This window comes from Brachybacterium phenoliresistens (genome assembly GCF_039530785.1).
GTDB lineage: Bacteria > Actinomycetota > Actinomycetes > Actinomycetales > Dermabacteraceae > Brachybacterium > Brachybacterium phenoliresistens.
Genome location: NZ_BAAAOW010000001.1, coordinates 509,612 through 565,206 on the forward strand (window position 1 = coordinate 509,612; position 55,595 = coordinate 565,206).

At 73.3% G+C, this 55,595-nt stretch carries 52 protein-coding genes and 3 tRNA genes (2 of these 55 running past the window's edge); 18 read left to right on the forward strand and 37 right to left on the reverse strand.

Annotation, left to right across the window (positions count from 1 at the left end):
• The 8 genes from nadD to ABD234_RS02370 all read right to left on the reverse strand — a co-directional run.
• A protein-coding gene (gene nadD / locus ABD234_RS02335) for a nicotinate-nucleotide adenylyltransferase (protein WP_084148156.1) crosses the window boundary here: on the reverse strand, positions 1 to 124 show its beginning. Its footprint begins 494 nt before the window's first position; only the first 124 of its 618 coding nucleotides appear in the window; the start codon lies at positions 122 to 124; its stop codon lies beyond the left edge, outside the window.
• A 5-nt stretch (positions 125 to 129) separates the two neighbouring features.
• Positions 130 to 348: a hypothetical protein gene (locus ABD234_RS02340; RefSeq protein WP_051486354.1), complete on the reverse strand. Its 219-nt coding sequence runs from the start codon at positions 346 to 348 to the stop codon at positions 130 to 132.
• Between the two features lie 121 nt (positions 349 to 469).
• Complete coding sequence (locus ABD234_RS02345) at positions 470 to 1,819, reverse strand: glutamate-5-semialdehyde dehydrogenase (RefSeq protein ID WP_344353740.1); 1,350 nt, start codon at positions 1,817 to 1,819, stop codon at positions 470 to 472.
• A gap of 59 nt (positions 1,820 to 1,878) precedes the next feature.
• Complete coding sequence (gene proB / locus ABD234_RS02350) at positions 1,879 to 3,030, reverse strand: glutamate 5-kinase (RefSeq protein WP_198025316.1); 1,152 nt, start codon at positions 3,028 to 3,030, stop codon at positions 1,879 to 1,881.
• Positions 3,031 to 3,109: 79 nt separating this feature from the next.
• The gene (gene obgE / locus ABD234_RS02355) at positions 3,110 to 4,723 is read right to left on the reverse strand and encodes a GTPase ObgE (protein ID WP_084148154.1); all 1,614 of its coding nucleotides are present in this window, start codon (positions 4,721 to 4,723) and stop codon (positions 3,110 to 3,112) included.
• Positions 4,724 to 4,863: 140 nt separating this feature from the next.
• The gene (gene rpmA / locus ABD234_RS02360; RefSeq protein WP_038370030.1) at positions 4,864 to 5,118 is read right to left on the reverse strand and encodes a 50S ribosomal protein L27; all 255 of its coding nucleotides are present in this window, start codon (positions 5,116 to 5,118) and stop codon (positions 4,864 to 4,866) included.
• 45 nt (positions 5,119 to 5,163) lie between these two features.
• Entirely contained in the window at positions 5,164 to 5,472 is a 309-nt protein-coding gene (rplU, locus tag ABD234_RS02365; protein ID WP_038370029.1) for a 50S ribosomal protein L21, read from the reverse strand.
• A gap of 287 nt (positions 5,473 to 5,759) precedes the next feature.
• Positions 5,760 to 9,056 (reverse strand): Rne/Rng family ribonuclease, encoded by a 3,297-nt coding sequence (locus tag ABD234_RS02370; protein WP_084148153.1) that lies wholly within the window; start codon positions 9,054 to 9,056, stop codon positions 5,760 to 5,762.
• A 482-nt stretch (positions 9,057 to 9,538) separates the two neighbouring features.
• Here ABD234_RS02370 and ABD234_RS02375 point away from each other — a divergent pair, with 482 nt between their 5' ends.
• The 6 genes from ABD234_RS02375 (at position 9,539) to ABD234_RS02400 (ending at position 18,634) form a co-directional block, all read left to right on the forward strand.
• Positions 9,539 to 11,095, forward strand: coding sequence for a cytochrome ubiquinol oxidase subunit I (locus ABD234_RS02375; protein ID WP_038370028.1), 1,557 nt, complete (start codon positions 9,539 to 9,541; stop codon positions 11,093 to 11,095).
• Positions 11,096 to 11,109: 14 nt separating this feature from the next.
• Entirely contained in the window at positions 11,110 to 12,192 is a 1,083-nt protein-coding gene (cydB, locus tag ABD234_RS02380) for a cytochrome d ubiquinol oxidase subunit II (RefSeq protein ID WP_038370027.1), read from the forward strand.
• Positions 12,189 to 13,928, forward strand: coding sequence for a thiol reductant ABC exporter subunit CydD (gene cydD / locus ABD234_RS02385; protein WP_344353751.1), 1,740 nt, complete (start codon positions 12,189 to 12,191; stop codon positions 13,926 to 13,928). Before cydB ends, cydD begins: the two co-directional genes overlap by 4 nt.
• Positions 13,925 to 15,751, forward strand: coding sequence for an amino acid ABC transporter ATP-binding/permease protein (locus ABD234_RS02390; protein WP_344353754.1), 1,827 nt, complete (start codon positions 13,925 to 13,927; stop codon positions 15,749 to 15,751). Before cydD ends, ABD234_RS02390 begins: the two co-directional genes overlap by 4 nt.
• Positions 15,748 to 16,971 (forward strand): sensor histidine kinase, encoded by a 1,224-nt coding sequence (locus tag ABD234_RS02395; RefSeq protein ID WP_344353757.1) that lies wholly within the window; start codon positions 15,748 to 15,750, stop codon positions 16,969 to 16,971. The genes ABD234_RS02390 and ABD234_RS02395 overlap by 4 nt, the downstream gene beginning before the upstream one ends.
• A gap of 280 nt (positions 16,972 to 17,251) precedes the next feature.
• Complete coding sequence (locus ABD234_RS02400) at positions 17,252 to 18,634, forward strand: heparan-alpha-glucosaminide N-acetyltransferase domain-containing protein (protein WP_344353760.1); 1,383 nt, start codon at positions 17,252 to 17,254, stop codon at positions 18,632 to 18,634.
• Between the two features lie 81 nt (positions 18,635 to 18,715).
• On the opposite strand, the gene ABD234_RS02405 is transcribed toward ABD234_RS02400, so the two are convergent.
• From ABD234_RS02405 to ABD234_RS02415, 3 genes are all read right to left on the reverse strand, one after another.
• On the reverse strand, positions 18,716 to 19,360 hold the full coding sequence (locus ABD234_RS02405; RefSeq protein ID WP_344353763.1) for a response regulator transcription factor: 645 nt from the start codon (positions 19,358 to 19,360) through the stop codon (positions 18,716 to 18,718).
• 117 nt (positions 19,361 to 19,477) lie between these two features.
• Complete coding sequence (locus ABD234_RS02410) at positions 19,478 to 21,823, reverse strand: outer membrane protein assembly factor BamB family protein (protein WP_344353766.1); 2,346 nt, start codon at positions 21,821 to 21,823, stop codon at positions 19,478 to 19,480.
• A 191-nt stretch (positions 21,824 to 22,014) separates the two neighbouring features.
• Entirely contained in the window at positions 22,015 to 22,857 is an 843-nt protein-coding gene (locus ABD234_RS02415) for a TetR/AcrR family transcriptional regulator (RefSeq protein ID WP_344353769.1), read from the reverse strand.
• 75 nt (positions 22,858 to 22,932) lie between these two features.
• On the opposite strand from ABD234_RS02415, the gene ABD234_RS02420 reads away from it, so the two are divergent.
• Positions 22,933 to 23,133, forward strand: coding sequence for a hypothetical protein (locus ABD234_RS02420; protein ID WP_344353772.1), 201 nt, complete (start codon positions 22,933 to 22,935; stop codon positions 23,131 to 23,133).
• Positions 23,130 to 24,527, forward strand: a complete 1,398-nt coding sequence (locus ABD234_RS02425; protein ID WP_344353775.1) for an MFS transporter — start codon at positions 23,130 to 23,132, stop codon at positions 24,525 to 24,527. The genes ABD234_RS02420 and ABD234_RS02425 overlap by 4 nt, the downstream gene beginning before the upstream one ends.
• 400 nt (positions 24,528 to 24,927) lie before the next feature.
• Here ABD234_RS02425 and mutM read toward each other — a convergent pair whose 3' ends face one another.
• The 6 genes from mutM to ABD234_RS02455 form a co-directional block, all read right to left on the reverse strand.
• Entirely contained in the window at positions 24,928 to 25,881 is a 954-nt protein-coding gene (mutM, locus tag ABD234_RS02430) for a bifunctional DNA-formamidopyrimidine glycosylase/DNA-(apurinic or apyrimidinic site) lyase (RefSeq protein WP_344353778.1), read from the reverse strand.
• Positions 25,882 to 25,884: 3 nt separating this feature from the next.
• Complete coding sequence (gene rnc / locus ABD234_RS02435) at positions 25,885 to 26,637, reverse strand: ribonuclease III (protein WP_038370023.1); 753 nt, start codon at positions 26,635 to 26,637, stop codon at positions 25,885 to 25,887.
• Position 26,638: 1 nt separating this feature from the next.
• Positions 26,639 to 27,235, reverse strand: coding sequence for a YceD family protein (locus tag ABD234_RS02440; RefSeq protein ID WP_344353781.1), 597 nt, complete (start codon positions 27,233 to 27,235; stop codon positions 26,639 to 26,641).
• Positions 27,236 to 27,296: 61 nt separating this feature from the next.
• The gene (gene coaD, locus ABD234_RS02445; protein ID WP_038370021.1) at positions 27,297 to 27,788 is read right to left on the reverse strand and encodes a pantetheine-phosphate adenylyltransferase; all 492 of its coding nucleotides are present in this window, start codon (positions 27,786 to 27,788) and stop codon (positions 27,297 to 27,299) included.
• A gap of 9 nt (positions 27,789 to 27,797) precedes the next feature.
• Positions 27,798 to 28,430, reverse strand: coding sequence for a GNAT family N-acetyltransferase (locus ABD234_RS02450; RefSeq protein ID WP_344353785.1), 633 nt, complete (start codon positions 28,428 to 28,430; stop codon positions 27,798 to 27,800).
• On the reverse strand, positions 28,427 to 29,353 hold the full coding sequence (locus ABD234_RS02455) for a helix-turn-helix domain-containing protein (protein WP_344353788.1): 927 nt from the start codon (positions 29,351 to 29,353) through the stop codon (positions 28,427 to 28,429). The genes ABD234_RS02450 and ABD234_RS02455 overlap by 4 nt, the downstream gene beginning before the upstream one ends.
• An 18-nt stretch (positions 29,354 to 29,371) precedes the next feature.
• Here ABD234_RS02455 and ABD234_RS02460 point away from each other — a divergent pair, with 18 nt between their 5' ends.
• Both ABD234_RS02460 and ABD234_RS02465 read left to right on the forward strand, forming a co-directional pair.
• Positions 29,372 to 29,824: a VOC family protein gene (locus ABD234_RS02460; RefSeq protein ID WP_344353791.1), complete on the forward strand. Its 453-nt coding sequence runs from the start codon at positions 29,372 to 29,374 to the stop codon at positions 29,822 to 29,824.
• Between the two features lie 124 nt (positions 29,825 to 29,948).
• A complete protein-coding gene (locus ABD234_RS02465; protein WP_344353794.1) occupies positions 29,949 to 30,383 on the forward strand; it encodes an HIT family protein in 435 nt (144 codons plus the stop codon).
• A gap of 128 nt (positions 30,384 to 30,511) precedes the next feature.
• Here ABD234_RS02465 and ABD234_RS02470 read toward each other — a convergent pair whose 3' ends face one another.
• The 4 genes from ABD234_RS02470 to ABD234_RS02485 form a co-directional block, all read right to left on the reverse strand.
• Positions 30,512 to 31,138 (reverse strand): GNAT family N-acetyltransferase, encoded by a 627-nt coding sequence (locus tag ABD234_RS02470; RefSeq protein ID WP_344353797.1) that lies wholly within the window; start codon positions 31,136 to 31,138, stop codon positions 30,512 to 30,514.
• Positions 31,135 to 31,743: a TetR/AcrR family transcriptional regulator gene (locus ABD234_RS02475; RefSeq protein WP_038370020.1), complete on the reverse strand. Its 609-nt coding sequence runs from the start codon at positions 31,741 to 31,743 to the stop codon at positions 31,135 to 31,137. The genes ABD234_RS02470 and ABD234_RS02475 overlap by 4 nt, the downstream gene beginning before the upstream one ends.
• A 106-nt stretch (positions 31,744 to 31,849) precedes the next feature.
• On the reverse strand, positions 31,850 to 32,422 hold the full coding sequence (gene rsmD / locus ABD234_RS02480) for a 16S rRNA (guanine(966)-N(2))-methyltransferase RsmD (protein ID WP_038370019.1): 573 nt from the start codon (positions 32,420 to 32,422) through the stop codon (positions 31,850 to 31,852).
• A 1-nt stretch (position 32,423) separates the two neighbouring features.
• Complete coding sequence (locus tag ABD234_RS02485) at positions 32,424 to 34,781, reverse strand: ATP-dependent DNA helicase RecG (RefSeq protein ID WP_084148148.1); 2,358 nt, start codon at positions 34,779 to 34,781, stop codon at positions 32,424 to 32,426.
• Positions 34,782 to 35,038: 257 nt separating this feature from the next.
• Between ABD234_RS02485 and rpmB the strand changes: the two genes are divergently transcribed.
• Positions 35,039 to 35,233: a 50S ribosomal protein L28 gene (gene rpmB, locus ABD234_RS02490; RefSeq protein ID WP_084148147.1), complete on the forward strand. Its 195-nt coding sequence runs from the start codon at positions 35,039 to 35,041 to the stop codon at positions 35,231 to 35,233.
• A gap of 588 nt (positions 35,234 to 35,821) precedes the next feature.
• Here the strand turns inward: rpmB and ABD234_RS02495 are convergent.
• The 3 genes from ABD234_RS02495 to thiL form a co-directional block, all read right to left on the reverse strand.
• Positions 35,822 to 36,904, reverse strand: coding sequence for an NAD(P)-dependent alcohol dehydrogenase (locus ABD234_RS02495; protein WP_038370018.1), 1,083 nt, complete (start codon positions 36,902 to 36,904; stop codon positions 35,822 to 35,824).
• A gap of 171 nt (positions 36,905 to 37,075) precedes the next feature.
• The gene (locus tag ABD234_RS02500; protein WP_344353808.1) at positions 37,076 to 37,642 is read right to left on the reverse strand and encodes a hypothetical protein; all 567 of its coding nucleotides are present in this window, start codon (positions 37,640 to 37,642) and stop codon (positions 37,076 to 37,078) included.
• A 535-nt stretch (positions 37,643 to 38,177) separates the two neighbouring features.
• Positions 38,178 to 39,131 (reverse strand): thiamine-phosphate kinase, encoded by a 954-nt coding sequence (gene thiL, locus ABD234_RS02505; protein WP_038370016.1) that lies wholly within the window; start codon positions 39,129 to 39,131, stop codon positions 38,178 to 38,180.
• A 40-nt stretch (positions 39,132 to 39,171) separates the two neighbouring features.
• Between thiL and ABD234_RS02510 the strand changes: the two genes are divergently transcribed.
• Together ABD234_RS02510 and ABD234_RS02515 are read left to right on the forward strand one after the other, a co-directional pair.
• Entirely contained in the window at positions 39,172 to 39,663 is a 492-nt protein-coding gene (locus tag ABD234_RS02510; RefSeq protein WP_038370015.1) for a DUF3515 family protein, read from the forward strand.
• A gap of 46 nt (positions 39,664 to 39,709) precedes the next feature.
• Entirely contained in the window at positions 39,710 to 40,456 is a 747-nt protein-coding gene (locus tag ABD234_RS02515) for a hypothetical protein (protein WP_038370014.1), read from the forward strand.
• Between the two features lie 18 nt (positions 40,457 to 40,474).
• Here the strand turns inward: ABD234_RS02515 and ABD234_RS02520 are convergent, their stop codons facing one another.
• The 7 genes from ABD234_RS02520 to leuC form a co-directional block, all read right to left on the reverse strand.
• Complete coding sequence (locus tag ABD234_RS02520) at positions 40,475 to 41,590, reverse strand: D-alanine--D-alanine ligase family protein (RefSeq protein WP_344353813.1); 1,116 nt, start codon at positions 41,588 to 41,590, stop codon at positions 40,475 to 40,477.
• A gap of 13 nt (positions 41,591 to 41,603) precedes the next feature.
• Positions 41,604 to 42,614, reverse strand: coding sequence for an NAD(P)H-dependent glycerol-3-phosphate dehydrogenase (locus tag ABD234_RS02525; RefSeq protein WP_038370012.1), 1,011 nt, complete (start codon positions 42,612 to 42,614; stop codon positions 41,604 to 41,606).
• Positions 42,611 to 43,345, reverse strand: a complete 735-nt coding sequence (locus ABD234_RS02530; protein ID WP_038370011.1) for a lysophospholipid acyltransferase family protein — start codon at positions 43,343 to 43,345, stop codon at positions 42,611 to 42,613. The genes ABD234_RS02525 and ABD234_RS02530 overlap by 4 nt, the downstream gene beginning before the upstream one ends.
• A 2-nt stretch (positions 43,346 to 43,347) precedes the next feature.
• On the reverse strand, positions 43,348 to 44,013 hold the full coding sequence (locus ABD234_RS02535; protein ID WP_084148146.1) for a DUF2867 domain-containing protein: 666 nt from the start codon (positions 44,011 to 44,013) through the stop codon (positions 43,348 to 43,350).
• A gap of 7 nt (positions 44,014 to 44,020) precedes the next feature.
• Positions 44,021 to 45,337, reverse strand: coding sequence for a UDP-N-acetylglucosamine 1-carboxyvinyltransferase (murA, locus tag ABD234_RS02540; RefSeq protein WP_038370010.1), 1,317 nt, complete (start codon positions 45,335 to 45,337; stop codon positions 44,021 to 44,023).
• Positions 45,338 to 45,511: 174 nt separating this feature from the next.
• Positions 45,512 to 46,117: a 3-isopropylmalate dehydratase small subunit gene (leuD, locus tag ABD234_RS02545; RefSeq protein ID WP_038370009.1), complete on the reverse strand. Its 606-nt coding sequence runs from the start codon at positions 46,115 to 46,117 to the stop codon at positions 45,512 to 45,514.
• Between the two features lie 28 nt (positions 46,118 to 46,145).
• Entirely contained in the window at positions 46,146 to 47,606 is a 1,461-nt protein-coding gene (gene leuC / locus ABD234_RS02550) for a 3-isopropylmalate dehydratase large subunit (protein ID WP_038370008.1), read from the reverse strand.
• A gap of 201 nt (positions 47,607 to 47,807) precedes the next feature.
• On the opposite strand from leuC, the gene ABD234_RS02555 reads away from it, so the two are divergent.
• Positions 47,808 to 48,560, forward strand: coding sequence for an IclR family transcriptional regulator (locus tag ABD234_RS02555; RefSeq protein ID WP_038370006.1), 753 nt, complete (start codon positions 47,808 to 47,810; stop codon positions 48,558 to 48,560).
• Between the two features lie 231 nt (positions 48,561 to 48,791).
• On the opposite strand, the gene ABD234_RS02560 is transcribed toward ABD234_RS02555, so the two are convergent.
• The 5 genes from ABD234_RS02560 to ABD234_RS02580 all read right to left on the reverse strand — a co-directional run bounded on the left by ABD234_RS02560 (position 48,792) and on the right by ABD234_RS02580 (position 51,767).
• Positions 48,792 to 48,864 (reverse strand) — tRNA-Glu (locus ABD234_RS02560).
• Positions 48,865 to 48,915: 51 nt separating this feature from the next.
• Positions 48,916 to 48,988 (reverse strand) — tRNA-Glu (locus tag ABD234_RS02565).
• Positions 48,989 to 49,033: 45 nt separating this feature from the next.
• A tRNA-Gln gene (locus ABD234_RS02570) sits at positions 49,034 to 49,105 on the reverse strand.
• Between the two features lie 308 nt (positions 49,106 to 49,413).
• Positions 49,414 to 50,943: a glutamate--tRNA ligase gene (gene gltX, locus ABD234_RS02575; protein ID WP_038370005.1), complete on the reverse strand. Its 1,530-nt coding sequence runs from the start codon at positions 50,941 to 50,943 to the stop codon at positions 49,414 to 49,416.
• Between the two features lie 47 nt (positions 50,944 to 50,990).
• Positions 50,991 to 51,767, reverse strand: a complete 777-nt coding sequence (locus ABD234_RS02580) for a fumarylacetoacetate hydrolase family protein (RefSeq protein WP_038370003.1) — start codon at positions 51,765 to 51,767, stop codon at positions 50,991 to 50,993.
• Between the two features lie 170 nt (positions 51,768 to 51,937).
• Here ABD234_RS02580 and ABD234_RS02585 point away from each other — a divergent pair, with 170 nt between their 5' ends.
• The 3 genes from ABD234_RS02585 (at position 51,938) to ABD234_RS02595 (ending at position 54,329) form a co-directional block, all read left to right on the forward strand.
• The gene (locus tag ABD234_RS02585) at positions 51,938 to 52,894 is read left to right on the forward strand and encodes a hypothetical protein (protein WP_038370002.1); all 957 of its coding nucleotides are present in this window, start codon (positions 51,938 to 51,940) and stop codon (positions 52,892 to 52,894) included.
• A 13-nt stretch (positions 52,895 to 52,907) separates the two neighbouring features.
• Positions 52,908 to 53,441, forward strand: a complete 534-nt coding sequence (locus ABD234_RS02590; protein WP_038370001.1) for a PH domain-containing protein — start codon at positions 52,908 to 52,910, stop codon at positions 53,439 to 53,441.
• A 72-nt stretch (positions 53,442 to 53,513) separates the two neighbouring features.
• Positions 53,514 to 54,329 carry a hypothetical protein gene (locus ABD234_RS02595; RefSeq protein WP_038370000.1) on the forward strand — a complete coding sequence of 272 codons (816 nt, stop codon included), beginning with the start codon at positions 53,514 to 53,516 and terminating at the stop codon, positions 54,327 to 54,329.
• Positions 54,330 to 54,332: 3 nt separating this feature from the next.
• Here ABD234_RS02595 and ABD234_RS02600 read toward each other — a convergent pair whose 3' ends face one another.
• Positions 54,333 to 55,328 (reverse strand): WXG100 family type VII secretion target, encoded by a 996-nt coding sequence (locus ABD234_RS02600; RefSeq protein WP_038369999.1) that lies wholly within the window; start codon positions 55,326 to 55,328, stop codon positions 54,333 to 54,335.
• A gap of 89 nt (positions 55,329 to 55,417) precedes the next feature.
• On the opposite strand from ABD234_RS02600, the gene ABD234_RS02605 reads away from it, so the two are divergent.
• Positions 55,418 to 55,595, forward strand: the 5' end (the start) of a protein-coding gene (locus ABD234_RS02605; RefSeq protein ID WP_038369998.1) for a hypothetical protein. 344 nt of this gene lie beyond the right edge of the window; 178 of the gene's 522 nt are visible here — the first part of the coding sequence; the start codon lies at positions 55,418 to 55,420; the stop codon falls past the right edge of the window.

Below are 55,595 nucleotides of genomic sequence, written 5' to 3' on the forward strand. Positions count from 1 at the left end.
GGACGAAGATGACCTCGTCCAGCCCGAAGACGCTCTGCACCTCGCTGGCTGCGACGAGATGGCCGTGGTGGATGGGATCGAAGGTCCCGCCCATCACGCCGATGCGTCGCCGCCGAGCCTCCATCGGGTTCAGCGGGTGCGGCGCTCGGTCGACGAGGCCCCGTGGTGCTCGGCGCCGTGCTCCGCGGCGTCCTCCCGGCGGCGCGGCTGGTTCAGCCCGCTGAAGAGGAACGTGATTCCGAGCAGGCACATGAGGACGATGAAGAAACCGCCCCCGACCAGGTACGGCGGAATGCCCTCCGTGGAGTGCGAGCCGTTCTCGGCGAGGATCAGGAGCTGATCGATCATGGGGTGGGGCCTTTCGACGATGGACCACACCATCATCCCATAGCCGCAGCGCAGGCGATGCCTGCCACGCGCAGGCCGTGCGGGGCGTCTCAGTGCCGCACGGCCTGCGCGCCCGTCCCGCTCAGGGGCGCACGTGCCCCTGTCCGACCACGATCCACTTGGTGGTGGTCATCTCGGGAAGGCCCATCGGGCCGCGGGCATGGAGCTTCTGGGTCGAGATGCCGATCTCCGCGCCGAAGCCGAACTCGCCGCCGTCGCTGAACCGGGTGGAGGCGTTGGCCATCACCACCGCCGAGTCGACCTCGGCGAGGAAGCGGCGCTGGCTCTCCAGGTCGCGGGTGAGGATCGACTCGGTGTGCCCGGTGGAGTGGGCGCGGATGTGCGCCAGCGCCTCGTCGAGATCCTCGACGACCTTCACGGCGAGGTCGAGGGAGAGGTACTCCGTCTCCCAGTCCTGCGAGGTCGCCGGGACCACGCGCGCGGCCGTGCCCGCCGCGGCGAGGATCTCCTGGGCGGTGTCGTCGGCGTGGAGGGTGACGTCCTTCGCGGCGAGGCGCTCGGCCAGCAGCGGGAGCGCGCGCTCGGCGACGCCGCGATGCACCAGCAGGGTCTCCAGCGCGTTGCACACGCCGATGCGATGGGTCTTGGCGTTGACCACGATGTCCGCGGCGGCCTCGAGGTCGGCGCTCGCGTCGACGAGGATGTGCGTGTTGCCGGTCCCCGTCTCGATCACGGGCACGGTCGAGTTCTCGACGACCCGGGCGATCAGCCCGGCGCCGCCGCGCGGGATCAGCACGTCGACCAGACCGCGGGCGGTCATGAGCACGCCCACGCCGTCCCGGCCGTGCTCGTCGATGCCGATCACGAGGTCCTCGGGCAGGCCCTGCTCGGCCAGCACGGAGCGCAGCACGGCGATGAGGGCCGTGTTCGAGTGCAGGGCGGCCGAGCCGCCCCGCAGCACCACGGCGTTGCCGGACTTCAGGGCGAGACCGGCGGCATCGACCGTGACGTTCGGGCGGGCCTCGTAGACCATGCCGATCACGCCGAGCGGGACGCGCATCTGCCGCAGCTCGAGGCCGTTGCGCAGGATCGAGCCGCGGACCACCTCGCCGACCGGGTCGGGCAGGGCCGCCGCGTCCCGCAGCTGCTGGGCGATGCTCCCCACGCGCTCGGGCGTCAGCAGCAGCCGGTCGCGCAGCCCCGCCTCGATGCCGGCGGCATCGGCCGCCTCGATGTCACGGGCGTTCGCGGTGACGATCTCGTCGGCCCGGGCGACGAGCGCCTCGGCCATCGCCAGCAGGACGGCGTCCTTGCGGTCGCGGGTCAGCCGGGCGAGGGCCGGCTGGGCGTCCCGCGCGGCGGATGCCGCGGCGAGCACCGCCTCGCGCACCCCCTGCGGGGCGGTGGGTTCCGGGGCGGTCGCGGTATCGGTCTGAGGATCGGTCACCGGGGTCTGCTCCTGGATGCTCATCCCTCGAGTGTAGGAGCTGCGGCGCTCGGCGTCGTGGGCATCTCGCGCTGCATGTCCCCTCACAGCAGCACGAGGTCGTCGCGGTGGATCACCGGGCGGGCGTACCGCTCCCCCAGGGTGCGCCGCACGGATCCCGTGGTCAGGCCCATCATCGGGGTGATCTCCTCGCTCGAGAAGGCCACCAGTCCGCGCACGATGACCTCCCCGTCCGGACCGGCGACATCCACCGGCACCCCGGCCGGGAAGGTCCCGTCGACGCCGACGATGCCGACGGCGAGCAGGGAGCGGCGGCGGGTGCGCAGCGCGGCGGCGGCGCCCTCGTCGACCTGGATGGTGCCGGCCCCGCGGGTGGCGAAGCGCAGCCACACCAGGCGGGAGCGACGGCGGCCGCGATGGGCCGGGAAGAAGGTGCCCTGGTCCGCCCCGTCGAGCACGGACCGCGCGTTCGCGGCCGAGGTCAGGATCGTGGCCGTCCCCGTGGTGGCGGCGTGCTGGGCCGCGGCGAGCTTCGTGACCATCCCGCCGGTGCCGACCCGGGAGCCGACCGAGCCGACCGAGACGCCCTCGAGCGAGGAGGCGTCGGCGACCACGTCGATGCGCTGGGCGCCCGGCTCCTTGGGCGGAGCGGTGTACAGCGCGTCGACGTCGGTGAGCAGGACGAGCAGGTCCGCGCCGATCAGCTGGGAGACGAGCGCGGCGAGGCGGTCGTTGTCGCCGAAGCGGATCTCGTGGGTGGCGGTCGCGTCGTTCTCGTTGACCACGGGGATCACCCCGAGATCCATCAGCGCCTCGAGGGAGCTGCGCACGTTGCGGTAGGTCTCCGAGCGGATCACGTCCGATTCCGTGAGCAGGACCTGGCCGGTGATGCGGCCGTGCCGCTCGAAGGCGCGCGACCAGGCCCGCGCCAGGATCGCCTGGCCCACGCTCGCGGCGGCCTGCTGCACGGCGGTGTCGGTGGGACGGCCGGGCAGCCGCAGCACGCCGAGCGCCGCAGCGATCGCTCCCGAGCTGACCAGCACGACGTCGCATCCGCGCCGGGTGAGCGTGACGACGTCATCGGCCAGGGAGTGGACCCGCTCGACGTCCAGGCGGCCCGAGGGCTCGGTCAGGGACGAGGAACCGATCTTGATGACGATGCGCCGGGCGCTGGTGATGCTCTCACGGGTGGTCAGTCGGGCAGGCAGACGGGTGGTGAAGTCGGATTCGGTCACTGAGGGGGCGTCCTCTCCGCTGTCGCTGGACGGAGCCGGATGGGGAGCCGGCACCGTGGCGCCGCAGGGTCACGGCTGGTCAGCCATCCTCGCGCTGTTCCGCGTTCTGGTCCTCCGAGATCTCACCACGTGGGAATTCCCCTGCCGGATCGGAGACGGAGGTCACAGCCGGATCGGCGGCCGCAGGGTCGGTCCAGTGGCCGGAACGGCGCTCCTCCTCCATGGCGGCGATGCGCCCGAGCCGGGCCGCGGTGCGGGCCTTCTGGTCCTCGCGCTTCTGCTCGCGGGTGGGCCGATGGTGGTCCTCCATGCGCCGGTCCGTGCCGCGACGGCCCAGCAGCTCGGCGCCGCCCATCATGGTCGGCTCCCAGTCGAAGACCACGGCGTCCTGGCCCGGCCCGATGAGGACGGTGTCCCCGGCGACGGCCCCGGCGCGGTAGAGCTCCTCCTCCACGCCCAGGCGGGCCAGGCGGTCGGCGAGGTAGCCGACGGCCTCGTCGTTGGAGAACTGGGTCTGGCGCACCCAGCGCTCGGGCTTGTCGCCGATCACGCGGTACGCGGTCGCGCCGTCGTACTGCTCGGTGACCACCCGGAAGCCGGCGGAGTCCTGCGCCTCGGGGGTCAGCACGATCGGGGCGAGGGTCGGCTCGGGCAGGGCGGCACGCGCCTGCTCCACCAGACGACCCAGCTCGAAGGAGAGCTCGCGCAGGCCCTTGCGGGAGACGGCGCTGACCTCGAGCACGGGCACGCCGCGCTCGCCCAGGGAGTCCCGCACCAGCTCGGCCATGTCCGAGCCGTCGGGCAGGTCCGTCTTGTTCAGCACGATCACCGTCGGGCGCTCGAGCAGCGGGACGCGGGCCCCGGCGTCGGCGTCCAGCCCGTCGGCGTAGGCCGCGAGCTCCGCCTCGATGGTGCGCAGATCCCCGAGCGGGTCGCGATCGGACTCCAGGGTCGCCGCGTCCAGCACGTGCACGATCACATGGCAGCGCTCGATGTGGCGCAGGAAGTCCAGGCCCAGGCCCTTGCCCTCGCTCGCCCCCGGGATCAGGCCGGGGACGTCGGCGATGGTGTAGCGGAACTCCCCCGCCTCGACCACGCCGAGGTTCGGCACCAAGGTGGTGAACGGATAGTCCGCGATCTTCGGGCGGGCCGCGCTCATCGCCGCGATGAGCGAGCTCTTGCCGGCGCTGGGGTAGCCGACCAGGGCCACGTCCGCGACGGACTTGAGCTCGAGGATCAGCCGACGCTCCTGCCCGGGCTCGCCGAGCAGCGCGAAGCCGGGGGCCTTTCGCTTGCTCGAGGCGAGCGCCGCGTTGCCCAGTCCGCCCTGGCCGCCGCGGGCGGCCACGAAGCGCGAGCCGATGCCCACGAGGTCCGCGAGCACCGTGCCGTCCTCGGCATGGACGACCGTGCCGTCCGGCACGGGCAGGACGAGGTCCTCGCCGCGCGCCCCGTGACGGAGATCGCCCTTGCCGAAGTCCCCGGAGGGAGCCTTCTGGTGCGGCTTGTGGTGGTAGCTGAGCAGCGTCGTGGTGGAGGCGTCGACCTCGAGGATCACGTCCCCGCCGCGCCCTCCGTTGGCGCCGTCGGGACCGGCCAGGGGCTTGAACTTCTCCCTCCGGATCGAGGCGGCGCCGTGTCCGCCGTCGCCGGCCTTCACGCTCAGCACGACGCGGTCGACGAACGAGACCATGGGCTCTCCTCCTGGGATCGGGATGGTGTGATGCTATGCGCGACGGGGGTCCCGCCGCGACGACGACAAGGGGCGGAGCCGTCGGCTCCGCCCCTTGTCTGGGTGTGCTCGCCGCCCCGGTCGCCCGGGGCCGTGCCGGATCAGGCTCCGGCGACCACGTTGACGACGCGGCGGTCGCGCTTGCGACCGAACTCCACGACGCCCGCGGTGAGGGCGAACAGGGTGTCGTCGTTGCCGCGACCCACGCCGTCACCGGGGTGGATGCGGGTGCCGCGCTGGCGGATGAGGATCTCGCCCGCGCCGACCTCCTGGCCGCCGAAGCGCTTCACGCCGAGGCGCTGCGCGTTGGAGTCGCGGCCGTTCTTCGAGGAGCTTGCGCCCTTCTTATGTGCCATGTCGGTACCTTCTTCCGTCTCGTTGTCGCCGGGTGGGGATCGCGCTCAGGCGATGCCCGTGATGGTGAGCCGGGTCAGTTCCTGACGGTGGCCCTGGCGCTTCTTGTAGCCGGTCTTGTTCTTGTACTTGAGGATGCGGACCTTGGGGCCGCGGAGGGCCTCCACGATCTCGCCGGTCACGGTGACCTTCTCGAGCTCCTCCTGCGAGGAGGTGACCTTGTCGCCGTCGACCAGGAGGACGGGAGCGAACTGAACGCTGTCGCCCGCCTCGCCGGCCACACGGTTGATCACGATGGTGTCGCCGACCGACACCTTCTCCTGACGACCGCCTGCGCGGACGATTGCGTACACCACGTCAATGCTCCATCTCGTTCAATGCGAATATGTCTGGTTCCGTCGAAGGCCCGCGGACCAGCGACCGTCGACCGCGCCCTGCCCGATGGGGATCAGGCCGGGCGGGAGGGGCGGTCGCGCGTAGCCGGAGCGACGAACACGACTGCGGCGCCGAAGTGCGCCAGGGGACAGCTTACGATCTCCGCAACCCCCGGGTCAACCATCAAACCCCCCGCGACCAGCGCAGATGCGCTCCAGAGCTGTGGAACGCATCACGCGCGGGCCGCCGGTGGAGATGGTCGCGCCCCTCAGGACGCGGGATCCCCCTCCGAGGCGCCGGCAGGGGCCGACTCCTCCGGGGCGGGATCCGGCGCCGGAGCCGCATCCGAGGCCGGAGCGGCATCGGGCGCCGGGGAGGCGTCGGAGGCGGGCTCCGGCGACTCCTGCGCCGAGGCGGCGGGCTGCTCGGCGGCAGCAGGCTGCTCGGCGGCAGCGGGCTGCTCGGCGGCCGGGGCCGCCTCCCCCGCCGTCTCCTCGGCGGCCGAGGCCGCGCTGCTGCGGGTGCGGCGACGGCTGCGGGACGTGCGGGGGGCGCGCGAGGACTTCTTCGCCGGCTCCTCCGCCGGCTTCTCCGTCTGCTCGGCCTCCGCGGAGCCCTCGGCGGCGTCGGGCGCCGGCGCGTCCGCGGCGGGGGCCTCCGCCGCGGCGTCTGCCGAGTCCGCGGCCGATCCGTCCGCGGGCTTCGCCGTCGCCGGGGCGTCGGCCTCCTCGGAGGCGCTCCGGCCCGCATCCCCGATGCTGATCACCTGGCCGTCGACGACGACCTCCGGGTGCGCGTGACCGGTGGTGGCCGCCGCGATCGAGGCGATGGTCGCCCGGGCGAGGGCCCGGGAGCTCTCGTCCTCCTCGAGGCGGTGCACATCGGCGGAGCGCTCCTCGACCAGGTCGCTCACGGCATCCTTCGCGGAGCCGCCGCGGGACTTGCGCCCCTTGCGTCCCGAGCGGGAGGAGGACGACTCGTCCTCGCTGCGCTCGGCGGCGGGCGCGTGGTCGTGGCCGCCGTCGATGTCGATGGTCACGCCGCGGCCGTTGCAGGCCTCGCAGGTGGTCGAGAAGGTCTCCACCAGTCCCTGGCTGACGCGCTTGCGGGTCATCTGCACCAGGCCCAGCGAGGTGACCTCGGCGACCTGGTGCTTGGTGCGGTCGCGGCCCAGGCACTCGACCATGCGGCGCAGCACGAGGTCGCGGTTGGCCTCGAGCACCATGTCGATGAAGTCGATGACGATGATGCCGCCGATGTCCCGCAGGCGCAGCTGGCGGACGATCTCCTCGGCCGCCTCGAGGTTGTTGCGGGTCACGGTCTCCTCGAGGGAGCCGCCCGAGCCGGTGAACTTGCCGGTGTTCACGTCGACCACGGTCATGGCCTCGGTGCGGTCGATCACCAGGGACCCGCCCGAGGGCAGGTAGACCTTGCGGTCCATGGCCTTGAGCAGCTGCTCGTCGATGCGGTGCTTGGCGAACACGTCCTTGTCGCCGACGTGCTTGGTCAGGCGCTCCAGGAGGTCCGGCGCCACCGAGGAGACGTACTCGTGGACCTCCTCGTAGGTGCGCTCCCCCTGGACGATGAGCGAGGTGAAGTCCTCGTTGAACACGTCGCGCACGACCTTGATGGCCAGGTCCGGCTCGGTCGACAGCGCGGCGGGGGCGCTCTTGGACTTCTGGGCCTTCTGGATCTTCGCCCACTGGGCGCGCAGGCGCTCGACGTCGCGGGTGAGCTCCTCCTCGCTGGCGCCCTCGGCGGCGGTGCGCACGATGACGCCCGCGTCCTCGGGGATGACCTGGCGCATGATCTTCTTCAGGCGCGTGCGCTCGTTGTCGGGCAGCTTGCGGGAGATGCCCGTCATCGAGCCGCCCGGGACGAACACGACATAGCGGCCGGGCAGAGAGATCTGGCTCGTCAGGCGCGCACCCTTGTGGCCGATGGGGTCCTTGGTGACCTGCACCAGCACGGGGTCGCCGCTCTTGAGGGCGAGCTCGATGCGACGCGGCTGGCCCTCCAGGCCCGCGGCGTCCCAGTTGACCTCGCCGGCGTACAGCACGGCGTTGCGGCCCTTGCCGATGTCGACGAAGGCGGCCTCCATGGACGGCAGCACGTTCTGCACCTTGCCGAGGACCACGTTGCCGACCATCGAGGTCTGCGACTTCTGGGCGACGTAGTGCTCGACGAGGATGTCGTCCTCGAGCACGGCGATCTGCACCCGGCCGGAGCGCTCGCGCACCACCATCGAGCGCTTGACGGACTCGCGGCGCGCCAGGAACTCGGCCTCGGTGATCACGGTGCGGCGGCGGCCGTTGTCGCGGCCCTCGCGCCGACGCTGCTTCTTGGCCTCCAGGCGCGTGGAGCCCTTGACGGACTTGACCTCGTCGCGGGCCTCGCGCACCTTGACCACGGTGTTGGGCGGGTCGTCCGAGGAGGCGGCGTCCCCCGTGGAGGAGGAGCTGCCCGAGCGGCGGCGACGACGGCGACGGCGGGAGCTGGAGCCGCTCTGCGCCTCCTCCCCGGACTCGTCCTTGCGGTCCTCGGAATCCTCGGAGGCACCGGCGGCGTCCTCGTCGGCCGCGGTCTCGGGGGCCTTCTCCGACTCGCGCGAGGAGGTGCTCTCCTGACGGCGGCGGGAGCGGCGCGAGGGGGCGGCCTCCTCCTCGGAGTCCTCGGTCTCCTCCTCGTCCTGGCGCCCGCGACCGCGACGGCCGCGGCCTCCGCGACGGCGGCGGCGACGGCTCGCCGAGCCCTCGTCGTCCTCGTCCGCGGCCGGGGAGGAGGCGGCGCCGTCGGCCGAGGTGTCGTCCTCGTCCTCGCGGGCGTCCTCGCCGGCCTCCGGGGCGCCGAAGGCGATGTCGGTGGAGCCCACCGGCGCGTCCTGGGCGCCGACGGTGGTGCGGGGCGCCACCGGGGTGGGCGCCTGGAAGAGCAGGGAGGCGAAGTCGATCTGCGCCTGGGCGCGGCGGTCGGTGTCCGCGCCGCGCGACGAGCCGGCGGCGCCCCGGGCGGTGGCCAGGGCCTCGAGGTCCGCAGCGATGCCGCCGTCGGCGCGGGGGGCGGGCTCCTCGGCGGGAGCCGGGGCGCCGCCGTCCTGCGCGTCCTCGGCCGGCGCGTCCTCGTCCGCGGCGTCCTCGTCCGCGGCGGCGTCCTCGTCGGTCCCGGGGGCGGCGGTCTCGTCCTCGGCCGGTGCAGGGGCGGAGGCCTCGGGAGCGGCCGGGACGTCCGCGGCGGGCGCGTCCTCGGCCGGCGCGTCCTCGGCCGGCGCGGCCTGCTCGGCGGGGGCCTGGGCCGGCTTCTCCTCCAGCACAGGCGGACCGGCGGGGGCGCCGGCGCGGCGGCGCTTGGTGCGGGCCGGTGCGGCGGGCGTCTCGACGACGGCGGCGGCGTGCTCGGGGACGCTCGTGAGCGGGGTGCGGGGGGCGTCCTCCGCGGGGGCGGCCGTCGCTGCGGGCGCTCCGGCCGGCGCTCCGGCGCGGCGGCGGGTCCGGCGGCGCGGTGCCTCGGTGCTGTCGTTCTCGGTGGGCGACGACGAATCGTCGGGCGTGCGGGTGTCCTCAGCCATGGGGGCTGCTCCTTCTGCGAAACCCAGCGCACCCTGCGTCCGCGTGTCATCGTCCCTGGGGACGGAAGTCGTCTGCCCTCGCCGTCGCGCTGCTCCCCGGAATCAGGGAGCGCAGCGATGCTGTCTGCTCGAAGCCACCTCGGTCGCGTAGGACGCGCAGCCGGTGCTCGGCGGGACAACGCCGGGAGGTTCCTCTGCCCGGTACGGGGCGGAGGAGCGCTGTCGACAGTATCGCACAGCACCCGTTCTCCGGCGCAGGCACGTCGCACCGCCGCCCCTCGACCCCCGCCCGGCGCCGGCCCGCCCGCGCCCCCGGGGCGGGCCCCGGGGGCGGGGTCGGACCGCCCCGGCGGCGGTGTGAGCGGCGTTACGCTGAGGGCCGGGTCCTGTGCGTCCCGGTCGCCCCGGGACCTTCGTCCCCTCCCCGTCCCGGTGCGCGGTCGTACGGTCGTCCCAGCGCCCAGAACCTTGGAGGAGGCCTCGTGGAAGCCCTGGACCTGGCACGGTGGCAGTTCGGCATCACCACCGTCTACCACTTCATCTTCGTCCCGCTCACGATCGGGCTCTCGCTGCTGGTCGCCGTCATGCAGACCGCGGCGCACCGCTCCCGGGACGTCGAGCGCGCGGACGCGTGGACGCGGCTCACGAAGTTCTTCGGCTCCCTGCTGATCGTGAACTTCGGGATCGGCATCGCCACCGGCATCGTGCAGGAGTTCCAGTTCGGGATGAACTGGTCGGAGTACGCGCGGTTCGTCGGCGACGTCTTCGGGGCCCCGCTGGCCCTCGAGGGGCTGGCCGCCTTCTTCCTCGAGTCCGTCTTCCTGGGCCTGTGGATCTTCGGCTGGGGCAGGATCCCGGCCCGCGTGCACCTGGCGTGCATCTGGATGGTGGCCCTCGGCACGACCCTGTCGGCCTACTTCATCATCGCCGCCAACTCGTTCATGCAGCATCCCGTCGGCGCGATGCTCAACCCCGAGACGGGGCGCGCGGAGCTCGATCCCTCCCAGGGCTCGCTGTGGGCGGTGCTCACCAACGTCACCGCCCTGGCCGCCTTCCCGCACGTGATCGCCGGCGCCTGGCTGGTCGCCGCCGCCTTCGTCACCGGGGTCGCGGCCTGGCACATGGTGCGCCACCACAACCGTGCCCGGCAGGAGGGGCTGGAGACGGCCGACGGTGCCGCCCACGAGCGGCAGGCCCGCACCGTCTTCCGCCCCGCCCTGCGCCTGGGCGTGGTGGCGATGCTCATCTCCGGGGCGCTGCTCGCGATCACCGGCGACACGCAGGCGCAGATCATGTTCCAGCAGCAGCCGATGAAGATGGCCTCGGCCGAGGCGCTGTGCGAGACCCAGGAGGGCGCCCCCTTCTCGGTGCTCACCATCGGCGGCCCGGACGCCTTCGCCCAGGACTGCTCGAGCGTCACCCACCTCATCGAGATCCCCAACCTCACCTCCTTCCTGGCCACGCACACCTTCGACGCGGAGCTGCAGGGCGTGGACGACCTCAACGCCCAGTACAAGGAGCAGTTCGGCGAGAGCGTCACGGACGTGCACGGCACCGTCCACGAGGCCGACTACCGTCCCAACCTGTTCGTCACCTACTGGTCCTTCCGCCTCATGATCGGCCTGGCCATGTTCAGCGCGGTGCTCGCCCTGTGGGCGCTGTGGATCACCCGCGGTCGCGGGGAGGCCGCCCGCACCACCGGATCGACGGCCTTCGCCTGGTTCGCGGTGCTCGCGATCCCCATGCCGTTCCTCGCCAACATCGCCGGCTGGGTGTTCACCGAGATCGGCCGGCAGCCGTGGGTCGTGGTCCCCAACCCCGATGACCCCACGATCCGCCTGATGACCATGCAGGGGGTCTCCAACCACCCGTCCGCGATGGTCATCACCTCGCTGCTCGTGTTCACCGTGCTCTACGGGATCCTCGCCGTGGTGTGGTTCCACCTCATGCGGCGCGCCGCCCTCGCGGGCATCCCCCTGCCCCGCCGGGACGAGAGCACCGACGAGCTCGACACCCCGACCCTCTCGTTCGGCTACTGAGGAAGGACCCCGCCATGGACGCATTCACCGACCCGACCGGCCTGCAGATCCTCTGGTTCTGCCTCATCGGCCTCATGTTCCTGGGCTACTTCGTGCTGGAGGGCTTCGACTTCGGGGTGGAGATGGACCTGCTCGCGCTCGGCCGCGGCAGCTCCTCGCGCCGCTCCACCATGCTGCGCACCATCGGCCCGCTCTGGGACGGCAACGAGGTGTGGCTGATCGCCGGCGGGGCCGCCATGTTCGCGGCCTTCCCCGAGTGGTACGCCACCCTGTTCAGCGGCTTCTACCTGCCGCTGCTGGCGATCCTGGTGGCGCTGATCGTGCGGGTGTGCGCCTTCAAGTACCGCGACAAGCGCGAGGACGCCGCCTGGCGCGGCGCCTGGGACGTGCTGCACGTGCTGTGCGGGACCGCCCCGGCCCTGCTGTGGGGCGTGGCCTTCTCCAACATCGCCGCCGGTGTGCAGCTGGACGAGAACCGCTGGGTGACCAGCACCCTGGGCGAGCTGCTGAACCCCTTCGCCCTGCTCGGCGGGCTCGTGTTCGTGCTGCTGTTCTGGCTGCACGGCACCCTGTACCTGACCCTGCGCACCGAGGGCGCGATCCGGGCCGATGCCCGCCGCCTGGCGGCGGTCCTCGCCGTGCCCGTGCTCCTCGCGGGCGGCGCCTACCTGCTGTGGCACCAGCTCGCCCATTCGGGCACTGCGGTGACCTGGGCGGCGCTCCTGGTCGCCGCGCTCGCGCTCGGCGCGGTGCTGCCGGCGGTGCGGGCCGGCCGCGAGCGGCTCGCCTTCGCCGCCACCGCGGTGGCCATCGCCGCCGCGACCGTGCAGCTGTTCGCCGGACTGTTCCCGAGCGTCCTTCCCGCGGCGAACGACCCGGCCCTGTCGCTGACCGTCGCCAACGCCTCCTCCAGCGAGCACACCCTGCTGGTGATGACCGTCGTCACCGCGATCCTGCTCCCCCTGGTCATCGCGTACCAGGCCTGGTCGTACTGGGTGTTCCGGCACCGCATCTCCGGGGACGAGGGGCCGATGCCCGGCACCGCCGCCGTGGCCGGCCTGCGCCGGCGCTACCGCGACGCCTTCGAGCAGGAATGAGCCGGACCGGGACGCGCCCGGGCACGCGCCGCGGGCCGATCGATCCGCGCCTGGCCTCGCAGGTGCGGGCCGCCCGCTCCCACCTGGTCCTCTCGACCGTGCTGGGGCTCGTGCAGTCCGCCTGCGTGATCGTCACGGCGCTGGCCCTCGCCCGGCTCGGCAGCGATCTGCTCGAGGACAGGGTCCCGCCGGCGGCCTCCCCCCGCCTGCTGGTCCTGCTCGCCGCGGCCCTCGCGGTCCGGGCCGGCGCCGTCCTCGTCCAGCAGCGCACGGGGCACCGGGCTGCCACGCGCGCCATCGCCGAGCTGCGCGCCCGGGTGGTGGGCCACGCCGCCCGGCGCGGCCCGCGCGCCGGGGCGGGGCGCGGCGCGGACGTCACGGCCCTGGCCACCACCGGGCTGGAGCGGCTGCGCCCGTACCTCGTGGGCTACGTCCCCCAGCTGCTGCTGGCGGCGACGCTCACCCCGCTGTGCCTGGTGGTCATCGGGGTCCTCGACCTCACCAGCGCGATCATCGCCGCGGTGACGCTCCCGCTGGTGCCCGTGTTCATGATCCTCGTCGGCCGGCTCACCGAGGGCCGCTCCGAGAGGCTGCTCGCGGACATGCGATCGCTGTGGACCCAGCTGCTGGATCTCGTCGAGGGACTGCCCACGCTCGTCGCCCTGGGCCGCGAGCGCGGGCCGGAGCGCTCCGTCCGCGAGCTCGGGCGGCGCCACCACGCCTCGGCGATGGGCTCCCTGCGCTACGCCTTCCTGTCCGCGATGGTGCTCGAGCTGCTGGCGACGCTGTGCGTGGCGCTGATCGCCGTGAGCATCGGGCTGCGCCTGGTGTACGGGCAGATGGACCTCGCCCCGGCGCTCGCGATCCTCGTCCTGGCCCCCGAGGTCTACCTGCCGCTGCGGGCCGTGGGCCAGCAGTACCACGCCTCCACCGACGGGCTGGCCGCGGCCGATGCCGCCTTCGCGGTCCTCGACGAGCCGCTGCCCGCCCCCGGGGATGTGCCCGCCCCGGACCTGCGCAGCAGCATCCTGCGGGCCGATGCGGTGAGCGTCGCCTCCCGCACCGGCACGGCGCCCCACGCGGCCGCCATCGCCCTCGAGCCCGGCCGGATCACCGCCCTGACCGGTCCCAGCGGCGCCGGGAAGACGACCCTCGCCCACGTGCTCCTGGGGCTGCTTCACCCCGATGCCGGCGGCGTCGAGATCGTGCCCTCCGGCGGGACGCCGATCCCCCTGGAGCAGATCGACCGGGCGAGCCTGTGGCGCCAGGTCGCCTACCTCCCCCAGCGGCCCGTGCTGCCGCCCGGGAGCATCCGGGAGGTGCTCGCCGCCGCCCTGCCCGCCCCCGCCGCCGCCACCGCCGGGTCCTCCGGCGCCGCGCAGCGCGCCATCGCGGACGCCGCCCGCGCCACCGGCCTGGACGCCGTGATCGTCCAGCGCGGCGAGGACGCGCCCGTGGGCCGGGCCGGGGCCGGGCTGTCCCTCGGCGAGCGCCAGCGCCTGGCCCTGGCCCGGGCCCTGCTCTCCCCCGCCCAGCTGGTCGTCCTCGACGAGCCGACCGCCCACCTCGACGGCGCGAGCGAGCAGGTGGTCCTCGACGCCCTGGACGCCTTCCGCGCCGCGGGCCGCACCGTCCTGGTGATCGCCCACCGCGAGACGCTCCTCGCCCGGGCCGACGCCGTCGTCGCCGTGCACGCCCGGGCGAGCGCGGACAGCACCGAGGAGGCCGCCGCATGAGCACCGCACCGCTCGCACGGATCCTGCCGTTGCTGCGGATCCCCCGCACCCGTCTGCTCGCCGCGGTGATCGCCTCCGCCGCGACCCTCGGCGCCGCCTTCGCCCTCGCGGCGGTCTCCGCCTGGCTGGTCACCACGGCATGGACGATGCCGCCCGTGCTGGACCTGACGGTCGCCGTCGTCGGCGTGCGCGCCCTCGGCGTCAGCCGCGGCGTGCTGCGCTGGGCGGACCGCATGCTCACCCACGACGTCGCCCTGCGGGGCGTGGTCGAGCTGCGCACCGGCCTGTTCACGCGCCTGGCCTCCCGTCCCGCCGACGCGATCAGCCGCCTGCGCCGCGGCGACCTGCTGGCCCGCCTCGGCGATGACGCGCAGGAGATGGCCGACCACGTCATCACCGCGGTGGTCCCCGCCGCGGTCGCCGCGGTGATGGCCCTCGCGGTGCTGGCGACCATCGGCCCGCTGTCCCTGCTCGCCGCCGGGACGATGCTGCTCTCCCTGCTGATCGCGACCTGCCTCGCCCCCTGGGCGGCGCACCGGGCGGCAGGCGCCACGCAGGCGGCGGTGCTGGAGACGCGGTCCGCGGTGGTCTCCGCCGCGCTCGAGATCCTCGACGACGCCACCGCCCTGCGGGTGGCCGGCCGCCTCGATGCCGCCGAAGCCGACCTGGCCGCGGCGCAGCGCGACCACGACCGGGCCGTCGACCGGGCCGCCTGGCCCGCGGCGATCGCCGCGGCGGCCGTGCCGCTGGCGATGATCCCCGCCGTGCTCGGCTCCCTCCTCGCCGCCGGGGCCGTGTGGCTGGAGGGGGCGGCGAGCGCCGGGGCGATCGGCATCCTCCTGCTGCTGCCGCTGTCGAGCTTCGAGGCGGCCACCGCCCTGCCCGCGGCCGCCGCGCAGCGTGCCCGCTCCCGTGCCGCCGCCGCCCGCCTGGTCGAGGCCATCGGCCCGCAGGACGCCGACGCGGCCCGGACCCCCGCGGCGGAGCCCGGAGCCGGGCGCGACGCCGGCACCGACGCCGCGGCAGCGGGCCGGGCCGTGCCCGCCCTCCGGGCCCGGGGCCTGGACGCCGGCTGGTCCGCGGAGGGCCGCGGGGTGCGCGGTCTGGACCTCGAGCTCGCGCCCGGGACGCGCCTGGCGATCACCGGCGCCTCCGGCATCGGCAAGTCCACGCTGCTCATGACGCTCGCGGGGCTGCTCGAGCCCCTGCGCGGGAGCGTGGCCCTGGAGCCGGCGCGCCCCGGCCCCGAGTCCGGTCCGGTCGCCGGGCCGACCGATGGGCCGACTGCCGGGCCGACCGCTGGTCCGGTCGCCGCCGCGGCCCACCGGCCGGATCCGCACGACGGCGAGGTGATCCTCTTCGCGGAGGACGCCCATGTCTTCGCCACCACCGTACGGGAGAACCTGCGGGTGGCCCGCGGCCAGGTCACGGACGCCGAGATCCGGCAGGCGCTGGCCGAGGTCGGGCTCGAGGACTGGGTCGACGCGCTGCCGGCCGGGCTGGGCACCATGCTCGGCCCGGACGGCACGACCGTCTCCGGCGGGGAGCGCCGCCGGCTGCTGCTGGCCCGCGCCCTGGTGCGCGGCGCCCCGATCTCCCTGCTGGACGAGCCCACCGAGCACCTCGACGCGGCCCGCGGCGACGCCCTGCTGACCCGGCTGCTGGATCCGGGTGCGCCGGGCGGTCCGCTGCTGCCGCGGGAGCATACGGTGGTGGTCGTGACCCACCGCCGCGACCGGATCCCGCCCGGCGCCGCCGTGCTCGACCTCGAGCCCGACGGCCGATGGACCCTGACGCCGGGGCGCCCGGGCGGCGACGCATGAGCATCCCGCTGTCCGCCCCGGAGCCGCGCGGTCTCAGCCCGGACCGCGCCCGTCTGCAGGACCTCGCGGTGAAGGTGCTGGCCGCCGAGGAGGTCGAGGACGCCCTCGCGCTCCTGGTCGACGAGGCCGCCGAGGACCTGGGAGCCGTCTCGGCCGCGCTCGTGCTGCCCGCGGACGCGGGCCGCTGGGCCTACGAGATCGTCACCGGGGCGCTGGGCCCCTACCTCCTGGGCCAGGAGATCGAGCGCTCTTCCGCGCTGGGCAGGGCGCTGGCCACCGCCGATGCTCCCGCCTTCGAGCACATCGCCGCGATCCGCCTGGACGCCCGGGCGGTCGGTGCGGCCGTCGGCGGTGCCGTCTCCGGCGACGGCGGGATCGGCCAGGACACGGGCGACGGCCGGCGCACCATCCCTGCGGCGCTGTCGCTGGTCAGCGGCGGGAGCCACGGCATCGGCGCGCTCATCGTGTTCTCCCCCGCCTGCGGGGTGCCGCTGCGGGTGGACTGCCGCGAGCGTCTGGACGCCCTCGCCATGCTGCTGGGGCTGTGCCTGGACGGCATCGGCGCCGCGGGCGGCGAGTCCCTCGAGGACGAGCGCGGCAGGATCGCCCGGGACCTCCACGACCTCGCCATCCAGGAGCTGTTCGCGGTCGGCATGGAGCTGGAATCCCTGACCGGCGCGCTGGCCACCGAGGTCGCCGCCCCGTCCGACGCCCGCGTGCGCGGCAGCGTCGAGGCTTCGGTGCGGGGCGTCGAGAACGCGGTCGCGCAGATCCGTCAGGTGGTGCAGTCGCTGCGCCGCGAACGCCCCGAGGCCACCCTCAGCGAGCGGCTGCGCCACGAGGCGGGGCTGGCCACGGCCGGGCTCGGCTTCGCCCCCACGCTGCGCCTGCCCTCCCCGCCGGCGGATCTGGACGCCGAGGTCGAGGCCGATGTCGCCGAGGACGTGGTCGCGGTGGTCCGCGAGTGCCTCGCCAACGCCGCCCGGCACGCCCACGCGAGCGCCGTCGCTGTGAACATCACGCTGTTCTGGGAGGGCGTGGACCGGGTACTGCAGGTCAGCGTCTCCGACAACGGCCGCGGCATCGACCCCGCGGTCTCGCGCCGCAGCGGCCTGGCGAACATGGCCAGCCGGGCACGCCGCCACTCGGGCTGGGTGGATGCCCTCGAGCTCGAGCAGGGGACGATGATCAACTGGCGGGTCACCCTGCCGGCGCGGTGAGCGCCGACGCGGGCACGGCATCGGTGGCGTCTCGCGTCAGAGGGACATCCCCGTCCAGGTGCCGACGACGGTCACCCCGTCGGAGGCGTAGGCGGTGATCGGGATGTGGTCGAGGCCGTGGGCGCGCAGCGCCGCGGCCATCGCGCGAGTCTTCGCGGCCCACCGGACCGCCTGCGGGACGGCGACGCCGGAGGAACCCGACCGGGAGATCGGACGTCCCGCTCGTGTCGAGGTCTGTCGCACCGACCTCGCGGGTGATCGGGCCGTCTACTATCCGGGAGTGACCTCACCTTCCGCCGCCGCGCTTGCTCCCGCGGCACCCTTCACGCCCGGTCCCCGCGCACGCCTGGGCCGTCTGGTGTCCCCGCCTCGTCTGAACGGTCTGGACATCGCCCGAGGGCTCGCCGTCCTCGGCATGGTGACAGCCCATCTCGGCGACATCCCGCCCTTCCGCTGGAGCTCGCCGCTCTCCTATCTCACCATCGTGCACGGCAACTCCTCGATCCTGTTCGCCGTCCTCGCCGGCATCTCCATCGCGCTGCTCACCGGTCGTGAACGGATCCCCCGGCCCGAGGACCTGCCCCGGCTGCGGCTGTCGCTCGTGGGCCGCGGGGCGGCGATCTTCGCGGTCGGCCTGGCACTCGAGATGACCGGCGTGGGCATCGTCGTGATCCTCACGTTCTACGGTCTGATGTACGTCTCGGCAATCCCGGTGCTGCGGCTGCGGCCGTCACGTCTGATCCTGTGCGCGATACCCCTCGCGCTGTTCGGCCCCGTGCTGGTCGCTCTTCTCGAGGCTCTCTCCCTGGGAGCCTATGGAGCCGGCAGCAGCCTCCTGATGGTCGGCGTCTACCGATTCACGACCTGGGCTCCCCTCATGCTGGTCGGCATGGCGCTGGGGCGGCTCCCGCTCACGCAGCCCCGGGTCGCGGGCCTGATCACGGCGATCGGCGCGACCCTCGCCATCGCCGGCACCATCTGCGGTGCGGCGCTCGGCTCCGCGCTGGGATTCCTGGTCCCGGAGTTCTCGTCGGGATACGCCAGCTCCAGCAGCTCCGAATCCTTCGAGGACGCGGAGCACATGGTGCCCTTCGAGGACGTCGACGGGACGGGACTGCTCTGCTATCCCCCTGCACCGTACGACCCCAGCGTGTACTGCGAACCCGAGGGGTACGGCCAGGCATGGGGCACCGGGAGCAGCTCGTCCTCGTACTCCTGGGACGAGGACATGGGCTGGAGCACCTACCCCGATCGGCTCGCGGAGATGCGACCGTTCGAGATGATCGTCGTCTCCGTGACATCCTCGGCGCCGCACTCCGGCTCTGTGCTGGAGACCTTCACATCGGGCGGGTTCGCACTGTTCGTCATCGGCGTGTCCCTCCTGCTCTCGAGGCCGCTCCGATGGGTGCTCCTGCCCGTCGCCGCGATCGGTGCGATGCCTCTGACCGCGTACACCCTGCATGCTCTCGTGATCCTGGCCCTGACAGGACCTGCGGGCTCTCTCAGCAGCAATCTCGCCTGTCTGCTTCTCGTCCTCGGCCTCGCCATCGCCTGCCTGGCCTGGGCCGCCTTCCTCGGCCGTGGCCCCCTGGAACGCGCAGCAGCCCGATCTGCCGCCTGTTTCGCTGCTCAGTCCGCTCCGCCGGCACGACCTCACGAGTAGGCGCGGCGGTCGACGTCCGGCCCCCTCATCGACGGGGCATCTCGGAGATCGGGATCCCGCCTCGGGCGGGGCACGGACGCCTCACCGCCAGCCGGCGCGGCGGCGCGCGGCCTCCATCGCCGCGACCTGGGTGCGGCGCTGGAATCCGAGGGTCTGCAGGATGACGGTGACGCGGTTCTTGACGGTCTTCTCGGCCACGCCGAGGCGGTCGGCGATCTCCCGGTTGGAGTGCCCGTCGCCGATGAGGGTGACGATGCGGCGGTCCGAGGCGGACAGCTCCGGCCCCTCCTCCTCGTGGCCGGCGGGCCAGATGGAGCGCCCCGCGCGGACGGCGAGCACGCCCTCGACGATGTCCTGGCTGCGCGCGGACTTCAGCATCATGCCGCGGGCCCCGGCCTCGCGGGACTCGGTGACGGCGGAGTCGTCGTCGAAGCTCGTCAGCACGAGGACCACCTGGTCGGGGTCCAGCTCCCGGGCGCGACGCATGACGTCGATGCCCGTGCCGTCGGGCAGCTGCAGGTCCACGACCAGGACATCGGGACGCACCGCCGGCAGACGGCGGATCGCCTCCGCGACGGTTCCGGCCTCGCCGACCACGTGCAGGTCCTCCTGGGCCTCGATCACGGCGACGATCCCGCGACGGACCACCTCGTGGTCGTCGACGAGCATCACGGTGATCGGCGCCGGGGCGAGCGGACCGGCCGGCGGGGCGGGGGGCGTGGACATGAGGGGCAACCTCCGGGCATGGGTCTCGCCGCGGGTGCGACATCTCGACCCTCCCATTATCGCGGACCGTCCTGGAGCGTCCCTCCCGCGCAGGTCCCGCGCCGCCGTCCGGGGCCGCTACCGGGCCGCGAGGAGCTCCTCGGCGATGCGCGTGGCCTCGGCCCTCGAATGCTCGAGCGCGCGGTCCTCGGCATCGGGGGTGTCCTCGTCCTCCTCCGTGCGCACCTGGGCGATGACGACGACATCGCCCGACCGCGCGACGACGCGCGCGGAGCCCTGCCAGGAGCGGGGCGAGAGCTCGAGATGCGCCTCGTCGGCGCCGTCGATCTGCAACGGCTCCCCCCGGGACGTGCCGTACACCGCCGCGGCACGGTCGGCGGCCGTCATGCCGCTGAGCGGCCCCGGCCCGGCCTCGTACGCCGCCGCATAGACGAACCCGCTGCGGGCGACCTCGTCGTCCCCCTGCCACAGGCAGGCGGAGACGCGCGGATCCGTGCCCGAGGCGAGCGCGTCCGGCGCCGCGTCGAGGCCCTCGACCGTGATCGTCCCGCACGCGTCGGGCACGCCGGTCGGGTCCTCGACGGCCGGGGCATCGAGCGGGTCGGCGCCCGCGGCGACGAGGACGTCGTCCGCCGCCCGGATCGCGATCTGCTCCAGCCGGGCGCCGGAGACCGGGAGCAGGCTCTCCGGGGGCGAGGTGAACATCGACCCCGTCTCGCCGCTGCCGACGCTGATGGCGACGACGAGATTCCCCTCGCGCACGACGAGCTCGACGGCGGCGGAGGACACGGGAGGAGTGCGGAGCTCGTCGTGCGCCGGCGCCCCGACGGTCTCGGAGGTCACCACGATCGCCTCGTCGCCGAGCCCGGCGACCTCGGAATAGGCGCCGTCGGAGCGCAGCCCCTCGAAGGCGGTCCGTGCCCGTTCGGCGCCCGAACGTCGCTCGCCCTCCTCGCCGGTCACGGGATCCGTCGTCCCCGGGGCGAAGGCCGTCGCCCCCGCGGAGAGGTGGACGCCTCCACCCTCCCATGCGCAGCCGAGCGGGGCGGGGCGGTCGGCGGCGTCGCCGATCCCCAGCTCGCGGAGGGTCTCCGGCGCCACCTGCGCGCACAGGTCGACCGTGGGATCCGTGCGGACGTCGTCATCGGCCCAGGCGATCGGCGCGGCCGCCGACTTCGGTGCGGGAGGCTCGACGTCGGTGCCCTGCTCCGGCAGCCGGTACGCCGTCGTGGTACTGCCCTGGAGGCCCGAGTCGTCCCCGGGACCCGCCCATCCGTGCACGAGCAGCAGATCGTCGACCTTCATGAACTCGAGCACCTGGTCGTCGATCCAGCCCACGGACTCGATCTCTCCCCCGGGCGGACGGTGCATCACCCAGTAGGCGTAGCCGCCGCGCGAGTCGGTGTCGATCGTGCGGCCGAGGTAGGTGCCCGACTCGTCGACGCCGATCAGCTCGTCGCCCGCGGTGTGCCAGGCGAAGGTCTCCTCGCCGCTCGCACGGTCCCACGCCCGCAGGCTCGACCCGTAGGTGCCGTCGATCCCCCCGATCAGGTTCTCGTAGCTTCCGACGATCTCACTCCCGCCGGGCTGGGCGATGGGGAAGTCCCCGGCATGGATCCTCGGCAGGGGGCGGCCGATCAGGGGGCCGATCTCGCCGGTCGAGACGTCGACCTCCCGGATGCCGGGGACGCCGTCGACGGTCATGTCGAGCACGAGCGGATCGCGCGAGCGCACCTCCTCGATCTCGAGCGCGGTGCCGGGTGTGCGCCAGATCTCCTCCCCGGATTCCGCGTCGAAGGCGGTGAGGGCCTCCGCTCCGGGCACGATGATGAGCTCGCCGGTGGTGATCGCGCCCGTCCCGGACGCCGGCTCGTCGCCGCAGGGGGATGCGGGCAGGCGCCCGAGCTCCTCGCCCGTGGCGGCGTCGAGCCGGAGGATCCCGCAGGCGGTCGGCACGGTCACCGTGCGATCGGTCGCCGCCACGCTCTTCGGGCCGAGGCCGCCGCGGTGCACCGGGTCCTCGACCTGCTGCGTCCACAGCGTCTCGCCGGTGTCGGCCGACAGGGCCGTGACGGCGTCGCAGTCCGATCCCTCGCGCTGGCTGCTCTGCCAGGCGACCAGGATGCCCGATGCGGACGGCTCGGACAGCCCGCACAGCAGGTTCGTCCCGGTCTTCCAGAGCGTCTCGCCCGTGGTGAGGTCGACGGCCTGCACCCCGGAGGTCATGCCGTTGTCGTGATACGTCGCGAAGTACCGGTCTCCGGAGGTCGCGCTCGTGCTCTCGGGCGTTCCCGCGCCGTCGAAGGGGATGATGGGCACCTCGCCCTCGACTCTCCAGGCGACCTCGAGCGTCGGGACGTCATCCCGCGGGTCGGGCGTGGCCATGGAGCTGAACACGGAGCAGCTGCTGAGCACGAGAGCCATGAGGCTCGTCGCGACCGCCAGGCGCAGGCGCTTCGTCACGGATCCCCCCATCGTCGGCAGCGGTGGGCGTCCAGAATGCCACACGGGCCCCGGCGGACGACCGCCCGCGCGGCGTCGGCCGGACGGCGCGGTGCCACCTCCCGAACCAGCCCCAGCAGCGATGCGGCGGGGAACGTCGCGCCGCTGTACGGACCTGTCGTCCGGGCGGGATCGGCGGCTCGAGGTCGAGGTCAGAAGTCGACGAGGGTCCGCATGAACGCCTCGAACTCATCTCCCAGATGCTCGACGTCCGGCTCGAGGATCCATTGGGTCTGCAAGCCGTCCATGGCCGCGACGACGATCCGCGCGGCTCGCTGCGGATCGACGCCCTCCCGGAGTCGCCCGGCCTCCCGGCACGCCTCGAGGATCGCGCCGATGCGCGTTCGCGCATCGACGTAGCGCCGCCGAAACGAATCATGCGCCGGATGGCCCGGGGTGACCGCCTCGCCCGCGATGGCGCAATGAAGCGCGACGATGCCCGGATGCGCTTCGTTGTGGCGCATCAGCTCCACGAGCGCGCGCACGGACTCCACGGGCCGGGATGGGTCCAGCGGGGAGATGTCGAAGCCCCGGTCGTCCCGCAGCTCCAGCACGGCCGTGAGCAGCTCCTCCTTGCTGGAGAAGTAGCTGTAGATCAGCGGCTGGGTCACCCCGATGCGCTCGGTGATCGCCTTCATCGTCGCCCCGCGGAACCCGTTCTCGGAGAACTCGCGGAGGGCTGCCTCCACGATCTCGCGCCGACGCTCGGCGGACTTCGCATAGGGCCCGCGTCTCCGCCGCGGGCCCGGCCCGGTCGTGTCGTCGTCCGGCATCGCGCGGATCACATCCTTCTCGTTCGAGGGTCGCCCGTGGAGACGGTACCGGCCGCGGAGCTGCCCCGGGACACCCAGAACTTTATACATGATTAAGTTTCTATGGTAGTCTGCGGAGAGCCTGCAGCGGACGAGACGTCCACCTCCGCGCCTAGGCGTGACGCGCTGGCCCCTCGCTCCGTCCTCCGCCCGCACCTCCCGGGTCGGTCTGCACCGGCCCATCGGCCCCGCCGGGGCCGCTCGCTCATCGGAACATCTCGTCGAAGGGATCCCGGCTTGCACACGGCCTCTGCGCCCATGTCCGTCGTCATCACCAGGACCGCCACCGTCGGCGCCGACGGGGCCGTCTTCCCCCTGCTCGGAGCACCCACCGAGCCCGTCCGGATCGACGCGATGGGCCTCATCTCGCACCGTCGCGAGCGTCTGCTCGCGTCCGACGAGCGCTATCGCTTCGTCAGCGCCATCAGCACGCTCGACACCACGCAGGCCCCCGCATGACGATCGCTCCGCCCGCCCATCCGAAGACCGCCCTCGCGGTCTCGACCTGCGCATTCTTCCTCACCACCCTCGACATCCTCATCGTGAACATCGCCCTCGCCGCGATGGGCGACGATCTCGGCGGCGGCACCTCCGCTCTGCAGTGGGTCGTCGACGGCTACACCGTCGCGTTCGCCGCGCTGCTGCTCTCGGCCGGCAGCCTCGCCGACCGCATCGGCGCGCGCAGGGCCATGGGAGCAGGCATCATCCTGTTCGGCGTCACCTCGGTGCTGTGCGCCCTCGCCCCTTCGGCGATGTTCCTCATCGCCGCCCGCGCAGGGCAGGGAGCCGCCGCCGCACTCATCCTGCCCGCATCCATGGCGCTCATCCGGGAGGCCTATCCCGACCCCGGCGAGCGCGCCCACGCCCTGGGGATCTGGACCGCCGGCGGAGCGGTCTCCGCCGCTGCCGGCCCGCTCTTCGGCGGGTTCCTCACCATGGTCGACTGGCGGCTCGTCTTCGCGATCAACATCCCCGTGTGCCTCGCGATGCTCGCGATGATGCCCCGGATCGCCCCCTCGCCCCGCCACGAGGGTCGCTTCGACATCGCCGGGCAGCTCCTCGCCGTCATCGCCCTGGTCGCGCTCGTCTACGGCCTCATCGAGGGCGGGGCCACGAGGTTCGCCGACCCGGTCGCGGTCGGCGCGCTCGTGGTGGCGGTCCTGGGCCTGGCCGCGTTCGTCCTCGTCCAGGCACGCGGCGCGCACCCGATGATGCCGCTGTCGCTGTTCCGCCCCCGCGACGTGCGCATCGCCCTGCTCGGCGGGTTCGCCAACATCGGCGCGTGGTTCGGCACCGTGTTCCTCACCAGTCTCTTCCTCCAGCAGGAGCTCGGGCTCAGCCCCGTGGTCGCTGGCCTCGCGTTCCTGCCCGCGGCCCTGGTCGCGCTGTTCGGGAATCTCGGCAGCGGGCCCCTCATCACCCGCTTCGGCCCGCGCGTCCCCGTGGTCTCCGGCCTCGCCTGCGCGACCATCGCGATGCTGCTCATGGCCGCGACCCTCCCCCTGCACAGCCCATGGCTGATCGCCGGCATCGTGGTCATCGCCGCGATCGGTGGGGCCATCGGCATGCCGCCGCTGACCGGCCTCGTCCTCTCCAGCGTCGAGCATGGTCAGGCAGGCATCGCCAGCGCCGTCCTCAACACCTTCCGACAGGTCGGCGGAGCCCTCGCCATCGCCGTCTTCGGCGTCCTCGCCTCCACCGCCGTCACCTTCGAGACCGGTGCCCGCATCAGTTTCCTGATCGCCGCCGTCCCCACCGCGCTCGCCGCGCTGTACGCGCTGCGGATCCCCGGCTCCCTGCCGCGCACGGGAGCCTCCGGGGCGGAACGCGCGGAGACTGCGGTCCGGGACTGAGCCCTGCTGCCCCCGAGTTGTCGCAGCAGCCGGCGCGTCACCGCTCTCGTCGTCTCAGGCACGGAGCCGCCGGGATCATCGGTCAGTGGTGAGCCGGCCGCGCAGCCAGCGCCGTCCCGCTCCGGAGACTTCGTTCTCGGGAGGGAACGGACGGGGCCGACTCGTCGAGGCAGCCGAGGGATGGCGGCGAGTCACGGTCGCATCGATCCCCGATCCCGCCGCGCCCCGACGTCGTTCGGAGGGGGCGATCGAGGTGCATGCACCTGATCCGGTCGCGGCGGGACTCAGCGACCGAGTTCCCGCGTCGCCCAGGCATCCAGGACGACGGCGATGGGCCGTACGTCGACGGAGTCCAGATCGGGGCGGCATGACGATCGGGGCGAGGTGCGGGCGATCGACATCACGAGCGTTTCCGCTGGCAGGCCGGGCAGAAGTGGCTGGACCGGTTCATGAAGGACACACGTCGGATCGCCGTCCCGCAGCGGGGGCACGGCTCCCCCTCCCGTCCGTAGGCCGACAGCGAGCGGGCGAAGTACCCGCTGCGCCCGTCCACGTTCACGTACAGCGCATCGAAGCTCGTCCCGCCGACCTCGAGCGCGCGGCGCATCACGGCGGCGGTGGCCTCGAGCAGCGCCAGCGTCCGGGCGCGGCTGACGCGCGACCCGGGGGTGTCGTAGCGGACCCGCGTCTCCCAGAGGCCCTCGTCGGCGTAGATGTTGCCGATCCCGGAGGCGATCTCCTGGTTCAGCAGCAGGGACTTCACGCTCGCGCTGCGGCTGCGGATCCTCGCGGCGACGGCCTCGAGGTCGATCGCGGGGTCCAGCAGGTCGCGGCCGATGTGCGCGGCGTCCGCGGGGAGCAGGGCGTCGTCCCCGCCCATCCCGGCGATCTGCCCATCGGATGCCATGACCAGCGGCGACGTCCAGAGTCCGCCGAAGATCCGCTGGTCGATGAAGTCGACGAGGGTGCCGTCGTCCAGGCGCAGGGTGATGCGACGGTGGCGCAGCGGGTCGGGGCGCGGCCCGCTGGAGGCTGCCACGGCATCCGATGACCCCGTGTCGCTCTGCGCATCGGCCCCGCGGACCCGCAGCTGCCCGCTCATGCCCAGGTGCGTCATGAGGGCGACGCCGAGGTCCTCGCCGTCAGGATCCTCGAGGCGCCACCACAGGAACTTGCCGCGCCGCACGAGGGCGGCCACGCGCACGCCGCGCAGCTGGTCGGCGAGATCCGCAGGGCCGCCCGCGTGCCGGCGCGCGGCCCGCGGCTCGAGCACCTCGACCTCGGCGATCGTGCGGCCGATGACGTGCGGGGCCAGGCCCCGGCGGACCACCTCGACCTCGGGCAGCTCGGGCATGCCTCAGCCCTTGGGCAGCAGCGGCTCGCCGCGCTCGGCGAGGACGGTGCGCACGGCGTGCTGGGCGGCCAGCAGCTCGGCGTCCTTCTTGGAGGCGCCGTCGCCGCTGGCGGTGACGATCCCGGGGACGGTCACGGTGGCGGTGAAGATCCGCTCGTGCTCGGGGCCGGAATCGGTGATGACGTACTTGGGCACGAGCCCCGTCTCGGCGGCGATCTCCTGCAGGCGGGTCTTGAAGTCGTAGCCGGCCTCGAGCACCTCGTCGGATTCCAGCAGAGGGCGCAGCAGCTCGAGCACGAAGCGGCGCGAGACGTTCTGCCCGCACGCCAGGTGCACCGCGCCGATCACGGCCTCGGTGGTGTCGGCGAGGATCGAGGCCTTGTCCCGGCCGCCGGAGAGGTCCTCCCCGCGGCCCAGCTTCACGTAGGCGCCGAGGTCGATGCGCCGGGCGATGAGCGCGAGGGCCCGCGTGTTGACCGTCGCGGCGCGGCGCCGCGCGAGGTCCCCCTCGGGCAGGGTCGGGTGCACGGTGTACAGCTCCTCGGTGGCGGCGAGCTGCAGCACCGCGTCGCCCAGGAACTCGAGGCGCTCGTTGTGCGTGGCCAGGTCGTTCTCGTAGGCGAAGGAGCGGTGGGTCAGGGCCAGATCCAGCAGCCCGGACTCGCGCAGGTCCGCGGCCTGGGCGCCGTCCAGCGGGAGGCTCGCCAGGAGCACCTCGGCGTCGGCGGCCGGGGTGGAGCGGCGGCGCCGGGCCATCTCAGGCGTCCCCGCGCGTGCCCGTGCCCGGATCGCCGTCCGCGTCCTCGTCCTCGAACAGGCCCTGGAGGGCGGCGAAGCGCGGGTCGATCACCTCGTGGTGATGGTCCGGGTCGTCTTCGAGGCGGGCGCCGCACTGGGCGCACAGGCCCGGGCAGTCGGGGCGGCACAGGGGGCGCTCGGCGGCGTTCACGGCGAGGGTGTCGTGGACCAGCGGGGCGAGGTCGATCTCGTCGCCGTCGAGGGTGACGATGTCGTCCTCCTCCGCGCCGGCGGGGACCTTCTCGGGGTAGGTGAACAGCTCGTCGAGGCGGGCGTCGACGTCCTCCTCGACCGGGTCGAGGCAGCGGGAGCATTCGCCGACCAGGTGCGCCTGGACGGTTCCGGAGACGTAGAGGCCCTCGACGACGGACTCGATCTGCCCGGAGACGTCGATGGGGTCGCCGGCGGGCACGCGCATGGCCAGCGAGCCCTCCTCGCCGGTGGCCCGGGCGGTGCGCTCGTAGGGACGGTGCGCTCCGGGGCGGCCGATCAGGTCGACGACCTCGAGGCGGAGGTCGGACGCAGGGCCTGCGGAGCCGGTGGGTGCAGGTGTCACGGGGTGCTCCTGTTCGGGTCGGGGCGCGGTTCGGCGCGGGCGGGGCCCGCGGGGCCGACGGTCAGGATACGGCCGCGCGGATCGCGCGGGCTGCCGCAGGCGGGAGCATGTCGTCGACGTCTCCCCCGAGCTGCGCCACCTCGCGCACGAGGCTCGAGGAGATGTGCGACAGCGCGGCGTCAGTGAGGAGGAAGAGGGTGTCGATGCCGGCGAGGTGCCGGTTCATCCGGGCCATCTGCTCCTCGTAGGCGAGGTCGAGCTGGGAGCGCAGCCCGCGGACCACGGCGCCGGCCCCGACCTCCCGGCAGAAGTCGACCAGCAGCCCGCGGGGAAGGGCCTGGGAGCGGACGGCGCCGTCCAGGCCCTCCGCCGCCAGGGTCTCGTCGATCACGGCGCGGCGCTGGTCGAGGTCCAGCAGGCCCTTCTTGCTGGGATTGTGGGAGACCGCCACGATCACGTCGTGCCCGAGCGCGGCGGCGCGCCGCACGAGATCCAGGTGGCCCAGGGTGAAGGGGTCGAAGCTGCCGGGCAGCACGACGGTCGACTGGCTCATGGAGCAAGCCTAGTCGTCGGCACCGTCGCCCGGCGTCCCCGCCGGGCCTCCCGGCGCCGCGGGATCGTAGAACTCGGAGGCGAGCAGGGCGTAGGTCAGCGCGTCCAGCCAGCGCCCGCTGCGGTGCAGGGAGCTCTCGCGCTCCCACGCCTCGCGCCGCATGCCGATGCGCTCCATGATGCGCCAGGAGGCGGTGTTGTCGGCGAAGCACACCGCCTGCACGCGGCGCACGTCCAGCCCGTCGAAGGCGATCTCGAGCAGGGCCGCCGCGAACTCCGTGCCCAGCCCCCGGCCCTGGTGGGCGGGGTCCAGCACCCAGCCGAGCTCCGCCTCGAGGCCGCGGGCCTGCGCGGCGACATCGGCCTGGGACCACGGGGTCTGCCGGTGGATCTTGCCGACGGCGATGATCTCGTCCTCGTGCAGGCCGACGACGGAGCTGTCCAGCAGCTCGAGCCAGCGCTCCTGGTGGGCGGCCTCGTCCGTGGGCAGCACGGTGGTCCATTCCTGCACCTCGGGGCGCCGGTACCAGGGCCAGATGGCGGCGGCGTCCTCCGGGCGGCCGGGCCGGATCTCCAGGCGGTCCGTGCGCTGGGGCCAGGAGAGGTCGTCCAGGCGCGTCTGCTGCGTCGCGTCCGTGGTCATGGCTCGAGGGTATCGCCGCCGGCGGCCGTCCCCGGGGACGCCGGGCCCGTGCCCGCCCGGGCCGCGCCGCGGGTCCCGGCGGCGTACCGCGCCGGCGTGCGCCCGGTGACGGCGCGGAAGTCGCGGATGAAGTGGGACTGGTCGAACCAGCCGAGATCCTGGGCGAGCGCGGGGATCTCGCGCGGGTCCCCGCGGTCGATGGCGGCGACGGCGTCCATCACCCGCGAGCGCATCAGCATCCGCTTGGGGCCGATGCCGACGTGCCGGTCGAACATGCGCTGCAGCGAGCGGGCGCCGATGCCGGCCCGGTCCTCGAGCTCCGACAGGCGGCTGATCTCGCTGCGCTCGAGCAGCGCGAGGATCCCGAGGAGCTCCTCGTAGCCATCGGGGTCGCGGGGCTCGCGCGCCAGCAGCCAGGCATCCAGCATCCCGGCGGCGCGGACGGCGTCCTCGGGCAGGTCCGCCGGCGGGAGGTCCTCGCCGAACCAGTCCGCGGCCGGGATCGTCCGGTCCCTCAGGGGCCGCAGGTCCCGGGGCATCCGCGCGGCGGGCACGAGCGCTGCGGCTCCGCCGATGCGCAGCTTCACCCCGACCACGCTGCCGGTGCCCAGCAGCGACACCTGGAACAGCTCCCGGGAGACGGGACCGGTGATCCAGGTGCCGGCGCCGTCGGTGCCCGCGCGGGCCACGCCGCCGCGCTCGAGCGTGAGGTTGATCGACGGCTCGTCGACGGTGACCACCGGGAAGATCTCGTCCTCGCCGAGCTGCCAGCGCACCGACCAGTAGCGCTCGACCCAGCGGGCCAGGCGCGAATCGGGCGGCGCGAAGTCGTATCGGGTGCGGGCGCGGAACTCCTCGGGTCCCAGCACATGGCCGTACATGTGCTCGGGTGTCGTCTTCGTCCAATCCATCGGCTCGGCCATGGTGGAAGTCTGGCAGGCATGAACACCGCACCTGCCGATGACACGACCACCCCCGCCGACGCCGCCCCGCAGGACGCCGCCTCGCAGGAGGCCGCCTCGTCCCCCGACCCGGTCGCCCGGCTCGCCATGATGACCCTGGATGCCGCCGAGACCGCACCGATGGCGGCGTTCTGGCATGGCGTCCTGGGATGGCCGATCTCCTACCAGGACGAGGACTACGCCATGCTCACCGGACCCAGCAGCGCCCTGGGCATCGGCCGGATCCCGGACTTCCAGCCGCCGGCCTGGCCGGACGCGGGCATCAAGCAGTACCACCTCGACCTCGCCGTGACGGACCTCGAGGCCGCCGCGGCCCGCTGCGTGGAGCTCGGGGCGACGCGCCCCGCGCAGCAGCCGGGCAGCACCTGGATCGTCCTGCTGGACCCGGCCGGCCACCCGTTCTGCCTCACCGACGCCTCGGCCTGGGGCTGATCGGGCGCGGACGCGGTTCCGCAGGCGCGGGGCGACGCCCCGGGGTGACGCCGGTTCTCATCGAGGCGTGCTTTCCTGCGGCGACACGCCGACCTGCGACATACCCGCGTGCCATCATCGGCCGATGACCACCGACGGCTGTGTCTTCTGCCGGATCGCCGCACGGGAGCTCGATGCTTCCGTGGTGCTCGAGTCGGCGACTGTCCTGGCGTTCCTGGACGCAGACCCGGTCACGCCAGGTCACGTCCTGGTCGTGCCCAGAGCTCATCTGCCGACGCTGGCAGATCTGGACGAGGACATCGCAGCCGAGATGTTCCTGGTGGCCCGATCGGTGGCGGGCGCTCTTCGACAGTCATCGCTCCGATGCGACGGCGTGAACCTGTTCTATGCCGACGGTGAAGCCGCGTTCCAGGAGGTGCTCCACTCGCACCTGCATGTCTTCCCGCGCTTCGAGGGCGACGGCTTCACGATCGAGGCCGGATGGGGATCGAACCCCCAGCGCTCAGAGCTCGACGCTCACGCCGCAGAGATCCGAGCCGCGCTCGAGGGCGGGCCCTGAGCTGATCGCAGACGCGCGAGGACGGCAGACGGAGCAGTGCCGCCTCGACAGTCGATGTCGGGCGAGTCGCAGCGGGGTGCCGGACCTCGTCGGTGCTCCGGCGCGGCCGCCGGACATCGGCACGGTCATCAGCGGGGGTCGGGAGACGCGTCCGCGTCCTGTCGGCGCTCCGCGGGACGGCACGTCATCGAGATGTAGGACGAGAAGCCGGCCCATCGGGCGAACCGCACCGGGCGGGCGGCCGATTCCTCGAAGCCGAGCTTCCGGTAGAGGCCCAGCGCGGGCGCATTGGTGTCCTTGATGTCGCGCAGGACGAACTCCTCGTACGGCAGGCGCAGCAGCTCCTCCATCAGCGCGGTGGCGACCCCACATCCCTGGAAGGCCGGGGCGGTCGTGACGAACCCGATCTCGGCCAGGCCCGGCCGCGCCTCGGGATGGGCGCCGAGGAACTGGCTGCGCACGATGTGGTAGCTCACCAGGCCGTGCCACGGCCCGAGCCGGCGCTGGAAGGTCCGGCGGTCGGGGGCGAAGCACTCCTGGTCGCCCACGGTCACCGAGGCGATCGCCGCCGGCGCGCCGTCCACGAGCGCGACGTGGAAGCGCTCGGGCAGGAGCATGTGCGCGAAGGCGTCGCCCAGCACCTGCGGGTCCTTCGAGAAGTAGGCGAAGTCCTCGGCGAAGCCGCGGACCAGGACGTCCGCCGCGGCGCGCCGCGCGTCCTCCCCCAGCTCGTCGGCCCGGCGGATCTCGATCATGGGTGCTGCCCTCCGGTGAGAAGGCGGAGGACGATGTCGACGTCGGGCGCATCGGCCCCGTCGCCCATGACCTGCCGCATGGTCGCGATGCCCGACAGCATCGCGCAGTAGTGCGCGGTGGTCTGCTCGGCGTCTCCGGAGGCGAACTCGCCGCTGCCCTGCCCGCGCCGCACGAGCTGCGCGAAGGCGCTCCAGAGGCTCCGCTGCGCGCGGGCCAGGCGGCGTGCCGCACCGGGCGGCGTGTCGGTGAGGACGGCCTGGTTGATCACCAGGAAGAACTCCCTCCCGCCGTGCTCGCCCGCCAGATCGTCGAGGAAGGTGGTCGTGAAGTCCCGGACCAGCGCGAGGGGCGGCCCCTCCCCTGCGAGGCGTTCCGCGGCGGCGACGAGGCCGGTCGACGCCTGTGCGAGGAGGTGCTCGAAGAGCTGCTCCTTGCTGGCGTGGTGGCGGTAGATCGAGCCGATGCTGAGCCCGGCCTCCGCGGCGATCTGCCGCATGGAGGCGGCGGCGAAGCCATGCCGCGCGAACACCCGGACGGCTGCGGTCTCGATCGCCTCCTGCGTCGCAGCGCGGAGCACGTCGTTCTGGGCGGGCGTCCGCGGCATCGCACCTCCAAGGAATGAACAGATGTTCACTCTATGGGGCAGGCGTTCCGTCGGCAAGGGCCCCGGGCGCCTCACGAGGCCGCCATCGATCCCGCGGCGGATGCGTCTAGGACGGGCCGCCGTACTGCAGGATGGTCTCCCCGTAGCTCTTGGTGCCGTCGTCCGTCCAGTCCTCGGGCCAGGCGACGGGGCGGCTGCGGCTCGAGCGCTCGATCACCACCAGCGCGTCCTCGCGCAGGGCGGGGCGGAGCGTCTGCAGCATCTGCTCGAGGTCCTCCGTCGGCAGGTCGTAGGGCGGGTCCAGGAACACCAGGGAGGCGCGGACCTCGGGCGCGGTCGCTGCGGCGGCCAGCTGCGCGGCGACCTGCTCGGCCCGGCCCGCGCGCACCTCGCATCGCGGGGCGAGCCCCAGACCCGCGGCGGTCTCGCGCAGCCGTCGCGCCGTGGGGGCGTGCATCTCCACCAGCAGGGCGCTGTCCGCGCCGCGCGAGAGGGCCTCGAAGGCGAGGGCGCCCGTGCCGGCGTACAGGTCCAGCACGCGGGCGTCCGCGATCGCACCCCATCCCTCCAGCCGGGAGAACAGCGCCTCGCGGACGCGGTCGCTGGTGGGGCGGGTGCCCTTCCCGGGCGGACCGGGGATGGTCCGGCCCCCGAGGGTCCCGGCGATGATGCGGGGCATCTCAGCTCCTCTCGACGTTCGGGTCGGCGTCGCGCAGCCGCTCCTCGACGGCGCGTGCGAGCTGCGGCTCGCCCTCGAGGCGCGGATCGGCCGCGACGATGTCCTCGGCGTCGGCGCGCGCCTGCTCGATCAGCCGCACATCGCGGACCACGTCCAGATAGCGCAGCGTGCGGCCGAGACCGGACTGCTCCTCGCCGACGAGGTCGCCGCCGCCGCGGTGCTCCAGGTCGAGCTCGGCGAGCTCGAAGCCGTCGTGCGTGGCCGCGACCCGGGACAGGTGCTGCGAGGCGGGCGAGCCCTCCTCGGTGCGGGTGGCGAGGAAGGCGATGCCCGGGTGCTCCCCGCGGCCGATGCGCCCGCGCAGCTGGTGCAGCTGGGACACGCCGAACCGCTCGGCGTCCAGGACGATCATCACCGCGGCGTTGGGGACGTCCACGCCCACCTCGATCACCGTCGTGGCCACGAGCATGTCGAGACGGCCCTCGACCATCCTCGCCATCGTCTCCTGCTTCTCCTCGGCGCTCTGGCGGCCGTGCAGCATGCCGATGCGCAGGCCCGCCAGCTCGGGGCGCTGCGCCAGACGGGCCGCGGTCTCCACCACTCCGCGCGGGGGCGCCTCCTCCTCGCCCTCCGGCGCGGGCTCGGCCGACAGCGCCGACCACAGGGGCGCCGGAGCGTCACCGCGCCCGCGGCGGCGCGAGGAGCCTGCCGCGGGCTCCTCCTCGATGTGCGGGCACACCACGAAGACCTGCCGCCCCGCGGCGACCTCCTCCGCGGCCCGCTGCCACATCCGCGCCTCCCACGCCGGCCGGCGCTCATGGACGACGAACGACGTCACCCCGGGCCGGCCGCCCGGGGACTCGCGCAGCGAGAGCACATCGAGGTCCCCGACGACAGCGAGGGCGGCGGTGCGTGGGATCGGCGTCGCGGTCATGACGATCACGTGCGGGCTGCGCCCCGCCGCTCCCTTGGCCCGGACCCGCCGGCGATGATCGACGCCGAAGCGCTGCTGCTCGTCGATCACGACGAGCGCCAGGGAGGCGAACTCGACGCTCTCCGAGAGCAGGGCATGGGTGCCGATGACGATCCCCGCCTCCCCGCTGGTGATGTCGAGCATCGTGCGGCGGCGCTGGGCGGTCCGGCTGGAGCCGGTGAGCAGGCGCACCGCCGTCGCCTCCGGATGGGCGTCCAGCTGCCCGGCCCGGCCCAGATCGCCCAGCAGCGTCGTGATGGTCCGATGGTGCTGCTCGGCGAGGACCTCGGTGGGCGCCAGCAGCAGCGCCTGATGGCCGGCGTCGACGGCCTGCATCATGGCGCGCAGGGCGATCACCGTCTTGCCCGAGCCCACGTCTCCCTGCAGCAGGACGTTGGTGGGATGGTCCCGGCCCAGGTGGGCGGCAAGGTCCTCGCCGATGGCGCGCTGGCCCGCGGTCAGCTCGAAGGGCAGGCGGGCATCGAGCAGCCGGGCACGCGATCCCCCTGCGGGCAGGGGCGGCGCCGGGGTGCGCGCGTCCAGCGCGCGGCGCAGGGCGAAGATCGTCTGCAGGACCAGCGCCTCCTCGAACAGCAGCGTCTCCCGACCCCGGGAGACGTCCTCGAGGGAGCGCGGCGTGTGCACCAGGCGCATGGCGTCGGCGAGGGGATCCAGGCCTCGGGCGCGGCGGATCCGCTCCGGGATCGCGGGGATCAGCAGGCCGGCGCTGTCGACCGCGGCGCGGAACGCCTCCTGCATGGTCTGCTGGGTGGCGCTGCGCCGCAGCGGGTAGATCGGCAGCGGCACCATCGCCTCCCGATAGGAGGCCTCGTCGTCGACCAGCACATAGCGGGGATGGACGATCTGGGGCTCGCCCGCGTCCGAGGAGGTGCGGAACTTGTCGGGGCGGAAGGAGACCGTCCCGAAGACGACGATCCGCCGGCCGGGGCTCAGCCGCTGCCGGTGCCAGGCGACCAGGTGCTCCTTGGACAGGAAGAACGTCAGCGTCAGCGTGTCGCGACCATCGGAGACCACCACCTCGAGGATCGAGCCGGGACGGCTCCGCATCCGCCGATCGCTCGCGCCGACCACCTCGACCAGGACGCTCACGTCGTCGCCCTCGCGCAGTGCGTGCAGCGAGTGCACGGGGCCGGGGACGACGTAGCGGCGCGGGAGGATCCGCAGCAGGTCGTCGAGATGGCGCGGGTCGAGCTTGCGCGCGGTGGTGAGCAGCTTGCCCTCGAGCACCTCCTCGAGGGGGACGTCTCCCCTGCCCGAGCGGTGCTCCCTCCATTGATCACCGATCAGGGTGTAGAACTCGTGCTCGAGCAGCGGGTCGTCCAGCTGCTCCCGGCGCGGCTGTCCCCGGCGCGGCGGCGTGGCCATGTCTCTCCCCTCTGCTCGCGGCGGGCGGCGGCGTATCGTGGTGATGTGCCCGCCGACCGGCGAGGACGTCCGCTCCATCGTGCCACCCGGCACCGACCCTGTGTCTGAATCCACAGGCCGTGTCCGGCCGCCGCACTTCGCTCCCACCGGTCGAGGGGATATAGTTCTGGGGTTGCCTTGCGCGCCTGCTGGGCAGGCAGCCCCCCGCCGTCCGGCGACGAGGCACCACCGATCATTCGATTTCTCAGGAGACAACAGTGGCTTCCACGTGTGACATCTGCGCCAAGAGCCCGAGCTTCGGCAAGAGCGTGTCCCACTCGCACCGCCGCACCTCGCGCCGCTGGAACCCGAACATCCAGTCCGTGCGCACCGTGATCAACGGTACGAGCAAGCGGGTCAACGTCTGCACCTCGTGCATCAAGGCCGGCAAGGTCGCCAAGCTCGGCGCCTGACCTGCGACTGACCGCATCGCGCACGCGCCCTCGTCCTTCGGGACGGGGGCGCTTCGCTGTGCCTGGCGCCGCAGAGGGCCCGCTCCTGCCCCTCTCCCGGACCTGCGAGCTTCCGCACCGCCATCGCGAGCAGGGCTCGACACTCGCCTCTGGGGGGTCATGAACAGCACTTATTTGCTGTAGATTCTCTAACGCGCAGAATTCCCTGTTCCGCACCGGGGCTTGTACGACCCTGCCGCAGCACGGCGAGCGCCGATCGGGCGAGGCGACGTGGTCGCAGCGGCATCGGACGGAGCGATCCCGTCGCGACCGGATCGAGCGGGATGATCCCGTCGCGACCGGATCGAGCGGGATGATCCCGTCGCGACCGGATCGAGCGGAGTGATTCCGTCGCGACCGGATCGAGCGGAGTGATTCCGTCGCTACGACAACGAGCGGAGTGATCCCGTCGCTTCCCGGCGAGGAAGCGACGGGATCATTCCGCTCGTGTTCGAGGCGACCACGTCACGCGCTCCTCCCGAGGCGGGACGGCGCCGGCGGGAGCGCGGTGCGCGCAGATGCGTCGCGACCGCGCTCCGCGATGCGCGGTCAGACCGCGACGGGCTCGGCACCCTCGAAGGTGGCGGTGTCGATGACCACGCGGAAGTAGACCTCGCCGGCGACGACGCGGTCGTAGGCGGCATCGACCTCGTCGATGCCGACCGTCTCGATCTGCGCCGCGATGCCGTGCTCGGCGCAGAAGTCGAGCATCTCCTGGGTCTCGGCGATGCCGCCGATGTTGGAGCCGGCCAGCACCTTGCCGCCGCCGATCAGCGAGCCGAAGCCGAGGGTCTGCGGGGCGGGCGGCAGGCCGACCACGGCCATCACGCCGTGGGGCGCGAGCAGGCGCAGGTAGGAATCCACCGGGATGTCGGCGCTGATCGTGTTGAGGATCAGGTCGAACTCCCCGCGATGCGCCTCGAAGAAGCCGTCCTCGCTCGTGGCGAGCATCCGACCGGCCCCGAGGTCCAGGGCCAGCTGCTCCTTCTTGCGGCTGCGGGACAGGACCGTGACGTCGGCGCCCATGGCGGCGGCGATCTGCACGCCCATGTGGCCGAGGCCTCCCAGGCCCAGCACGGCGACCTTCTTGGCACGGCCGGCGACCTTCTCGCCGGCGCCCCAGCGCGCCAGGGGCGCGTAGGTGGTGATGCCCGCGCACAGCAGCGGTGCGGCGACGTCGAAGTCCAGCCCGTCGGGGATGCGGCACACGAACCGGCGGTCGACCACGACCTTCTCGGCGTAGCCGCCCTGGGTGATGGTGCCGTCGACATCGGTCGAGTTGTAGGTCCCGACATTGCCGTTGAGGCAGTCCTGCTCCTGGCCGGCGACGCAGGACTCGCAGGTGCCGCAGGAGTCGACCATGCAGCCCACGCCGACGCGGTCGCCGACGGCGAAGTCGGTCACGGCGCTGCCGACGGCCGAGACGACGCCTGCGATCTCGTGGCCGACGGTCAGCGGGAAGTGCGCCTCGCCCCACTCGTTGCGGATGGTGTGGATGTCGCTGTGGCAGATTCCGGCGGCCTTGATGTCGATGACGACATCGTCGGGCCGCGGGTCGCGACGTTCGATCTGGGCCACGCGGAACTGCTCGTCAGGGCCGGTCTTCTGCAGGGCCTTCACGGTGATGGGCATGGGGTCGCCTCCCGGGAACGGGGTCGGATGGGAACCTGATCAGGCTACTCCTCGGAAACACCGCGTGGGGCGGGCCGGGATGCGCGACCACGGCGCGGCCGATGGCCGCTCAGCTGCCCTCGAATCCGTGCACGAAGGAGACGGTGAACGAATGGCCGTCCTGCGTGCACGTCACGCCCCGCTCCTGGTCGACCGTGCACGCGGCGCCCCGCGCATAGAGGATCTGGCCGTACTCCAGCGGGACGAAGGTTTCTCGGGGTCGATGAGCTTCTCGGCGGCGCTGATCGGCTCCGGCGGGGAGTCGGCCCGCATCGCGACGCCGTTCGCCTCGATCATGGCTCCTCCGTCCGCCAGCACGGACGTCCCCGGAATGTCCTTGTGTCCCTCGCACTCGACTCCCGGCCTGAGGCCGTCACCCGGGTCGTTCGTCGGATTGTCGATGATCGCGCAGCTCCAGGTCCCGCTCGGGGAGATGAAGCCCCATTGGACCTCCTTGCGGCCGTAGCCCGAGGTCGAACGACCCGTCGGCGTGACGATGGGTCCGTCGGACGGGAGCTCGGTCGCGGCGTCGATCGTCATGATCGCCGCACCGTCCTTCTCGCACCGCGAGGAGTAGGTGTCGGGCTCGTAGCCCATCCTCGCGAAGAGGATCGGCTCGCAGGCCCACCCGTCGACCTCGAGGTCCTCGCCGGGCACTCGTCCCGGCGCCGGTTCCGCGTCGCGCTCGTAGGCGGACATGACCTTCGTCGCCTCCTCGCACGGGACGTCCCCCTGGGCGATGACGAGCGCCCAGCCGGCTTTCTCGGAGCAGCGTCGGCCCTCCGGTGTCCTCTCCGGCGCGCTCGGTCCGGCCGCCGTGCTGCTCGGCGACGCCTCGGCGCCGCCGGCGTCGGACGGCGCGCTCGGTGCCGGCTCCGTCTGCGCGGATTCCGCAGTGCCGGCCGCGGTCGGCGTCGTCACCGGCTCCGCACCGGGACCGCAGGCGGCGAGGAGCAGCGCCAGCGAGGAGACCAGCAGAGCCCCCGATCGATGTGCTCGGGGCCCCGGCGCCCCGCTCTCCCTGACGATCGGCCGGCTCTCCCCCGCGATCGGCCGGCGGTCCATGGTGCGATTGCTGACGTGCCCGAACATCCCTGCCCCTGTCTCGTGATCGGTCCCCCCGCTGATCGGCGCGACCACGGCTCGACCTTATCCGGATGCGCAGACGCTCCACAGCGCACCGACGCCGAATGGGGACGACGGGATGGGGACGAAGGGCGACCGGACCGGTGGATCAGGCGAAGTGGTCCCAGCCCTCGCCGGGGATCTCCGCACCGTCCAGGAGCACCGCGGGCGTCGCTGCCGCGGGTCGTTCCCTGACGGTCCCGATGGCCCGGAAGCCGGGCGGGACGCTGCCGGGCGCGAAGGCGGCGAGCATGGCATGCTCCTCGCCGCCGTGCAGCACCCAGTCCCAGGCGTCGGCGCCGAGCTGCGCGGCGGCGCCGTCGAGGGCGGCGGCATCGGCCGCGAGTGCCTCGCGGTCCAGGTCCAGCAGGACGCCGCTGGCCTGGGCGAGACGGGTTCCGTCGCGGACCAGGCCGTCGGAGAGGTCCATCATGGCGTGCGCGGTGCGGCCGGTGCCCCAGCCGAGGGACAGGTCGGGATCGGGGGCGTTGTGCCAGGGCACGTGCTGCCCGGCGTGGTCCCCGGCGAGCAGCTGCGCGAGACCGGCCGCGCTGCGCCCGAGCTGCTCGGTGCCGATCGCGAGCACGTCCCCTGCCCGCGCCCCGGAGCGCTGGACGGCCGGGGCGTCCCCCTCGAGGGCCCCGACGGCGGTGACGGTGATCGTCAGCTGCTCGGAGCGTCCGAGGTCGCCGCCCACCACGCTCGTGCCATGTCGGCCGCAGCGCTGGGCGAGACCGCGGCTGATGCCCTCGAGCACGGCGAGGTCCGTGGACTCGGGGGCGTTCAGCGCGACCACGACGGCGCGGGGCCGCGCCCCCATGGCGGCGACGTCCGCGAGGTTCTGCACGGCGGCCTTGGCGCCGATCCATGCCGGCCGCGTCGCGGGGAGCAGGAAGTCCTGGCCCTCGACGAGGGAGTCGGTGGTGATCACCAGGCGCGGGCCGGGCAGGCGCACCACCGCGGCGTCGTCGCCGGGGCCGACCTCCACGTCGCCGCCCTGGGCGAAGTGCGGGAGGATCGCCGCGAGCAGTCCGGATTCGTGCAGGTGAGCGATGGAGGGCATAGGAGAAGTGTGCCCCAGGCGGGCCCGGTACGCTCGGAGGGTGCGCCTCGTCCGACCCCGCCTCTCCGCCCTGGCCGCCCTGGCCCTGCTGGCCCCCGTCCTCGCCGCCTGCGGCGCGACCACGGTCCCGGCCGGGCCCGATGCGGCGGACCCCGCCTGCGCGGACATCGTCGTCGGTGCGCCGCAGCAGATGCTCGGCCAGCCGCTGCACGAGACCGACAGCCAGGGGACCCTGGCCTGGGGCACCGGGGAGGACACGATCGTCCTGCGCTGCGGGGTGACGCCGCCGGGGCCGACGACCGATCTGTGCACGACCCTGGCCGACTCCTCCGGCCGCGAGGTCGACTGGATCGTCCGCGAGGAGGACGGCATCGTCCTGTTCACCAGCTTCGGCCGGGTGCCCGCCATCGACATCTCGGTGCCGCGCTCGGTCGCGCCGGACCAGCCCTCCGCCGTGCCCCTGGAGTTCACGCAGCTCATCTCCGCGATCCCCGCGACGTCGCGCTGCATCGGCCCCGGCGACGCCGCATGATCGCATCGGTCCCCCGCCCCCGCCCCCGCCCTGAAGGAGATCGCCCATGAGCACGCCGAGGCCTTCCGACGTCGGCGGGTCGGAGCCGGGCCCGGGCGGCGGCTCCCTCGGCCCGTCCCCGCAGGGGGCGCCGGGCCCGACGACGACCGGTCGCGCGGGCTGGTGCCTCGCCGGGGCGTGCGCGGTGATGCTGGTGGGAGCGCTGGGGCTGGGAGCCGCCGGCTACGGGGTCTGGACGACGCTGCGAGACCAGGAGACGGTCACCAGCACCCGTCCTCCCGCCGCCCCGGTGACCGAGGACCCGGAGGAGGCGGCGGCCGTCCCGGACCCGACCACCGATCCCGCCGCGACCGCTGACCCGGTCCCCTCGCCCGACCGGGACCCCGACCCCGGGGCCGATGAGGCGACCGCCACCGAGCCTGCCGTCGTCGGCGCGGCGGAGGTGGAGCTCGTGGTCACCGATGTCGTCGAGGTGGATCGGATCGAGACCGCTGCCGGCACGGTCATCACCCCGGAGAACGGGGTGCTGGTCACGGTGCACGTGGACATGACCAACCACGGCGGGAGCGTCATCGAGCCGAGCATCGACGCGATCACGGTGCGCGACGGCGACGGGGCCCTGCACCCGGTCCGGGTGCTGTCGTTCACCACGGACTCCGCCGGGTTCGCGCCGGGGGCGACCGTGACGCTCGAGGTGACCGTCGACGTCCCTGCGGGGACCCGGATCGCGGAGGTCGGCTACACCGACCCCGAGCTCACCGGCGGGCAGGAGCTGATCGCCCTCGTGCCGTGAGCCGGCCGCAGGGCGAGGTCATCGCAGGCCGATGCGACGGGTGCGGGCCTGCTCGACGAGCTCGGTGATCAGTCCGCTGTACTCGAGCCCCATGTTCTCCCAGAGCACCGGGAACATCGAGTAGGGGGTGAAGCCGGGCATCGTGTTGACCTCGTTGACGAGGATCGCGCCGTCCGCCGCGACGAACACGTCGACCCGGGCCAGTCCCTCGAGGCGCAGCACCTGGAAGGCGCGCGCGGCGATGTCGCGGATCTCCTCGAGGACGGCGTCGCTGAGCTGCGCGGGGACCTGGATCTCCACGGTGCCTTTGCCGAAGTACTTGGACTCGTAGTCGTAGAAGTCGAGGTCCTCGCCGATGCGCACCTCCCCGGGGATGGTGGTGCGGGGCTCCTCCCCCGCAGCCGCCTGCAGCACGGCGCACTCGACCTCGCGGCCGCTGACGCCCTCCTCGATGAGGATGCGGGGATCCTCCGCGAAGGCGGTCTTCACGGCGTGCTCGAGCTGCGCGGGATCGCTCACCTTGGTCACGCCGAGGGAGGAGCCGGCGCGGGCCGGCTTGACGAACCAGGGCAGCTCGAGGGTGCGGGCCACCGTCTCGGTCACGTGGTGGGCCTCGCGCGCCCAGCGGTCCTCGTCGATGGTCACGGCGCGGGCCGTCGGGATGCCGGCGCGGGTGAGCGCCGCCTTGGTGGCGCCCTTGTCCATGCACAGCGCGGAGGCGAGCACGCCGCTGCCCACGTAGGGGATGTCCAGCAGCTCGAGGGCGCCCTGGACGGTGCCGTCCTCCCCGTACGGCCCATGCAGCAGCGGCAGGACCACGTCGACCTCGGCGAGGGGCTCGACCCGGTCCTCGCGGATCACGCGCAGGGCGACCTTCTCCCCCGGGCCGACGGCGCTCGGCGGAAGCAGCACCTCCGGGCCGGTGCCGGAGACCTCCGGGGCCTTCCCGTCGACCAGGGTCCAGGCCTCCGGGTCGTCGGAGACGTGCACCCAGCGACCGTCCCGGGTGATGCCCACGGCGATCACGTCGTAGCGGCTGCGGTCGATCGCGCCGAGGATGCCGCCGGCGGTCACGCAGGAGATGCCGTGCTCGCCGCTGCGGCCGCCGAACAGGAGGGCGATGGTCGTGGTCATGGGACGAGACTAGTCACTCGGGCCGGACGGGACGGGCCAGCAACGCCGCTGTGACATCCTCGATACGCGCCCGGTGGTCGACCACCTCGACGACGGCGCGGGTGATGGGCATGTCCACCCCCAGGCGCTGCGCGAGGGCCGCGACGGCGCGGGCCGTCTCCACGCCCTCGGCGGTGCGTCCGACCTCGGCGGCGGCCGCCTGCACGTCCAGGCCGCGGCCCAGCGCCGCACCCAGGGAGTGGTTTCGCGAGAGCGGGGAGGCGCAGGTCGCCACGAGGTCCCCCATGCCGGCCAGGCCCGCGAAGGTGGCGGCCTCCCCGCCGAGCGCCACGCCCAGGCGGCTCATCTCGGCGAGCCCGCGGGTGATCAGGCTGGCCCGGGTGTTGTCGCCGTACCCCAGCCCCGCTGCGGCGCCCACGGCGATGGCGACGATGTTCTTCACGGCCCCGGCGACCTCGACGCCGATCACGTCGGAGGAGGTGTAGGTGCGCAGGCTCGGCCCCTGGCACCAGCGGGCGACCTGCTGCGCGACGGCCTCGTCGTGGCCGGCGACGACGCTGCCGCAGGGCTGGCCCTCGGCGATCTCCGCCGCGAGGTTCGGGCCCGAGAGCACCGTCACCTGCGACGGGTCGATGCCGCCGGCCTCGACGAGCACCTCGCTCATGCGCAGGTCGCTGCCGCGCTCGATGCCCTTGGCGAGGGAGACCACGGGCACGGCCGGCAGCGCGCCGTCCATCCCCGGGGCGGAGCGCCAGGCGCGCAGGCTCTCCCGCAGACGCTGCGCCGGGACCGCGACGACCAGGGCCGATGCCCCCTGCGTCGCCTCGGCGATGTCGCTGCTGGCGCCGATGCCCGCGGGCAGCTCCCGCGCCCCGAGGTAGTCGCGGCAGCGGTGCTCCTCGCGGATCTCGCGGGCGAGCTCCTCGCGGCGCGCCCAGAGGGTCACCTCGTGCCCGGCACGGGCCAGCAGGAGCGCGAAGGTGCACCCCCAGGACCCTGCCCCCAGGATCGCGAAGGCGGTCATGGTCGTCCCTCCTCGGGTCGGTGGTGGTCGCCGCGCGGGTCGTGGACCGCGGCGGGAGGCTGCTCGCCGCGGATCCCGGCCAGCATCGCCGTGATCCGCGCCATCAGCTCGGCGGTGACGCGCTCGGCGGCCTGCTTCTCCGACTCGCCCGGGGCGCGCACGACCGCGAACGGCTCCCCCACCTGCAGCGTCAGGGGCCTGCGGGGGCGCGGCAGCGCCGCGCGCGGCCGCCAGAACTCCCGCGATCCCGCGCAGGCGATGGGGATCAGCGGGGCGCCGCTGCGCAGGGCCAGTCTCGCCGCCCCGAGGCGGGCCCGCATCGGCCAGCCGTCGGGGTCGCGGGTGTACGTGCCCTCGGGGAACAGCATGATCAGCTCGCCGCGGCCCAGCGCCGCCTCGGCGGCGGAGAGGGCATCGGCCGTGCGGGCGCTCCCGCGGGCGACCGGGATCTGCCGCGAGGAGCGCAGCAGGGCCCCGAGCACGGGCACGGCGAACAGGGAGGACTTGGCCAGGAACCGCGGGGCGATCCCGTGGGCCTGCAGCAGGTGGCCGTAGGCGATCGCGTCCCAGGGGCCGGCGTGGTTGCCGCAGGCGATCGCCGCCCCCTGGACCGACAGGTTCTCGGCGCCGATCCAGGTCGGCGGCGCCAGCAGCCGCGACAGGGGGCGCAGCACGAGCTGCGCGAGATCGATGACGACCCCCGCCCGCCGCTCCGGGGGACGTCGGGTCATGCTCAGACCCCTGCGGTTCCGCCGGGGCCGCGACCGATGGCGCGCTGCGCGCCGTGGCCGACCTTGCGCGCGGCCTGCGCGGTGATCGAGCGGGTCGCACCGGCGCCGCCCGCGGTCACGGCCCGGCGCCGCACGGTGGTGGCGGCGCGGCGGGCCAGGGTGTTCACGGCCGCGGCGTGCATGAGGCGCCGCGGGGCGAAGGCGAGGCGTCCCCGGATGCTGCGGTACTTCACGGCCGTGGTGACCTGGAGCAGCTCTCCGCCGGGCAGCAGCGCCACGCCGATGCGGACGCTGAGGTTCTCGTCGTCGTCCCGGATCAGCGCCTCGCCCCCGCGGACCTCGTCGCTGACGTACTCCTTCTGCGGCGGAGGGACCATGTCGAACAGGCGCACCGCCTCGTCCCGCAGGGCCAGCAGGCCCCGCTTGGACAGCGGCGTGTTCTCGTGCGAGAAGATCGCCTCGGCCCAGACCCGCGGGTCCGGCTCGTCGACCCCGCGGGTGGGGACGATCACCACGTCGCAGTAGTCCGGCACGGGGATGTCGCGCAGGGCGAGGGAGGAGGCGGCGCCGTGGCCGACGCCGCCCTCGCGCGCCGCGCTGTCGGCGGGATCCGCGGCGATCACCTCGGGCTCCGCGCTGTGGCGGGTGTCGGGGGCGGTCTCGCTCATCGGGTCCTCAGTCCTCCCAGTACTCGGCGCCCAGCGCCGTGAGCTTGTCGCGGAAGCTCTCGTAGCCGCGGTCGATCAGGTCGATCCCCCGGATGGTGGAGACGCCCTCGGCGCCGAGCGCCGCGATCAGGTACGAGAAGCCGCCGCGGAGGTCGGGGACGGTGATGTCGGCGCCGTGCAGCGCCTTGGCCCCGGAGATCACGGCGGAGTGGTTGTAGTTGCTGCGGCCGAAGCGGCAGCTCGAGCCGCCCAGGCATTCGCGGTAGACCTGGATCTTGGCGCCCATGTCGTTCAGCGCGCTCGTGAAGCCCAGGCGGTTCTCGTACACCGTCTCGTGGACGATGGAGATGCCCTCGGCCTGCGTCAGCGCGACCACCAGCGGCTGCTGCCAGTCGGTCATGAGCCCGGGGTGGACGTCGGTCTCCACGGCGATCGAGCGCAGGGGCGTGCCGGGGTGGAAGAACCGGATCCCCTCCTCGGTGATCTCCATCCCGCCGCCGACCTTGCGGAAGACGTTCAGGAAGGTGGCCATCGGCTTCTGCTGGGCGCCGCGCACCATGACCGAGCCCTTGGTCACCAGCGCCGCGCAGGCCCAGCTGGCGGCCTCGATGCGGTCCGGGATCGCCACGTGGTCGAAGCCGCCCAGGCGGTCCACGCCCTCGATGGTGATGGTGCGGTCGGTCTGCAGGGAGATGATCGCGCCCATCTTCTGCAGCACGGCGATGAGGTCCTCGATCTCCGGCTCGACCGCGGCGTTGGTCAGCTCGGTGACGCCCTTCGCACGGACCGCCGTCAGCAGCACCTGCTCGGTGGCCCCGACGCTGGGGTACTCGAGGTGGATGCGGGTGCCGTGCAGCCCCTCGGGCGCGGTGATGTAGATGCCCAGCTCGCGCTTGTCCACGTGCGCGCCGAACTTCCGCAGCACGTCGAGGTGGTAGTTGATGGGACGGTCGCCGATCCGGCAGCCGCCGAGATCGGGGATGATCGCCTCCCCCAGGCGATGCAGCAGCGGACCGCAGAACAGGATCGGGATGCGCGAGCTGCCGGCGTGGGCGTCGATGTCCACCACGTGCGCGCGCTCCACGGCCGAGGGGTCGAAGCGGATGGTGCCGGTCTCGGCATCGCGATCGACCTGGACGCCGTGGATCCGCAGGAGCTCGGAGACGATCGACACGTCGCGGATGTCCGGCACGGAGCGGAGCACGCTCGGCTCCTCGCCGAGCAGCGAGGCGACCATCGCCTTCGAGACGAGGTTCTTGGCGCCGCGGACGGTGATCTCACCGTCCAGGGGACGCCCTCCGCGCACGTGGAATGTGTGGGTCATATCGTCCTTGGAATGGGCTCAAGGTCCCCGGGCAGGTCCCGGCGACGACCGGATCACCATACCGGAGCGGGCCCGTCGCGGTCTGGGACCCACGGCACATCGGGATGCTTCCGACATGCGGATGCGGGGGCTCCGAGGGGAGCCCCCGCATCCGTGGTCCGTCGGCGGGACGCGTCAGTCGGCGATGCGCGCCGGCAGCGTCTTGGGCATCCAGGCGGGGCGCCGGGCCTCGAAGGCCTCGATGTCCTCCAGGTGCCGCAGGGTCAGGCCGATGTCGTCCAGGCCCTCCATGAGGCGCCAGCGGGTGTACTCGTCGATGTCGAAGCGGAAGGTCGCATCGCCCGCATGCACCTGCTGGGAGACGAGGTCCACGGTCACCTGCGTGCCGGGCTGCTCCTCGAGGATCTTCCACAGCTGCTCGATGTCGTCCTGCGCGAGCTGCGCGGCCACCAGGCCCTGGTTGCCGGCGTTGCCGCGGAAGATGTCGGCGAAGCGGCTGCACAGGACGGCCTTGAAGCCGTAGTCCCGCAGCGCCCAGACGGCGTGCTCGCGCGAGGAGCCGGTGCCGAAGTCCGGGCCCGCCACGAGCACGGAGCCGGAGCGGTAGGCGTCCTGGTTCAGGACGAACTCCGGGTCCTTGCGCCAGGCGGAGAAGAGGCCGTCGTCGAAGCCCGTCTTGGTGACGCGCTTGAGGTACACGGCGGGGATGATCTGGTCGGTGTCGACGTTGCTGCGGCGCAGCGGCACGCCGATGCCGGTGTGGGTGCTGAACTTGTCCATCAGGGTCTCCTTGTCCGTGCGGGCGCGCTCAGGCGGTCTTCTGCTCGCCGGCGGCCGCGGCGGCGGGGCGGGAGTCGACGTCGATCGGGTCGAGGTCCAGCGGCGAGCTGAGCGTGCCCCGCACCGCGGTCGCCGCGGCGACGATCGGGGAGACGAGGTGGGTGCGCCCGCCCTTGCCCTGGCGTCCCTCGAAGTTGCGGTTCGAGGTCGAGGCCGCGCGCTCCCCGGGCTTCAGCTGGTCGGGGTTCATGCCCAGGCACATCGAGCAGCCGGCCTGGCGCCATTCGGCGCCGAAGGCCTCGAAGATCTCGTGCAGGCCCTCCTGCTCGGCCTGGATGCGCACCCGCGCGGAGCCGGGGACGACGAGCACCCGCACGTCGGGGTGCTTGGTGCGCCCCTGCAGCACCTCGGCGAAGGCCCGCAGGTCCTCGATGCGGCCGTTGGTGCACGAGCCCATGAAGATGGTGTCGACGCGGATGTCCTTCAGCGGCGTGCCGGGGACCAGGTCCATGTACTCCAGCGCCCGCTCGGCGGCGGCGCGGGAGGTGTCGTCGGTGAAGTCCTCGGGGGCGGGGACATCGGCCGAGAGCGGCAGGCCCTGGCCCGGGTTGGTGCCCCAGGTGACGAAGGGCTCGAGCTCGTCGGCGTCGATGACGACCTCGGCGTCGAAGGTCGCGTCGTCGTCCGAGCGCAGGGTCTTCCAGTAGGCGACGGCCTCGTCCCACAGCTCGCCGGTCGGCGCGTGCGGGCGGCCCTTGACGTACTCGAAGGTGGTCTCGTCCGGAGCGATCATCCCGGCGCGGGCGCCCGCCTCGATGGACATGTTGCAGATGGTCATGCGGCCCTCCATGGAGAGGGCGCGGATGGCCTCGCCGCGGTACTCCAGGACGTAGCCCTGGCCGCCGCCGGTGCCGATCTTCGCGATCACCGCGAGGATGATGTCCTTCGCGGTCACGCCGGGCTTCAGCGTGCCGTTGACGGTGATGGCCATGGTCCGGAAGGGCTTCAGCGACAGCGTCTGGGTGGCCATCACGTGCTCGACCTGCGAGGTGCCGATGCCGAAGGCCAGCGCGCCGAAGGCGCCGTGGGTGGAGGTGTGCGAGTCGCCGCAGACGATGGTCACGCCCGGCATGGTCAGGCCCAGCTGCGGCCCGACCACGTGGACGATGCCCTGGTCCACGTCCCCCAGGGAGTGGATGCGCACGCCGAACTCCTCGGCGTTGCGGCGCAGGGTCTCGATCTGCGTGCGGCTGGTGATGTCCGCGATCGGCTTGTCGATGTCGATCGTGGGGGTGTTGTGGTCCTCGGTCGCGATCGTCTGGTCCAGGCGGCGCAGCGGCCGGTTCTCCTGGCGCAGCCCGTCGAAGGCCTGTGGACTGGTGACCTCGTGGAGGAGCTGGAGGTCGATGTACAGCAGGTCCGGCTCGCCGTTCTCGCCGCGGCGCACCACATGATCGTTCCAGACCTTCTCAGCGAGCGTCCCCGCCATCTCGGACTTCCTTCCTCGCGTCTCGGACGCGCCTCGCACGACCGGGCCGGGGGCCGCGGTGCCGAGGAATCTTCATTGGGGCGTGATCCCGCCCCGAGGCCCTGGTCGGGCCCGCGGAGCGGGGTGTCGTGGTGACCATCGTCGGGTGGTCTGCATGACGCCGCACTTGCGTCTCACGCACTAAGACGGCAATATCGGAGCATGGACACACACGTGACGGAGGACGCCGGCAGCGGCGTGGGCGTGCTCGACAAGGCCGCCATCGTGCTCGGTGCCCTCGAGGCCGGGCCCGCGACCCTTGCGCAGCTCGTGCAGCTGACCGACCTGGCCCGCCCCACGGCGCACCGCCTGGCCGTGGCGCTCGAGCACCACCGCCTGGTCGCCCGCGACATGCAGGGCCGCTTCGTGCTGGGCCCGCGCCTGGGCGAGCTCGCGGCGGCCGCCGGCGAGGACCGCCTGCTCGCCGCGGCGGGCCCGGTCCTCGGGGCGCTGCGCGACCACACCGGGGAGTCGGCGCAGCTGTACCGCCGCCAGGGCGATCACCGCGTCTGCGTGGCAGCCGCGGAGCGGCCCATCGGCCTGCGCGACTCCGTCCCGCTGGGCGCCACGATCACCATGAAGGCCGGCTCCGCCGCGCAGATCCTGCTGGCATGGGAGGAGCCCGACCGCCTCCACCGGGGCCTGCACGGCGCCCGCTTCACCGCCACGATGCTCTCGGCGGTGCGCCGCCGCGGCTGGGCGCAGTCGATCGGCGAGCGAGAGCCGGGGGTCGGCTCCGTGAGCGCCCCCGTGCGCGGCCCCAACGGGCGCGTCGTCGCCGCCCTGAGCGTCTCCGGGCCGCTGGACCGCATCACCCGCCAGCCCGGCCGCCTCCACGCGGCCGCCGTGATCAGCTCCGCCAACCACCTCACCGACGTGCTGCGCCGCGCGAGCACCGAGGTCCTCGGCGAGTAGAGCCCGACCACGCACCGCACGGCCCGCCCCCTCCGACGGACCGTTCTGCTCCGGATCCTCCGCGACCCGGTGCAGGACGGTCCTTTCTCGTCCCGCTCCCGAATCTCATCCCGCTCCCGAATCTCGTCCCGCGCCCGCGCGAGGCCGGCGCCGGGAAACGATCGCCGGGAGACGATGGATGCCGGAAACGGAACAGGACCGGCATCCATGCGGATGCCGGTCCTGACTCTGTACCCCGTACCGGATTTGAACCGGTGTTACCGCCGTGAGAGGGCGACGTCCTGGGCCGCTAGACGAACGGGGCGAACCCATGGCCTCCGAAGAAGCCGGGTGCAGCTCCCGAGAGAGCTGCTCGTACCCCGTACCGGATTTGAACCGGTGTTACCGCCGTGAGAGGGCGACGTCCTAGGCCGCTAGACGAACGGGGCGCGGGCCGGACGACACGTCGGAAGAATCCGACGGATCGAACTGCGCTGGGGTACCAGGACTCGAACCTAGAATGACGGTACCAGAAACCGTTGTGTTGCCAATTACACCATACCCCATGGTGATAAGCACGATTCGAAGCTCCGATCCTCCGAGGCTCTCACCTCGTGGAACCGGCGTTCCGTGCCGTACCGAGGTATGACTCTATACGGTCCACGAGCACACATCAAACCGAGAGGGCCCATTCCGCCTGTGACGCTCCCCACCCGGGTATCGGGCGAGGTCGCAGCGGGTTTTCCGACGGCCTCCCGCGGCCCGGGCGCCTCCCCGGAGCACGAACGCCCGCGGGCCCCGGGGCGCAGGGTGCGCACCGGGGCCCGCGGGGCCGCCCAGGAGGGCCGAGGAAGGCTGAGGAGGCTCAGGAGGCTCAGGAGGCCGCGAGACGCTCCCGCAGGGCGCGCAGGCGCGCCAGGCTGGAGTCGCGCCCCAGCAGCTCCATGGACTCGAACAGCGGCGGGGAGATGCGCCGCCCGGAGATCGCGCTGCGCAGCGGCCCGAACGCCAGGCGGGGCTTGATGCCCATGTCCTCCACGATCGCGCCGCGCAGGGCGGCCTCGAGCGCCTCGGTGGTGAAGGAGACCTCCCCCAGCGCCTCGACCTCGCTGATCGCCCGGTCGAGCACCGCCACCGGGTCCTCGCCGAGCTTCTTCAGGGCGTCCTCCTGGACGACGAGATCGGCATCGGCCGTGAAGAGGAAGCCGAGCATGTCCGGTGCCTCGCCGAGCAGGTTCATGCGGGTCTGCACCAGCGGCGTGGCCGCGGCCAGCAGGCGGTGCTGCTCCTCGGTGATCGGGTCGGACACGAGGCCGGCGGCCTGCAGGTAGGGCACGAGGCGCTCGACGAGCTCCGCCTCGGGCAGCAGGCGGATGTGATCGGCGTTGATGGCCGTCGCCTTCTTGATGTCCACCCGCGCGGGGTTGGGGTTCACATCGGCCACGTCGAAGCGCTCGACCAGCTGCTCGCGCGAGAAGATGTCCTGGTCCGCGCTGTAGCCCCAGCCCAGCAGGGCGAGGTAGTTGACCATGCCCTCGGGCAGGAAGCCCTGCTCGCGGTAGAGGAACAGGTTGGACTCCGGGTCCCGCTTGGAGAGCTTCTTGTTTCCCTCCCCCATCACGTAGGGCAGGTGCCCGAACAGCGGCTCCTGCTTCGCGACGCCGATGTCCACCAGCGCCCGGTACAGCGCCACCTGGCGGGGCGTGGAGGAGAGCAGGTCCTCCCCGCGCAGCACGTGCGTGATCTCCATGAGCGCATCGTCCACGGGGTTGACCAGCGTGTACAGCGGCTGGCCGTTGGCGCGCACCACGACGTAGTCCGGGGTCGAGCCGGCCTTGAAGGTGATCTCCCCGCGCACCAGGTCCGTGAAGGTGAGGTCCTCGTCGGGCATGCGCAGGCGCCAGGTGGGCTCGCGGCCCTCGTCGCGGAAGGCCTGCTTCTGGGCGTCGGTGAGGGTGCGGTCGTAGCCGTCGTAGCCCAGCTGCGGGTCGCGCCCGGCGGCGCGGTGGCGCTCGGCGATCTCCTCCGCGGTGGAGAAGGACTCGTAGATGTGCCCGGCCTCGATGAGCTTCGCGATGACGTCCTGGTAGATCTCGCCGCGCTGGGACTGGCGGTAGGGGCCGTGGGGCCCGCCGACCTCGACGCCCTCGTCCCAGTCGATGCCGAGCCAGCGCATCGCGTCCAGCAGCTGCTGGTAGGACTCCTCGCTGTCGCGGGCCGCGTCGGTGTCCTCGATGCGGAAGATCATCTTCCCGCCGGTGTGGCGGGCGTACGCCCAGTTGAACAGCGCCGTGCGCACCAGGCCCACGTGCGGGGTGCCGGTGGGGCTCGGGCAGAAGCGGACCCGCACCTCGGCGGGGGTGTCGCGGGGATCGGACGGGGTGGACGCGGCGGTGGTGCTCACGCGGAGGCTCTCCTCGATGACGGGTGGGACGGGTCGCGGCGGGCGGTTCAGCGCCGCACGACGGGGTTGGTCAGGGTGCCGATGCCCTCGATGGTCACGTCGACCTCGCTGCCCTCGGCGACGGAGCGCACGCCGGCGGGGGTGCCGGTGAGGATCACATCCCCGGGGAGCAGGGTGACCACGCGGGAGATCTCCGCGATCAGCTCGGGCACGGAACGGATCATGTCGGCGGTGGTGCCGTCCTGCGCGACCTCGCCGTCGACGGACGAGCCGATGCGGGCGTCGGAGACGTCGAGATCGGTCTCGATCCACGGGCCCAGCGGGCACGAGGTGTCGAACGCCTTGGCGCGGAACCACTGCTTCTCCTCGCGCTGGGCGTCGCGCGCGGTGAAGTCGTTGGCGCAGGTGTACCCCAGGATCACCTGGGCGGCCTGCTCGGCGTCGATGTCCTTGGCGATGGTCTTGACGACCACGGCGAGCTCCGCCTCGAGGCTGACCTCGTCGCTGTAGGACGGCAGGACCACCGGATCGCCGGGGCCGACGACGGCGGTGTTGGGCTTGAGGAACAGCAGCGGCTGCTCGGGGACCTCGTTGCCGAGCTCGGCGGCGTGGGCGGCGTAGTTGCGGCCCACGCACACGACCTTCGACCGGGGGATGACGGGGGCCAGCAGGCGGACGTCGGCCAGCGGGGTGATCTTCCCGGTGGGGCGGATCTCGGTGTACAGGGGGTCGCCGGTGATGCCGTAGACCATGTCCGTGCCGTCCTTGTCCTGGACGATGCCGTACATGGGGTCCTCACCGGTGGTGTATCGGACGATGCGCATGCGCTCCAGTCTAGGCCGCGGCCCCCGGTCCCCCGGCGGGGCCGGCGGCGGGGCGCGGTCCTCCGACGGGCCGCGGGGCGGGCCGGTCGCGCTGCCGGCGCGCGCCGCTGCGGGCCGGGCGCGACCGAGCTCACGTCCCCGTCCGGCAGAGCTCCTGACACACTGGCCCCATGCCCCTCCCGGTCCCCGAGCCCCGCCGCATCCTGGACGCAGAGGCCGCGGCCGCCTCGCGCGCGGAGCACGAGGCACGGGCCGATGCGCTCACCGCGGGGCACCGTGCCCGGCGCGCGGCCGGGCAGAAGCATCCCGTCGAGGACTTCCTGTTCACCTACTACCCCTTCAGCGCCGCGCGTCTGCGGCGCTGGCACCCGGGGTGGGAGACCGCCTACGACGCCGCCGCCGATCCGCGGCCCGGCGCCGACGAGCGCCCCGCGGGCGACATCCGCCCCGGCGGCGAGCGCGGCTGGTACGTCGACACCGAGACCGCGGGGACGACGCTGCGCCGCGCCGATGTCCCGCGCTATCTCGCCGAGCGGGCCGATGCGCTGGACTTCATGGTCCGCCTGCTGCGCTCCTCCTCCCTCGCGCGGCGGGCGCCGAACTTCTCCTGCTTCGGGCTGCACGAGTGGGCGATGGTCTACCGCCTGCCCCCGGGCGCGCAGCGCCACGAGGACCTGCCGCTGCGCCTGGGCCAGGAGGCGACCGATGCGGTCGTCGAGGGCGAGCGCCTGGTGTGCTCCCACATCGACGCCTTCCGCTTCTTCACGCCCCCGGCCGTGCCCCGCAATGCGCTCGCCCCCACCCGGGCCACGCAGGTGCAGCGGGACAATCCCGCCTGCCTGCACGTGGGCATGGACCTCTACAAGTGGGCGATGAAGCTGGTGCCGCTGGTCCCCTCGGATCTCGTGCTGGACTGCTTCGAGCACGCCCGGGACACCCGCGTGCTGGACATGGAGGCGAGCCCCTACGACGTGCGGCCGCTGGGCTACGGCGTGGTGCCGATCGAGTCCGCGGAGGGCAAGGCCGAGTACCGGCGGCGCCAGCGCGCGCTCGCCGAGCGGGCCGATGCGCTGCGCGAGCGGATCCTCGCGCACGTCGAGCCGCTCGCCGGCTCCGCCACGGCTTGAGAGGATAGGCCCCATGGCGCACTCCCCCGATCCGCATCGGCCGCAGGTCCTGTACACCGTCTCCCTGGCCTGGTGGATGCGCCTGCTGAGCATCGCCCTCGCGCTGCTGCTGGAGCTGGCGATCGGCGTGCCCGTGCTCCTGGCCCTGCTCGACGGCGACGGCAGGATGATGCTCGCCGGTCTGATCGTGCTCCCCCTGCTCCTCGCCGTCCTGGTGATCACGCTCCTCGCCAACCTCCAGCGCTTCACCGTCACCACCACGGGCATCACGATCCGCGGCTGGCTGGGACGCCGGCGCATCCCCTGGGACGAGGTGGCGGTGGTCGAGGTGGACCGCAGCACGCTCGGCCGCGGCGCGACGGTCGTCGTCACGCGGGACGGGCGGCGCGTGCGCTCCGAGCTGACGGCGGCCCGGTACGCCCTGCGGCGCGGGGAATCCGTCTCCGACCACGGACCGGACCTGCTGCAGCCGGCCCGGCCCACCCGGGCGGCGATCCAGGCGCATCAGGAGCACCTGCGCCGTCGGCACCCCGGCACGCCTCGCTGACGGTCCCTCGACATGTGAGGATGGTCCCGTCGGTCCGGTGGACCGCGCCGCCCAGCCCACCTCGGAGGTCCCGTGAACACCGATGCCCCCACCCGCCAGACCGCGGCCGCGGCCGCCCTCGCCCCGCACGCCGCGGGGGATCCGCAGGTCCTCACCTCGATCACCGATGAGGAGATCCTCGCGCTGACCGGCGACGGCATGGGCTTCGACCTGCCGTGGGTCACCGCCCGCGAGGCCCGGGCGGAGGGCTTCTCCCGGGACGAGGCACGGCTCTCGGCGGCCCGCTCGCTGGTCGCGCGCGGGCTGTTCGCCCCCGAGTCCGCGGTGGCGGCCCTCGAGCGGCGCGAGCCCGTCGGGGACCCCGAGGCATGGACCCCGAACATCCTGCTCACCGGCATCGTGGCCCGGCGCATGCTGGTGCCGCTGCAGATCCGTGCCGACGGCCCGACGGTGGAGCGGGTGTCGATCGCCAGCATGTTCGTCGATCACGACGGCACCGTGCTGCAGGAGCTCGTCTCCCCCGACGGGATACACCACTTCTCCATGAGCGACACCGCGCATGCGGCGGACGTGCTGCGCCATCGGATCGATCCGGGCGGCCATGCCGCGGGCTCCCCCGTCACCGACGTCGTCACCGGCAGCTACGAGCAGCTCGAGGCATCGGACGGGATCGGCCCGCTGCTGCGCGGGGCCGAGCACCGCACCCGCGTGCGGGTGACCGACCGCCGGGATCGCCTCTCGCCGTCGGTGCTGGTGGCATCGGGGCCCGGCGGCGTGGTCGTGGTGCAGGAGGCGGAGGACGGCGAGCTGCTCGAGGCCGTCGCGGCCTCGGCGGACCAGCTGGAGGAGCTCGCCCTGTCCCTGTTCACCATCGCCCCGCAGGGCTGAGCCTCACCAGGGCAGCTTGTCGTCGATCCAGTCGTTGGCGCCTTCCGCCCAGCTCTCGATGGCGCCCTGCGCGTCGTCCGGGATGATGTTCTCGACGAGGGTCTGCGAGCTGTCGATGATCGGATCGATGACCGGGACCTGGTCCCGGATCCACGCGCTGCCGTCGGCGAAGAGGCCCTCCGCACCGTTGAGCACATCGGTCGGCACGCCGACCGCGTCGAGCAGGAAGCGGCTCGTGGAGCCGCCGCTGTCCCCGCCGTTGATCGCGTCGAGCTGCGCGAGCGCGGTCGCCCCCGACCACAGGGTGTCCAGGGTCCCGGTGACGGTGCCGCCGATCTCCCCGGCGGCCATGACCGGCGGGAACGGGACCAGGCTGAGGACCCCGAACGTGGTGTCCGCCGCGTTGATGCCGTAGGTGATGAGTCCGTCGGCGGTGCCGTACAGCTCGCCGTCCTGGAAGCTCTGCATCGCGTCGTACAGGCCGATGCCCATGCTCGCGACGTCCATCGGGAGCCCCGCGATGGTGGCGGGGGTGCCGCCGAAGATCCCGAACAGGTCCATCCCGGCCGACGCCGTGTTCCAGGCCAGGTTGCCCAGCAGCCCCGATTCCGGCCCGCCGAGAAGATCGCCGAAGAACCCGTCGCTCTCCTTCGGCTCGTAGTCCTCCAGCCACTGCTGGATGGCGTCCCAGATCGAGCCCTCCCCGTCGCCGGGGGTGCCGCCGCTGCCGCCGTCGCCGTCGCTGGTGGAGTCCTGGTCCTCGGCGTTCCCCTCGAGCACCCGGCTGCGCTCGGCGAGCCGCTCCACGGCATCGCGGACGAGGGCCAGGACCATCCCGTTCCACCGCTCGCGGAAGGCGTCGGCGTCGGGACCCACCCAGGTGACGCCGTGCACGGTGCCGTCGAGCGAGGCGACCAGGTCCTCGATGCGACCGGCGCCGTTCTTCGTCGACCCGGCGAGTTCACGCAGCTGATCGGTATCGGCTCCCAGGAAGCTCATGTCGGACCCCTTCTCGTGACGGACGCACCCGCGGCGCTGCGTCTGATCCTAGAGTCGACCTGCGCTCCGCACGATGGGGAGGAGTACCCATGCCCGAGATCCGCGCGACCGAGGTGCTGTACCGCGCCGCCCCCGGCGTGCTCGTCCGCGTCCTCGTGACGCTCGTCCTCGTCGGGCACGCCCTGACGATGATCGCTTCCCTCCTGCTGGCGCTGCTGGTCCCGGAGCGGCCTCACGTGCTGCTCGCGCTCGTCGTCCTGCTCGGCT

Bases quoted from the DNA above. Each gene is read 5' to 3' on its own strand.
- ABD234_RS02340 (WP_051486354.1), bottom strand. From the start codon at position 348: ATGATCGATCAGCTCCTGATCCTCGCCGAGAACGGCTCGCACTCCACG.
- ABD234_RS02345 (WP_344353740.1), bottom strand. From the start codon at position 1,819: ATGAGCATCCAGGAGCAGACCCCGGTGACCGATCCTCAGACCGATACC.
- obgE (WP_084148154.1), bottom strand. From the start codon at position 4,723: ATGGTCTCGTTCGTCGACCGCGTCGTGCTGAGCGTGAAGGCCGGCGAC.
- rpmA (WP_038370030.1), bottom strand. From the start codon at position 5,118: ATGGCACATAAGAAGGGCGCAAGCTCCTCGAAGAACGGCCGCGACTCC.
- ABD234_RS02370 (WP_084148153.1), bottom strand. From the start codon at position 9,056: ATGGCTGAGGACACCCGCACGCCCGACGATTCGTCGTCGCCCACCGAG.
- cydB (WP_038370027.1), top strand. From the start codon at position 11,110: ATGGACGCATTCACCGACCCGACCGGCCTGCAGATCCTCTGGTTCTGC.
- cydD (WP_344353751.1), top strand. From the start codon at position 12,189: ATGAGCCGGACCGGGACGCGCCCGGGCACGCGCCGCGGGCCGATCGAT.
- ABD234_RS02390 (WP_344353754.1), top strand. From the start codon at position 13,925: ATGAGCACCGCACCGCTCGCACGGATCCTGCCGTTGCTGCGGATCCCC.
- ABD234_RS02395 (WP_344353757.1), top strand. From the start codon at position 15,748: ATGAGCATCCCGCTGTCCGCCCCGGAGCCGCGCGGTCTCAGCCCGGAC.
- ABD234_RS02405 (WP_344353763.1), bottom strand. From the start codon at position 19,360: ATGTCCACGCCCCCCGCCCCGCCGGCCGGTCCGCTCGCCCCGGCGCCG.
- ABD234_RS02415 (WP_344353769.1), bottom strand. From the start codon at position 22,857: ATGGGCCGGTGCAGACCGACCCGGGAGGTGCGGGCGGAGGACGGAGCG.
- ABD234_RS02420 (WP_344353772.1), top strand. From the start codon at position 22,933: ATGTCCGTCGTCATCACCAGGACCGCCACCGTCGGCGCCGACGGGGCC.
- ABD234_RS02425 (WP_344353775.1), top strand. From the start codon at position 23,130: ATGACGATCGCTCCGCCCGCCCATCCGAAGACCGCCCTCGCGGTCTCG.
- mutM (WP_344353778.1), bottom strand. From the start codon at position 25,881: ATGCCCGAGCTGCCCGAGGTCGAGGTGGTCCGCCGGGGCCTGGCCCCG.
- rnc (WP_038370023.1), bottom strand. From the start codon at position 26,637: ATGGCCCGGCGCCGCCGCTCCACCCCGGCCGCCGACGCCGAGGTGCTC.
- coaD (WP_038370021.1), bottom strand. From the start codon at position 27,788: ATGAGCCAGTCGACCGTCGTGCTGCCCGGCAGCTTCGACCCCTTCACC.
- ABD234_RS02450 (WP_344353785.1), bottom strand. From the start codon at position 28,430: ATGACCACGGACGCGACGCAGCAGACGCGCCTGGACGACCTCTCCTGG.
- ABD234_RS02455 (WP_344353788.1), bottom strand. From the start codon at position 29,353: ATGGCCGAGCCGATGGATTGGACGAAGACGACACCCGAGCACATGTAC.
- ABD234_RS02460 (WP_344353791.1), top strand. From the start codon at position 29,372: ATGAACACCGCACCTGCCGATGACACGACCACCCCCGCCGACGCCGCC.
- ABD234_RS02465 (WP_344353794.1), top strand. From the start codon at position 29,949: ATGACCACCGACGGCTGTGTCTTCTGCCGGATCGCCGCACGGGAGCTC.
- ABD234_RS02470 (WP_344353797.1), bottom strand. From the start codon at position 31,138: ATGATCGAGATCCGCCGGGCCGACGAGCTGGGGGAGGACGCGCGGCGC.
- ABD234_RS02475 (WP_038370020.1), bottom strand. From the start codon at position 31,743: ATGCCGCGGACGCCCGCCCAGAACGACGTGCTCCGCGCTGCGACGCAG.
- rsmD (WP_038370019.1), bottom strand. From the start codon at position 32,422: ATGCCCCGCATCATCGCCGGGACCCTCGGGGGCCGGACCATCCCCGGT.
- ABD234_RS02485 (WP_084148148.1), bottom strand. From the start codon at position 34,781: ATGGCCACGCCGCCGCGCCGGGGACAGCCGCGCCGGGAGCAGCTGGAC.
- ABD234_RS02495 (WP_038370018.1), bottom strand. From the start codon at position 36,904: ATGCCCATCACCGTGAAGGCCCTGCAGAAGACCGGCCCTGACGAGCAG.
- ABD234_RS02500 (WP_344353808.1), bottom strand. From the start codon at position 37,642: ATGTCCGCCTACGAGCGCGACGCGGAACCGGCGCCGGGACGAGTGCCC.
- thiL (WP_038370016.1), bottom strand. From the start codon at position 39,131: ATGCCCTCCATCGCTCACCTGCACGAATCCGGACTGCTCGCGGCGATC.
- ABD234_RS02515 (WP_038370014.1), top strand. From the start codon at position 39,710: ATGAGCACGCCGAGGCCTTCCGACGTCGGCGGGTCGGAGCCGGGCCCG.
- ABD234_RS02520 (WP_344353813.1), bottom strand. From the start codon at position 41,590: ATGACCACGACCATCGCCCTCCTGTTCGGCGGCCGCAGCGGCGAGCAC.
- ABD234_RS02525 (WP_038370012.1), bottom strand. From the start codon at position 42,614: ATGACCGCCTTCGCGATCCTGGGGGCAGGGTCCTGGGGGTGCACCTTC.
- ABD234_RS02530 (WP_038370011.1), bottom strand. From the start codon at position 43,345: ATGACCCGACGTCCCCCGGAGCGGCGGGCGGGGGTCGTCATCGATCTC.
- ABD234_RS02535 (WP_084148146.1), bottom strand. From the start codon at position 44,013: ATGAGCGAGACCGCCCCCGACACCCGCCACAGCGCGGAGCCCGAGGTG.
- murA (WP_038370010.1), bottom strand. From the start codon at position 45,337: ATGACCCACACATTCCACGTGCGCGGAGGGCGTCCCCTGGACGGTGAG.
- leuD (WP_038370009.1), bottom strand. From the start codon at position 46,117: ATGGACAAGTTCAGCACCCACACCGGCATCGGCGTGCCGCTGCGCCGC.
- leuC (WP_038370008.1), bottom strand. From the start codon at position 47,606: ATGGCGGGGACGCTCGCTGAGAAGGTCTGGAACGATCATGTGGTGCGC.
- ABD234_RS02555 (WP_038370006.1), top strand. From the start codon at position 47,808: ATGGACACACACGTGACGGAGGACGCCGGCAGCGGCGTGGGCGTGCTC.
- ABD234_RS02580 (WP_038370003.1), bottom strand. From the start codon at position 51,767: ATGCGCATCGTCCGATACACCACCGGTGAGGACCCCATGTACGGCATC.
- ABD234_RS02585 (WP_038370002.1), top strand. From the start codon at position 51,938: ATGCCCCTCCCGGTCCCCGAGCCCCGCCGCATCCTGGACGCAGAGGCC.
- ABD234_RS02590 (WP_038370001.1), top strand. From the start codon at position 52,908: ATGGCGCACTCCCCCGATCCGCATCGGCCGCAGGTCCTGTACACCGTC.
- ABD234_RS02600 (WP_038369999.1), bottom strand. From the start codon at position 55,328: ATGAGCTTCCTGGGAGCCGATACCGATCAGCTGCGTGAACTCGCCGGG.